Source organism: Zoogloea sp., from assembly GCF_028693495.1.
Classification (GTDB): Bacteria; Pseudomonadota; Gammaproteobacteria; order Burkholderiales; family Rhodocyclaceae; genus Zoogloea.
On sequence record NZ_JAQUVG010000009.1, the window covers coordinates 1 to 55,681 of the forward strand.

The following is a 55,681-nucleotide window of genomic DNA, read 5'->3' on the forward strand; positions in this document are numbered from 1 at the left end:
GCTGTATCGGGTGCCGCCCAAGGCCGTGGCCAAGAACCTCGCCGTGCCCATTTCGACGCTGTACCGCTGGGTGCCTGCCTCCGCGCACGCTTAACGTGCTTTATTATCCGTTTTCTGAAACGACCCCTAGTAGCTGGCGCTCTTCTGGCGGTCGCGCCCGGCGAGGCGGTAGATGAAGCTGCCCCTGGGGTACAGGCGCAGCTTGCGGTGGCCGGACTCGGTGATGTCGTAGACGCGCTCTTCATCTTTGTATTCGGCGAGGCGGCAGGAGGGGACGAACCAGGCGGTATCGAGCTTGTCGGCGTCCGAAGCGGCGCCGCTGCCCTTGCGGCGGCCGCGGCCGGTGTTGTCGTCGGCGGACTCGCTGTCGTTGGCATCGTCGTTGCCTTCGCTGTCGGTGTCCTCGGTGTCGGTGTCCTCGTCTTCCGCTGCGGCAGCTTTGCCCTTCTTGGGTGCGGGCTTCACCTCGTAGAGGTCATCGGATGCAAAGAAACCGCGGTAACTCAGCAGCGCCTCATACACCGCGCCGAGCTGGTTGATGGACAGCAGCTGGTAGCTGACCCGGCCGCTGCGGCGCCCCCTGCCCTGGCCCCGGGTGAGCGACATGAGGCGGATGATGGTCTGCCAGATGTGGTTGGGGAAGCGCACCTTGCCCAGCAGCGGCAGGGTGCTGTCGTCGAACAGGCGGCTGTCCAGCGGCGCGAGCGCGAAGGTTTCTCGGGCACCGGCCACGGTGCTGCCGCCCGAGCCGAGGGCGTGCTGGGTGGGGCCGCCCAGGCCGGTGCCTTCGGCAACGAGCTTGAAGAGACGGCGCAGGGTGGCGTCGAAGTAGAAGCCGTCGCGGGCGTGGGGCGTGGTGAGCGGCTGCATCTCCAGGTCGCGCAGGCTCTCGAGGCTGTAGCCCTTGAGGTAAATATCGCTCTTGGCGATGGGCACGTAGCCGAGTTCGGGCCGGGCCTCGATGTAGAACATGAAGAGCAGGCGATACACCAGGCGCAGACATTCGAGACTGAGGTCGCCAGCGTCGAGCTGGTCCTTTCCACTGAAAAAGCCCTTCTTGGCGTCGGCCGCCTGCTCGCGCAGCTGGCGCGCAGCCTCGTTGCCGAGGAGTTCGATGGCTTCACGCAGGGCGTACTTGAGGTCTTCGCTGACACCGAAAGCGTGCTTGTGGGCGTTCTCGTCCAGGCTCTCCAGCAGGCTGTTGCCCTCGCCGGGGGCAAGACAGTCCTTGTGCAACAGCGCGGCGCAAGCCTTGAGGGTGTCGGCGTCCTTACGGTCGAGGATGTCGGCCCAGTTGAAGCGTAGCGCGCGGTTGTTGGGCCACTTGTAGCGGTCGAGCAGCAGCCATTCGTCCAGCCCGCACAGCAGCACGTAGCGCGGTGGGGTATCGGCACCGAACACCACGCCAGAGAGCAGGTCGGCCCAGGTCTCATTGCGCAGGGCTTGGGGCACCGGCTCGCCGCCGTAGTGCAGGCTGAGCAGCTTGTGGTCGAGCAGCTCCTGGTCTTCGGCGCCAGGCTGGTAGGCGGGGAGGATGGCGAGCTGTGGCAGTTGCAGGTGCCAGAAAGGAAGCGCCTTGCCGGTAGCCAGTTCGTGCACGGGAGGTAGCTTGCCCGGCACGGCGTGGCCCAGGGCCTGCAGCAGGCCGGCCTGGAGCTGGGTGAAGAGGCGCCAGCGCTCGGCGGCGTCGCCAGCCCGTTGCATCTGGCTGCGCAGGGCGAACCACTTTTGCGCCCAGGCTTGCAGGCGCCTGTGGGGCCCGCGGTGGCGGTCGCGAGCGGTCTCATCTACCTCGTTGCCTTGAGCCAATGTTTCGGCGGCCTCCCAGGCGTCGAGCCGGGCCTTGATGTCGCCCTTGAAGACCTCGGCCAGGTAGTGGTGGCTGTAGAACTCGTTTTCGTTGGTGATGCCGGCGAAGGTTTGAACGGCGTCCAGTACGGGCATGGTCAGGCTCCGGCAGGGCTGGGGTTGCAAACGGCGGCGAGCACCTGAATCCAGGGCTGCGGCTCGGTGGTGAGGGTGTCTTCCACCCAGCGCCGGTAGTCGTCAAAAACGCGGTGGATATCGCGGCTCTTCTGCTCGAAGCGACCGCGCTTGACGGTTTCGAGCTGCTTCTCGAGGTCGAGGCTGAGCTGTTCGATTTGGCGGCCCTGCAGGCGCTGCAAGTCGGTCAGCGTGCTTTCGAGGCGCTTGGCGAGTTCGGCCGAGAAGGCGGCCTGCTGCTTGAGCATGTAGGCGTGCATCGCGCGCACCGCGCCGGGCAAGGCGCTCTGCATGACCTCGGTGGTCGCAGTGAGCTCCGAGGTATGCCCACGGTTGGGCAAGCCACCCGCTTTGAGGCCAGCGCGGGCGATGAAGGCGTCGAAGGACTCCAGCGTGAAGGGAGCTGAAGCGCCCTGCCCCACCCGGCTCGCCACCTGCCACTCGACCAGCATGGGCTGGCCCTTGCGGTTGGGGATGAGGCTCATGAGGATGAAGGCCTGCTCGCCGGGCGCGAGCTTGTGGCTTTGCAGCAGCGGCGCCCGGTGGCGACCGAAATGCGTCAGCACGCGGTCGCCCAGCCATTCGACGATGGGATGCTGGGGCCAGAGGTAGTGCAGCTTGGGCCAGGTGTCCTGCTCAGCGCGGGCCTGGCGGGCAGTTTCAATCGCATCGGCCATGCGCCGGGGGTCGGCGCACAGGGCGTAGTGGTCGTTGTCGGCCTGGGCTTCGCGCGGCAACTGGCGCAGGCGGTCTTGCAGGTCAAGCGGCGCGGTGAGCGCGATGACGCGCTCGGCATCCTCGGCGGTCCACTGGCACAGGGTCTGGCCCTGGTTGAGCAGGGTCAGCGCGGTCTTGGCGTAGTGGAAGTCGCTGTCGAAGAGAGAGGCGGGCTCGGCGATGTTGTCGAGGCTGCTACCGGCGGCGGGCGTCGCCTCTTCGTCTTCGGTTGCGCTGTTGCCGCTGAAGAGGGTCATCAGCCAGTCGCCGTCATTGTCCGAGTCAGAGGCGACCGCCGCGTCCATCGTGGCTTCGACCTGTTCGGGGCTGAGGCCTTCGGCCATGAAGTCGGCGACCTTCTCCGCTTCCTTTTCCGGGTCGAAGACGTTGAGAAAGGCCGAAGGGTCGCCAAGGTTCAAGGTGGCCTGCTCGTCCTTGCGTTCGAGGATTTCCAAGATGCGCAGGTCGCCCTTGATTTTCTCGTTCGCGGCGTCGGTAAAAAGATAGACGATGTGCGGCTGATGCTTCTGGCCATAGCGGTCGACGCGGCCGTTGCGCTGCTGGAAGACCATCAGCGACCAGGGCAGGTCGAAGTGCACCAGACGGTGGCAGAAGTAGTGCAGGTTGAGGCCTTCGCTGGCGACGTCCGAACACAAGAGGATGCGCAGCGGGTCGTCCAGGCGACCGAAGCGGTCGACCAGCTCCTGCTGCTCCGTGTCGGCCATCTGGCCGTGCAACACCTCAATCTGATTGGGCTTGAGCTTGAGGTCGGCGCTGAGGTGCTCGCGTAGCCAGCGCAGGGTCTCGATGCGCTCGGAAAAGATGACCAGGCGGTCTTCGGCGTGCTTGACCTGCCAGCTGAACTCGGCTGACTGCAGGTGCTGCTTGAGACGCTGGTACTTGCTGAACTGGGTTGCCGCCGGGTCGGTGGCGAGAGGGGTGAGCGTCTCTTCAAAGTAGCGCAGGGATTCGACCTCAGTCGCCTCCTCTTGCGTCGGACTGCTCTTGCCCTGCAGCAGGGCCATGCGCTTGCGCGTGGATTCCATCGCGGCCGCCGGGCTGGAGAACAGCGCCTTCTGCATCGCGATACGCTGGAGCTCCTGCTGCTTGCCGGCCCGGTGCTCACCGCCCTGAGTGAAGGGAATCTCCAGCAGCGCGCGGTAGGCGGCTTCCTCCTGCGCCGTGGCGGGCGTGCGCAGGCAGTTGGTAACGCGCTCCTGGAAGTCGGCGCTAACCTGGTCGCGGATGTCCTTCTTGAAGCGGCGGATGACCAGGCCCTTGCTGCGGAAGTCGTCAGGCGTGTAGTCGTCGGGGTCGGAGATGGCCGTGGGGTCGAGCAGGCTCATCAGTGAGGCGAAGCTGCGCGCCGAGCCGTCGTGCGGCGTAGCCGAAAGCAGCATGAGGGTGTCCGAGCGGGTGGCCAGCAGCTTCGCCAGCCGCGCGCGGCGCGAGAGCCCCGACTCGCCTAACCGGGCGGCGACGTTGTGGCATTCGTCGATGACGATGATGTCCCACCAGGCGTTCTCGAGATAGTTGCGGTACTCGAGGTTGCTCTTGAGGGTATCGATGGAGATGATGCTGCGGTCGAAGTAGTTGAACGGGTTATGGTTGGCGGGGATGCGGTTGCGCACGCGAGCCAGGCCTACCGAGTCCAAACGCACCAGCGGGATGGAGAAGCGGCTCCACCACTCCTTCTGGAACTGCGTGAGCATCGCCTTTTGCGTGACCACCAGGATGCGCTTTCCCCTGCCCCGCTGAATCAGCTCGGTCGCGAGCACGCCCGCTTCCAGCGTCTTGCCCAGACCGACCGCATCGGCAATCAGGATGCGCGAGCGCGGCTGACGCAGCGCCTGCAGCGCCGGGTCGAGCTGATAGGGCACCAGGTTCATCACCCCGCGGTGGCCCAGATGGACCTTGTCGTCGTTGGCGACGTTGCGCCGGCGCAGACTCTCCAGATACAGGATGCTGGCGTTGTAGGCGGGGGTGTCGTCGGGGATGAGCTCGGTCTTCTCCGGGTCGAGGACGTGAATCTCGTCCTCTAGGACGGTGAGGAACAGGGCCGACTGGCTGCGAACCAGCTCTGAGATGCCGTCGCAGGTAAGAAGCCAGCCACCGTCGGTGGCGGGGTCGATACGACGGACGAGCCATTCTTCGTCGCGGATGACGACGCGGGAGCCGGGGGCAAAAGGAAGCATCAGCAGATTCGACTGGTTATGAGAAGTGCTTACGGGAAGCCGCGGAGATTATCGCAGATGCGCGATAAGGCACGGCAGCCGGCATGCGGGTCCGCACCGGGCGGTTCGAGATCTTGAGCAGACGGTTACTGTTGCGCCACCAGCGTCGGTTGTTCGCCGCCACTTGTCGCGCCACGTCTTCCTTCGCACCTAATGCCTTGAGTTCGCGGTAGATCGTCCCCGGCCGTCTCCAGTGCTTGAGCTGTATGGCCCGCAATCGGTGGCGCAGCCACTCGTCCAGCCTCAGCCAAACTGCGGGCGTTTGCGCTAGTCCGAAGTACACCTTCCATCCAAGCAGATAGGGCCGGATTTTCTCTACGACTTGCCCCATGCTGCATCCCCCTGAGCGCCTTGTGGGCCACTGCACATTTGACTTCTTTGCCCCTGGCCACCCACAGCGCATACCCCAGGAACTTCCGCCCAAAAGCACTGGCCACCGCGCTCTTCGCTTCGTTGATCTGAAGCCGCAGCTTGGCGTACAGCGTCCTGAGCAGCGCCATCACCCGTTCGCCAGCCTTTCGGCTGACCACGTAGACGTTGCAGTCGTCGGCGTAGCGCGCGAAGCTGTAGCCTCGCGTATCAAGCGCCTTGTCCACCTCGTCGAGCAGCACGTTGGCCAGCAGCGGGGATAGCGGTCCGCCTTGCGGCGTTCCCAGGTGGCGCTCGATCACCACCCCGCCATCCATGATCCCGGCGTTCAGGTATGCACGAACCAGCCGGATCACTCCGGCGTCATCGATGCGTCGCTTGAGCCTGTCGATCAGGATGTCGTGGTTGACCCGGTCGAAGAACTTCTCCAGGTCCACGTCCACCACCACGCGCTTGCCCGACTGCACGTAGCTACGCGCGGCCTTGACCGCGTCGTGCGCCCGCCTGCCGGGACGGAACCCATGGCTGTGTTCGCTGAAAGTGGGGTCGATCAGGGGTTGCAGCACTTGCAACAGTGCCTGCTGGATCAGCCGATCCAGCGCCGTCGGGATGCCCAGCTCACGCTGGCTACCGTCCGGCTTGGGAATCATGACCTTGCGTACCGGACTCGGCCGGTAGCACCCCTGCAACAGCGCCTCACGAATGTCGGGCCAGCGCGTGCGCAGCAGATCGGCGGTCTGCTCGATGTCGAGCCCATCCGCCCCGGCCGCACCCTTGTTGGCCTTGACCCGTTTCCAGGCCGCTTGCAGGTTCTGTCTCGTCAGCGCCGCTTCCAGCAGGCCACCGGTGCCCGCCTTCGGCCTTGCCGACCCTGTGTCCGGGTCTTCACTCGGCGGGCCGCTGGCTTCGTCGCTGATGAGATCACGCACGGCTTCACCGGACGCTTCCCCCACCCTCACGCAGTTGCGCTTCACTTCACTCACTGTGACCAGCTCGTGGCGGGACTTGCACCCGCAGGCGTGCGCCCATGCTGGGCGCACAAACAAAAAAGCCCTGAATAATCAGGGCTTTCGTGTTTTTTCTTGGCGGAGAGTGAGGGATTCGAACCCTCGATGCAAGTTTTAGCTCGCATGCTCCCTTAGCAGGGGAGTGCCTTCGACCTCTCGGCCAACTCTCCTCCGCAAGAGCTGCGCATTTTAGACAACGCTCAGCCCATTGTCAAAAATAATTTACGCTTGATCGAGGCCAAAGGCGCGGTGCAGAACACGGACGGCCAACTCCAGGTACTTCTCGTCGATGGCAACGGAGATCTTGATCTCGGAAGTGGAGATCATCTGGATGTTGATGCCTTCCTCGGCCAGGGTCCGGAACATGCGGGAGGCCACGCCCGGGTGGGAGCGCATGCCGACGCCGACGATGGAGACCTTGGCCATGGTGCGGTCGCCCTCGATGGCGCGGGCGCCGATGTGGCCCTGCACGCCTTCAAGGATCTTGATGGCCTTCTCGTAGTCAGGACGATTGACGGTAAACGAGAAGTCGGTGGTGCCATCATGGCCGACGTTCTGGATGATCATGTCCACATCGACGTTGGCGTCCGCCACGGGACCGAGGATCTGATAGGCGATGCCCGGCTTGTCGGGAACGCCCAGCACGGTGATCTTGGCTTCGTCGCGGTTGAATGCAATGCCGGAGATGATCGGCTGTTCCATGTTCTTGTCTTCCTCTACGGTAATCAGGGTGCCCTCACCTTCCTCCTGGAAGCTGGAGAGAACACGAAGCTTCACTTTGTACTTGCCGGCAAATTCCACCGAGCGGATCTGCAGCACCTTGGAGCCGAGGCTGGCCATTTCCAGCATCTCTTCAAAGGTGATGGTGTCCAGCTTGCGGGCTTCCGGAACAACCCGGGGGTCGGTGGTGTACACGCCATCCACGTCGGTATAGATCTGGCACTCATCTGCCTTGATCGCCGCGGCCAGGGCTACGCCTGTGGTGTCCGAGCCACCCCGGCCAAGTGTGGTGATGTTGCCGGCGTCGTCGACACCCTGGAAACCCGCCACAACGACAACGGAACCCGCATCCAGGTCACGAAGGATGTTTGCACCATCGATGTCCAGGATGCGGGCTTTGGTGAAGGCGTTGTCGGTGAGGATGCGCACCTGACCACCCGTGTAGCTGCGCGCCTTGACGCCCATCTCCTCCAGAGCCATGCACAGGAGACCGATGGTGACCTGCTCGCCGGTGGAAATCACCACGTCGAGCTCACGGGGGCTGGGGGCCGGACTGATTTCCTTGGCCAGAGCAATCAGACGGTTGGTCTCGCCGCTCATCGCGGACAGGACGATCACCATCTTGTGCCCTTGGGCGTGGAACTTCGCGACCCGCTTGGCCACGTTCTTGATCCGTTCTGGATTGCCGACGGAAGTGCCGCCGTACTTCTGAACTATGAGCGCCATCTTGACTTCTAAGAAGGTGTGATGTGGAAAGCTCATGATCTTATCGGATTACGGTCTTGCGTGCAGCAAGTCGCACTGACAAATGCCGTCCGTGCTTCATGTCACGGGGACGACATGTGGAAAACCCTAATCAATGCAAATATGTCGTTGTATCCGTAGAGCGTACTGATCTATACTTTCCGACATATAACGAAAGTTATACAAAACAGCAGCTAGTCTGTTGTTAAGACTGACAGAGTGACGACCCCCTAGAGGATTGCAAAATGAAAACGACCGAAAAAGTTGATGTCCGCGAAATCCGCCGCAAGCTTGGCCTGAACCAGTCCCAGTTCTGGTCCAAGATCGGTGTCACCCAGAGCGGCGGCTCCCGCTACGAAAGCGGCCGCAACATCCCCCGCCCCGTGCAGGCCCTGCTGCGCCTCGTGCATATTGAGCAGGTGGATATCAGCAAGATCAAGAAGGATGACGTGGAAGTGGTCGAGTACCTGAAAGCCACCAACCCTGAGCTCTTCAAGACCCTCAAGAAGGAAGCTCGCGCAAAGAAGAAGGAACGCGTGGCCCATTAAAGAGTGGATCCACGCGCTAGGGGCTGACCAGTACGGTCAGCCCCTTTGCTTTCAAGGCTACTGCCGCAGCCTCCAGTTCTTCTAACGTCATGGAATCCAGATGAACGGCCTCCGGCTGATGGGATTCTCGGGCCACGCCATACAGCAGCACTCCCCGCAGCGCGCTCAGTCCAGCCTGTTCCAGCAAGGCCTGCCAGGCTTCCAGTTGCGGGCCGTCGGGCAAGGCCCCATCCCAGCGGAACATGCAGGTCTGCACCCACGTAGGGCACAGGCGAGCGCACAGGGCCAGACGCCGGGCATGAGCCTCGGGGGTGATCTCCACCCCATTGATGCGGGCGATGTCTTCCCCACGTCCTGCATCCACCTTGAACCACACCTCCCCGCCCGCCCGGGCCAGCCGGCGCAAGCCTTCCTGCACGTAGGGGCGATCCACGAGGCTGCCGTTGGTGATCAGACGTACCGGCACCGCTGCCAAACCCCATTCGTCCCGGATGGCGATCACACGCTCGACGATGCGTGCAAACGCCTTGCAGCTGGTGGGCTCTCCATTGCCGGAAAAGGCAATGTCACGAATCACCCGGGCATCCTCGGGCACATGCTCCTCCATGAAGGTGCCCTGGAGAAGCGCCTGCAGGAAAGATCGCAACTCCCGCTCCAGCAGTTCCAGGTCGATGTCCGGTGCGCTGCCCCGGACCAGCCCGGGCACCTGGCAGTAGGCACAATGCCAGTTGCAGGCATTGTTGGGATTCAGATTGATGCCGACCGACACGCCCCCGGCCCGCCGGGACACCACAGGATAGATGTAGGTGTTGGTACTGAAACAGCGATTGTGGTCACTGACCGTGAGCATCTGTCCCTGCTGATTCATGCTGCCGCCCGGGGGTCAAAAGGAGGTCGCGTATAATAGTGAGCTTTTACAGCCATCGGTGCACCCCATGCGCATCACCCGCCGCCTGGAATTCGACGCAGGCCATCGCATTCCCGACCACGCCAGCCAGTGCCGCCACCTGCACGGCCACCGCTACACCCTGGAGATCACCCTGACGGGGGGGGTGATCCAGGCCGATGGAGTGCCCGTCAACGGCATGGTGATGGATTTTGCCGACGTCAAGGCCATCGCCAAACAGAACCTGGTGGATCTGTGGGATCACGCCTTCCTCGCCTATCGGGGAGACACCCGGGTCGTGGAGTTCCTGACCTCGATGCCCGGCCACAAGACCGTCGTGCTGGACGTGGTTCCCACCGCGGAAAATCTGGCAGCGGAGGCTTTCCGCATCCTCGACCCCCTGTACAAGGACGTCTATGGCAACCAGCTCCGCCTGGCGCGGGTCCGTCTCTACGAAACCCCCAACTGCTGGGCCGACGCCCTGCGGGACGAACAGGACAGCCGGTCGAGGTAACCGGATACCACCTGCGCCACCCGCCATGCCGCCAGACTCTCTCCCTTCAACCACCCGAAAGGAGACCGGCATGGCCAAGAAGATCCTGATGATTTGCGGCGATTTTTGCGAAGACTACGAAACCATGGTGCCCTTCCAGGCACTCCAGGCCGTCGGGCACACGGTGCATGCCGTCTGCCCGGAGCGCAAGGCAGGCGATACCATTGCCACCGCGATCCATGATTTCGAAGGCGACCAGACCTACACCGAAAAACGCGGCCACAACTTCACCCTCAACGCCACCTTCGCCGACATCCGGGCTGAAGCATACGACGCACTGGTGATTCCCGGCGGCAGGGGTCCGGAATACCTGCGCCTCTACCCCGCCGTGATCGAGGCAGTAAGGCACTTCTTCGAGGCCGACAAGCCCGTGGCGGCCGTCTGTCATGGCGCCCAGCTGCTGGCCGGCGCCCGGGTCCTGCAAGGGCGCACCTGCTCCGCCTATCCAGCCTGCCGGGCCGAGGTCGAACTGGCGGGTGGCACCTTTGCGGACATCCCCGTGGACCAGGCCATCACCGACGGCAAGCTGGTCACCGCCCCCGCCTGGCCCGCTCACCCGGCCTGGATCGCCCAGTTCCTGGCGGTCCTGGGGACAACGATCGCTCACTAGCGCATCAAGCATCCTAGGTTCCGCAGAGCGTCCCAGCCCCCTAAAATGGGGGCATGGGGACGTCCCCGCCTTTGGAGCACCGCGACGATGTGCCAGATCTTCATCAATGCCAACCCGAAGCTCTACGCCAGCCGCAGCCGATCCATCCGTCTTCACGGCGTAGCCACCAGCCTGCGCCTGGAGAATCTGTTCTGGAACATCCTGGAAGAGATCGCTACCCGCGACGGCCTGAGCGTTCCACTGCTCGTCAGCCGGCTCCACGACGAACTGCTGGCCAGCGGCCAGTTGAATGAGCACACGAACTTCACGTCCTTCCTGAGGGTCAGTTGCATGCGTTATCAGCAGTTGCAGCTCGCCGGCCGTATTCCAACGGATCCCCATCAGCCCTTGCGCGACCTGGACTCCCGCTGGGTACTGGCCGCAGAACACCGCCCTTCCGCCTGAAAGACCTCATTGATGATCGACCTCTATTACTGGACCACCCCCAACGGCCACAAGATCACGCTGTTCCTGGAAGAAACCGGCCTGCCCTACCGGATGGTCCCCATCCACATCGGCAAGGGGGAGCAGTTCGCCCCGGACTTCCTCCGGATCGCCCCCAACAACCGGATCCCCGCCATCGTGGACCACGCCCCCGCTGACAAGGGCGAACCGGTTTCCGTCTTCGAGTCGGGGGCCATCTTGCTGTATCTGGCAGAAAAGACCGGCCGGTTCCTCTCCTCCGAACTCCGGGAGCGCACGGAAACCCTGCAGTGGCTGTTCTGGCAAATGGGCGGCCTCGGCCCTATGGCAGGGCAGAATCACCACTTCGTACAGTACGCCCCAGAGGTCATACCCTACGCCATCGAGCGCTACGTCAAGGAAACCGCCCGCCTCTACGCAGTACTCAACAAACGGCTGGCCGATCGCCCCTTCATTGCCGGGGAGTCCTACTCCATCGCAGACATGGCCTGCTACCCCTGGATCGTGCCTCACGCACGCCAGCGCCAGGACCTGCAAGATTTTCCTCACCTGCAGCGCTGGTTCGAAGAGATCCACCAGCGCCCTGCCTCTATCCGGGCTTACGCCCTGGCGGACGGAATCAATCCAGCCCCCACGGTGGACGAGGCTGCGAAACGGGTCCTTTTCGGGCAGGATGCGGGAACCGTCACAAAACCGTGATGGGCACCGGGACGGACGGAGCCATTTCCGGTAAAATCAACGGCTTAATTGAAGCCGCTTCTTTCTCCCGGGCCGAAGACACCGCTTCACCCTCCACCCGGCCCGTGCGTCCCGCCCCATGACCACATCCATCGAACGTTTCGACCAGCTCGATCTTGCCACGCCCATCCTTGAGGCCCTGACCGAGATCGGTTACGAAACCCCGTCGCCCATCCAGGCGGCCTGCATCCCACATCTGCTCGCCGGCCACGACATCCTCGGCGAAGCCCAGACCGGCACCGGCAAGACAGCAGCCTTTGCCCTCCCTGCCCTCGACCGGGTAGACCTGTCCCGACGCAGCCCCCAGGTACTCGTCCTTACTCCCACCCGGGAACTGGCCATCCAGGTGGCGGAAGCCTTCCAGCGCTATGCCAGCCGGATGCAGGGTTTCCACGTACTGCCGATCTACGGCGGCCAGAGCATGGTGGTGCAGCTGCGCCAGCTGCAGCGCGGCGCCCACGTGGTGGTCGGCACCCCCGGCCGGGTCATGGACCACATTGAGCGCAAGAGCCTCAATCTCGACGGCCTGACCACCCTGGTGCTCGACGAAGCCGACGAAATGCTGCGCATGGGCTTCATCGACGACGTGGAATGGATTCTCGAGCACATCCCTGCAGAACGCCAGACCGCCCTCTTCTCGGCCACCATGCCCGACGCCATCCGCCGGGTGGCCCATCGTTACCTGAGGGATCCCAAGGAAGTCAAGATCAAGGCTGCGACGACCACCGTCTCAACCATCCACCAGCGCTACCTGCAGATTGCCGGCCCGCACAAGCTGGATGCCCTCACCCGCATCCTCGAGGTGGAAGACGAGTTCGACGCCGCCATTGTATTCGTACGCACCAAAACGGCCACCGTAGAACTCGCCGAGAAACTCGAAGCCCGTGGCTACGCTGCCGCCTGCCTGAACGGCGACATGACCCAGCAACTGCGCGAGCGTGTCATCGAGCAGCTCAAGAACAAAACCCTCGACATCGTCGTTGCCACCGACGTGGCGGCTCGTGGCATCGACGTGCCCCGCGTCAGCCATGTGATCAACTACGACATTCCGTACGACACCGAAGCCTACGTTCACCGCATCGGCCGCACCGGCCGTGCGGGCCGCGCCGGCAATGCGATCCTCTTCGTCGCCCCGCGCGAAAACCACCTGCTGCGTCAGATCGAGCGCGCCACCCGCCAGCCGATCGAAGCCCTCAAGCTGCCCTCGCGGGAAGCCGTTGCCGACAAACGGGTCGCCTCCTTCCGCCAGCAGGTTACCGAAGTGCTCGAATCCGAAGACCTGAGCTTCTTCCTCAATGTGATCGCTGGCATGGAAGAGAACAACGACTCGGACATCCGCGAAATCGCGGCTGCGCTCGCCTACCTGGCCCAGAAGGATCGCCCGCTGCAGATGCCGGACTCCGGCAAGCCCGACTTTGCCCAGATGTCTGCCTCCGGCAAGCCGGATCCGCGCGCCCCGCGTGAAACGCGCGAGCCCCGCGAAAACCGGGGTGAAATCCTCGAGCGTCGCCGCGACTACGCGGAAGGCCGCCTGGCCCGCTACCGCATCGACGTGGGCCGTGAGCACATGGCCAGCCCGAAGGACATCGTCGGCGCGATCGCCAACGAAGCAGGTATCGAAAGCCGCTTCATCGGCCAGATCAACCTGTTCGAGGACTACAGCACCGTTGAGCTTCCCCCCGACCTGCCCGCCGACGTGCTGCAGATCCTGAAAAAAGCCCGGGTCCGCCAGCAGATGCTCAACATCCGCCTGGCCAGCCCCGAGGAAGCCGCACGAGAACGGGGGCGCCCCGGCCCTGGTGGCCGTGGAGTTCCCGGCAAGAAGCCCTTCCAGAAAGACGGCTTCCGGGATGACTTCAAGGGGGGCAACAAGGACTTCAAGAGCCGCAAGCCCAAGTTCTGAAGAGCAGCCACCCCGTAACCCAAGCCGCTGGCCCACCACGCCAGCGGCTTTTTTATCGGCTTTCCGCCATGGAGACGCCCGTTCAGGGCGTTGCGCCCACCACACAATCACGCACGCAGGCGGAGCTACGTGTCTTCGGCTCTGGTAGACTGCAACATTTCCGTAAACATGCAGTAACAAATACCCAATGTTTGGACGCCTGCTGCCCCAAGAGGGACGTTTTTTTGACCTTTTCAACTCCCATGCGGAGCAAATCGTTCTCGGAGGCCAGGCTCTGGTCGCATTGATGGAAGATCTTCCCAATGCCGAGAAATACATTGCCGATATCGAGACCATCGAACAGGCTGCCGACAAGATCACCCACGAAACGGTCGCCCAGCTTCACAAGAGCTTCATCACCCCCCTGGACCGGGACGAGATCCACGGGCTGATCAATGCCATGGACGACATCCTGGACACTGTCCAGGACGTGGCCGAATGCACCACCCTCTACCACATCCAGCGCATCACCCCCGAAGCACTGCAACTGGCCAACGTCAGCCTGTCCTGCTGCACCCGGGTCAAGATCGTCGTCGGCCTGATTTCCAACATGGACAACGCCAGCGCCATCCTGCAGACCTGCAATGAAATCGATCGCCTCGAGACCGATGCAGACCGCATCATGCGTGGAGCCATGTCCCGCCTGTTCCGGGACGAGCGGGATGCCCTGCAAGTGATGAAACTGAAGGCCATTTACGAGCAGCTCGAATCAATTACCGACCGCTGCGAGGACGTCGCCAAGATCGTTGAAGGCATCGTGCTGGAAAACGCCTGAGCGACGCATCATGGAAACCGTACAGATTACGTTCTGGGTCATCGCCGGGCTGGTCATCGTCGCCTTGGTGTTCGACTTCATGAACGGCTTCCACGACGCAGCAAACGCCATCGCCACCGTCGTCTCCACAGGCGTGCTCAAGCCCCACCAGGCCGTGGCCTGGGCAGCCTTCTTCAACTTCGTTGCGCTCTTCATCTTTCAGCTCAAGGTGGCCAGCACCGTGGGCAAGGGCATCATCGATCCAGGGGTAGTGGACCACTATCTCATCTTCGGCGCCTTGCTGGGCGCCATCGCCTGGAACGTGATCACCTGGTACTACGGCATCCCGTCCAGCTCCTCACACGCGCTGATCGGCGGGATCGTCGGTGCAGCGATCGCCAAGGCCGGCACTGACCCCCTGATCAGCAGCGGCATCGGAAAAACAGTCGCGTTCATCATCATCTCGCCCCTGTTCGGATACATCCTCGGCTCATTGATCCTGGTGATTGTGGCCTGGGTCTGCCGCAACAAGACCCAGCGCCGGGTAGACAAGTGGTTCCGGCGTCTCCAGCTGGTTTCGGCAGCCCTGTACAGCCTTGGACACGGGGGCAACGACGCCCAGAAGACGGTCGGTATCATCTGGATGCTGCTGCTGGCGGCGGGGGTCACCGCCCAGGGAGATCCGGTCCCCTACTGGGTCGTGGTGAGTTGCTACCTGGCCATTGGCCTGGGCACCCTGTTTGGCGGCTGGCGGATCGTCAAAACCATGGGCCAGCGCATCACCAAGCTCAAGCCGGTAGGCGGCTTCTGTGCCGAAACCGGCGGTGCAATCACCTTGTTCCTGGCCACATCCCTGGGCATCCCGGTATCCACCACCCACACCATCACGGGCGCTATTGTCGGGGTGGGATCCGTACGGCGTGCCAGCGCCGTACGCTGGGGCGTGGCAGGCAATATCGTCTGGGCCTGGGTGCTGACGATCCCCTGCTCGGCACTGATGGCAGCGGGTGGCTACTGGATCGGCCGGGGCATCCTCTGAACCTGTCGCCGGGAGTGCTTGACGCAGAATGAGGCTGGCCCCATTCTCGCGGCACTCCGGCTTTTCATGTCCGTTTGCCATGGCTACTCCCACCCTCAAGCAACAGAAAACCTTTGCCCTGATCCGCATCATCGGCGGCCTGACCTCGGCCGGCGTGCTCGGCTACTCATTCATTGTCAACGTACTGGCCGGCGAGCCTGCAGAAGGCCGCGTACTGCTGACTGGCATTGTCGCCCTGTGTGCCCTGGGCTATGTGGCGTTCTACACCCGCAGCCTGAGTCGTGTTGCGGAAGCCGAGAAAAACACCGGCCAGTCTTGAAGCAGATGCACCTGATTGCCTTGGCCATCCTGTCAGGTGGCCTGTCCCTGCTCGCAGGTTGCGCCAGTACCGGCCCGCTAGAGTCCCGTCCTTCGCCGCCCCTGCCTCCCGTCCGAGGCGAAACCGCCCCCCAGAGCGTCCCGCCTCCCAGGGTAAACGCTCCCCCAGCCGTGGTAGTGCCACCGGGCATCGTCACCCCACCGCCCACCATCCTCCGGCCCCCGCCGACAGCAAGCTACCCTTCGGAACGGGAAGGCCGGACCCTGGTTGCAGGGTTCCTGCCTGAAAAGTTGAAGGACCGGGAAGGATGGGCGACGGACATCTTCTCCGCCTTTGCTGCACTCCGCATCCCTCCCACCCCTGACAACATCTGCGCAGCCATCGCGGTGATCGAACAGGAGTCCACCTTCCAGGCTGATCCGGTGGTCCAGGGGCTGGACCGGATCGTCTGGAAGGAAATCGAGGCCCGCCGCCAACGTCTCCATCTGCCCAAGGTGCTTGTCGACACGGCCCTGCTGAAGAGCTCACCGGATGGGCGCAGCTACAAGGCCCGGATCGACGCCCTGCGCACTGAACGGGAAATGAACCTCCTGTTCGAGGACATGATCTCTGAACTCCCTGCCGGCAGAAGCCTGCTCGACGGCTACAACCCCGTCCGCACGGGCGGTCCGATGCAGGTCAGCGTTGCCTTTGCCGAAGAGCATATCCGGGGAAAGCCCTATCCCCATACCCGCAGGGGCAGCATCCGCAACGAGGTATTCACCCGGAAAGGTGGCCTGTATTTCGGCATCGCCATTCTGCTGGACTATCCGGCACCCTACACCAAACCCCTTTATCGCTTTGCCGACTTCAACGCGGGGCGCTACAGCAGCCGCAATGCGGCCTTCCAGGGCGCAGTGGCCCAACTCACAGGACAGGCGCTCGCCCTTGACGGCGATCTGCTGCGCTATAGCGGCGGGGCCCCTTCCAGCGAGCCAAGCGAAACCTTGAGTGCGCTGCTGCGCATCGCCAGCAAGCTGGGCCTGGGCAAGAACGAACTCGAGCGGGACCTGCGCCTCGAGAAAACCCCCCAGTTCGCCCAGAGTCCTCTTTACACCAAAGTGTTCGCGCTGGCCGAGGCAAGCCTGGGTGGCCGCCTGCCCAGGGAAGCCTTGCCCCGGATCGAGCTGAAGAGCCCCAAGATTCAGCGCAAGCTGACCACCGCCTGGTTTGCCGAACGGGTGGACTGGCGTCACCGGACCTGCCTGGGCCGGGACAGGAGCCAACTCCCCTGAACCTGTACCGCTTCCTCAGGTCCATGAACAGTGACTTTTTATTGATCCGGCGTGCAGCAAATCTCGCCCTTCAGGGCGAGGAAGGATAACGGAGACGGCGGAGCCGGCCTTGCCTTTGCAATGAACTCGGTATAATCCGGTAGCGGCATACAGCGGGCTCGGGCTGCAAAAATCCGTAGGGGGATACAAGCACTACCCTTCATTCACGCTGGGAATGAAGGGAGAGATGTGCAGAAGGCAATGGACTGAAGCGCGCCATCCAGGACCAAGGATGGAGGGCCTTCCGCCGGCAACTGGAATACATGCCCGCCTGGAAGGGCGCGCAGCTCATCGCTGCTCCGGCGCACTACACGAGTCAAACCTGCCCGTGCTGCGACCATGGGCCGGCGGACAACCCGTCCGTCTGCGCATGGGCGAGAATTACAATCCAGTACAGTCAGTGCCCACAAGGCATGATTTAATTCGGAATAAAACAATGACCAAGGGAGAAACATCCATGAGCTTCCAGGAGCAATACGTTGCCAAGCGCGTCACTGCCGTTGAGGCAATCCGCAACGTCCACAACGGCGATACCATCGTCGTCCCCACCGCCGTGGCCGAGCCGCCAGCCCTTCTCAACGCGCTGTCCGAGCACCGCCGCGATTTTCGTGATGTCAAGGTCTCCCAGATCCTGGCGGTACGCAAGTTCGGTTACCTGGATCCTGCCACCGCCGAAAACGTGCGCCATGTGGCCTATTTCTTCAGTGGCGCCACCCGCCCGGGCTTCAAGGAGGGTGTGGGCGACTTCATTCCCAGCTATTTCTCCGAAATGCCCCAGCTCATCGACCGGGGCCTGATGCCGGCAGAAGTGGTGTTCACCCAGGTCTCGCCGATGGACAAGCACGGCTACTTCTCCCTGGGCCTGGCGCCGGACTACACCATGGCAGCGATCCGCAAGGCGCGGGCCGTCGTGGTGGAAGTGAACCCCAACGTTCCCTACGCCTTCGGTAACTGTCACATTCACATCTCCCAGATCACCGCCCTGGTGGAGAACGACGAACCGGTGCTGGAAGTGGGTCTCCCGACCATCGGCCCCGTACAGGAAGCCATCGGCAAGTACGTGGCAGACCTGATCGACGACGGATCTACCCTCCAGATCGGCTACGGCGGCATTCCCGACGCGGTGGTAGTGCAACTCACCCACAAGCATGACCTGGGCATCCACACCGAAATGATCGGCGACGGCATCCTGACGCTCCTGGAGTCGGGCGCCGTCACCAACCGGCGCAAGAACTACCTGCCCGGCAAGATGGTGGCTACCTTTGCCCTCGGTTCGAAGAAGCTCTACAGTTTCATCGATCGCAATCCGATGATCGAAATGCACCCGGTGGATTACACCAACGACCCCTACCTGGCCGGCCAGAACGACAACCTGATGTGCATCAACGCCACCCTGGAGAGCGACTTCATGGGGCAATGCGGTTCCGAGAGCCTGGGTCCGATCCCCTACTCGGGCACCGGCGGTCAGTCAGACTTCGTGCGGGCAGCCAATCGCTCCAAGGGCGGCAAGGCGTTCATCGTGCTGCCCTCCACCGCCAAGGACAACACCATCTCCCGGATCGTCCCCACCCTGACGCCGGGCACCCACGTCTCCACCAGCAAAAATGACGTCAACTATGTGGTCACCGAGTACGGTGTGGCCCAACTGCGCGGCAAGACGGCCAAGCAACGCTGTGAAGCCCTGATCGGGATTGCCCACCCGGACTTCCGTCCGCAGCTGCGCGAAAGCGCGAAAAAGATGAATCTGCTCTGATCACCGGGGCAAGCGCCCGGTATTCATTCCAGCCCCGGCCATGCCGGGGCTGTGTCGTTGACATCCTGCAATCAGGGAATCTCGGATTCCAGGGTATAGCTAGCCCCTGTGTCCAGACCAAGGACCGTCACCAGATAGGGCAGGGTCTTTTTCAGGATCTCATTGAGGGTCCAGGGCGGGTTGATGATGAAGAGACCGCTGCCATGCATGCCGTATCCATCACTGGATGGACTGCGGACGTCCAGGCTGACATGAAGCCAGCTGGTGATCGGCAAACGCTTGAGTTTTTCTGGCAACTCCCGGGACTCCATGCTGTGCAACTTCGGGTACCACACTGCATACGTCCCGGTGGGGAAACGCCGCAGGCACTCCTTGAGCGACGAGACCACCGTGCGGTAATCCGTCTTCACCTCATAGGGCGGATCCATCAGGACCAGGGCACGGCGCGGCGGCGGAGGCAGGAAGGCGTTGATGCCCGTGAAACCGTCCTGTTGCAGCACCATCACCTTGCTGCCCGCAGTCTCGAAGGTTTTCTGCAGCAGCTTGTTGTCTGCCGGATGGAGTTCGAACAGGCGCATCCGGTCTTCTTCCCGCAGCAGCGGTGCCGCACAGCACGGAGACCCCGGATACAGGCGGAGCTTGCCTGCACTGTTGAGATCCCGCACCAGCTTGAGATAGCTTTTCAGTTCCTTGGGGACATCCTTGCGACCGAGGAGGCGGCCGACACCGTCCTCATACTCGGCATTCTTGCGGGCAAAGGCCTCGTCCAGGGCATAGCAGCCGGCCCCCGCGTGGGTGTCGATGTACCAGTAGGGCTTGTCCTTCTGATTGAAATACTCCAGCAACTGGACAAGAACAAAGTGCTTGAGCACGTCGGCATGGTTGCCGGCATGAAATGCGTGACGATAACTGAGCATGGCTGGCGACCCCGGAGAAGGGGCGAAAATCGAGGGTTCAGGGGCAGGATGCTATCACCTTCCCCCGCCCCCTTGCCCGATGGACTGCACGCACCGCGACGGACGCGCCTTATTCTGCCGCGTCGTACTTGCGACGCGACCCCCGGAAACGGGCCACAGGATACTTGACCTCGTTCTTCGCCAGCTTGGCCAGCGCCGCTGCCTCCAGGTCAATGCCGGCCCGCTCGGCGATCAGCAGCAGGTAAAGCAGTACATCGGCGCACTCGTCCTCCAGCGCCTCCCGTCCGTGCAGATCCGCCGGCAGGCGCTCAATCTCGTCGTCCCCCTTCCACTGGGTCAGCTCAAGAAGCTCTCCGGCCTCCAGATTCAGGGACACGATCAGGCTGCGCAGGGTGTGGAACTGGGCCCAGTCGCGGGCATCCCTGAAAGCCAGAAGGCGGCGGGTCAGCTCATCCAGGTCGACTGCCATGGTCAGCTTCTCTTGCGCTCGAGAAATGCCGCGACCGCGGCATCGTGCTCCGCTGAGGTATGGGTCAGGGCCTGGTAAGCGGCGGACAGCTCAAGAATGGAGTCCAGACGGCTGGTCTGAGCCTCCCGCATCAGGCGCTTGGTCATGCGCAGGGCCTGCCCCGGATTGGCGGCGATCCGCTCCGCCAGCGCCCGGGCTTCGCTCATCAGCTGATCCGGGGGAACCACCCGGGAAACCAGGCCAATCTCCAAAGCCTGACGGGCATCCAGCAGATCGCCAGTGAAGCTCATTTCGGCCGCCCGGGAATAGCCCACCACCCGCTGCAGCAGCCAGGCCCCGCCGTCACCGGGAATCAATCCCAGCTTCACAAAGCTCTCGGCAAAGCTCGCCTTTTCCGACGCAATCCGGATATCCGCCATGCAGGCCAGATCGCAGCCGGCACCGATGGCCGGCCCATTGACGGCAGCGATCGTCGGCACATCCAGACGGTAGAACGCCAGGGGAATCCGCTGGATGCCGTTGCGGTAGTTCTCCCGGACCGCCATGCCGTTGCCCGCAGCCAGGCCGCGCTTATCGCGAAAATCCTTCACGTTGCCACCGGCACAGAAGGCACTGCCGGCCCCGGTAAGGATGACCACCCTGACCAAGGGGTCCCGCTGCACCCGCTCACAGGCGGCCACCACCTCCTCCCATTGGGCATGGCCGGTGAGTGCATTACGCTCCTCCGGCGCATTGAGGGTCAGGGTCACGATCCCCTCGTGCTGTTCAAAAACCACAAAATCCGTCACTGCCATGGCGCCTCCTGAGGATTGTTCCGTTGTGACAATGGTGCTGCGTAATACGGCAACTGCACTGCTAAGCCCTTATTTCCCTTGCGGAAAGCGCCAAAAAAGGCATTCTCTCCCCTTGCGCTGGGGTAACACCCTGTTATTATGGCGCGCTCTTTGGCTGGCCATTCGGCGGTACGGCCGAAAACACAAACATAACAGGGATCAACATGCCGATATATCGCCTTGGAGAGCGCAGTCCCCAGCTTCAGGAGGGTGTCTGGATTGCGGAGAATGCCACTGTCGTCGGCGATGTCCGCCTTGGACGCAACGTCAATATCTGGTTCGGCGCCATCCTGAGGGGAGACAACGATCCCATCACCATCGGCGACAACACCAACATCCAGGATGGCTCCGTACTGCATACGGATGACGGAGTCCCCCTGGACATCGGCCACCACGTCACCGTCGGCCATAAAGTCATGCTGCATGGCTGCACCATCGGGGAAGGCAGCCTGATCGGCATCAACGCCGTCGTGCTCAACCGGGCCGTGATCGGCAAGCATTGCCTGATCGGCGCAAACTCCCTGATTCCTGAAGGCAAGGTGATTCCCGATCGCTCCCTGGTCTGCGGTTCCCCGGGCCGGATCATCCGGGAACTGACCGATCATGAAATCAGCCGGCTGCTGGCGAGTGCCGAAGCTTATGTAGGTAACGCGGAGCGCTACCAGCACGAACTGAAAAAGCTGTAGCACGCGCTTTCCCGTTCAGCCAGGGGGTTTGGTCCCCTGGCCCATGCCTCAACCCAGGGTGAGCATCACCGGCTGATGATCCGAGGCCCCCGTGGCCTGATCGACGGCGACAGCCTCAACACGGTCCACCAGATCTCCGCTGATGAAAAAAAAGTCGCAGCAGTAACGCCGGTCAGGCCATTCGGCGCCATTCAGCCCGACGGTGGCCAGATGGGGAATGTCCCCGTAGCAGACCCGCCAGGCATCCTCCCAGCCCGGCACATCTGCAGCAACCGGAGCCGTCATCCGATAGTACTCAGGACTTCCCGGTTCGCAGTTGAAATCGCCACACACCACCGCCGAAACCGGCCGCGGCCAGCAGGCAAACGGCGAGTCGGGAGACGTCTCCCGATGATTGGCGTCGGTCGCCGACGCCAGGCGCACCACATCGCACTGGAGGCCGGACAAGGCTGCCACCTGGGTCATCCGCTGGACCCGGGAGTAGTACTCCAGATGCGTGTTGAGCACGCGCACCGGCCCTCTTGGCCCGCTTATGACCACTTCGAGGCATACCCTTGGCATGCTGGGCACCCCCTCATCCGGCGGACGGGGCAAGCTGTGACGGAAAACCTGGCCCACCGGCAAGCGCGAGAGCGTGAGATTGCCAAAGCAGCTGCGCCCCCCTTCCCCATCCGGCACGTCCACCCCTTCAGCATAGTGGGCGCTGTACTCCGGAAAGGCCGATGCCAGCACTGCCACCTCATCCACAGGCTCGCCGCCGTGGAGACTGGCAAAGCCTACAGACACTTCCTGCAGACAGATCACATCGAAATTACCCAGCATCCGGATCGCCGCGATCGTGCGCGACAGATTGACAACGCCATCGGCACCACGACCCCACTGAATGTTCCAGCTCAGCAGGCGCATAGAAAACTCCATCTTTCATGATTGGCCACTTCACCCCATGACACCCCAGGCATCATGCTTCACAAGAGGCGGTTGCAATGTCATGCATCCTGCCAGAGAGGCCGCCCATCGACCGTGCCCCATTGCACGTTGCAGGCCGGAGATCCTGATCCTGGCAGGGTCAGCGTGAGGCAACGCACGCCGGCGGGCCTGCGGTGATCACCGTGACAGGTTAAAACGCGGAGTCTGGATGTCGTAAGATGGAGCCCGTCCGCTCCCTTGCCATGCACCCAAATCCTTCATGAGCTCAGCCCAAGAACTTGTCGCCTGCATCGAAAAACTGGTCAGCCTGCCCGCAGCCTATCACCGGATCCGCCAGCTGCTGGACGACCCGGACAGCTCCACCCAGCAGATGGCCGAGGCGGTGGCCAGCGATGCAGGGATGACGGCTCGGGTACTGCGGGTAGTGAACAGTGTGCTGTACGGTTTTCCCGGCAAAGTGGAAACGGTCTCCCGGGCGGTCACCCTGATGGGCATGCAGCAGGTGCACGATCTGGTTCTCGGGAGTGTCGTCGTCGGCGCATTTTCAGGCATCCGGCCGGCCCAGACCGACATGCTGCGGTTCTGGAAGGATGGCATCTACCGGGGATTGCTGGCGCGGGCTGCCGCCCGTCGTCTGGGGATCGGAAATCCGGAGCGGATCTTCGTAGAGGGGCTGCTGGCCGACATTGGGCATCTGGTGATGTTCCAGGTGACGCCTGAAGCAGCGGCACAGGCACGCCAACAGTCCCGGCTCAGCAAACGCCCTCTCCACGAAGTGGAACAGCAAATCATCGGCTGCCATTTTGCCGAAGTCGGCGCAGCCCTGGTATCCGCCTGGCAGCTGCCTGGAGGCTTTGCCTCTGCCATTGGCGCCCAATTGACCCCGGCCCTGGGGGGAGCACACACCACCGAAGCAGCCCTGATCCATCTGGCCAACCAGATGGTGGCAACCCGCGACCTGGATGCCCCCGACGAAGACACCCTTGACCGCCTGGATCCACTCAGCGCCATCCGGCTGGAGATCGATCTGGAACACCTGGCTGAAATCCGTGCCCGGGCGGAAGAAGAAAGCGCTGCCGTGATTACCCTGTTCTGCCCTGCTCAGGGCTGAAATTGCTTCACATGGCAATCAAAGCGCAGATGGTTGTTCCGGAAAAGTCACCGGCACCCGGTGACAGGTTTTCTTGAACCCGCCAGACCACACAACGGCTACGCAAGGCACGAGGAGGCTCTCGAGGGCGACCCTTGCAGCCTATCTCGCCACGGACTACCGGGTGTTCCTTGACACGGGCCTCATCACCCTGCGCATCGGCGAGCAGAATCCTGTGCTCCTCCGCCTGTTTGAAAACGAGGGGGTACGGGGCGCCCTGTTCATAACCGCCTGTAATCCGCAAGGCGCACAGCACGTGGAGACTGCCAACCAGCGCTATCAGCTGGAGCTGGCGGCAGAACTTGCCCAGACTGGATACAGAGTCCTCCCCGGGGAGGGCGCAAGCACCACCGGTGACTGGCCCCCGGAGCCAAGCATGCTCGTACTCGATTCAGGGCCGGGTGATGCATTGAAACTCTGTCGCAGATTTCGGCAGAACGCGGTCGTTGTGGTTGAGTCGGACGGAACACCGAAGCTGCTGCTGGATCCCGGTTTGCAGATCGAAGGCAGCGATGATCCTCAAGCGCCGGCAAATAACCCGCGCCTGATCTGCACGGCAGTCGCCAGGCCCACTCCGCACGTCGGACTCGATCCCGACCAGGCCTGAACTGAAACGGGCACGGTGAGCCTTCAACGCGCGCCAGACGCACCCACAATTCCGGGCACCAACGAAGCAAGAGCCCTGCCTCCACAGGCATGGTCCCAGCCAGGGAGCGATCAGACGCTCGGGGCGGACACGGCCTGCACTGCCGATACGCTTCTCCGGCAATTTTCCGGTAGAGACAGCGAAGTCGTCCCCCCCAGCGGCAGTTCAATTTCCCGAAAAATCAAGGCGCTGGACGTCGTTGACGGATCTTTCCGTTGATTTTCTTACTTTTAAAGGCTACTAAATATAGTAGAAAAAAAACTTCATAAACACTATTGATTTTTTTAAGTATTTGTTTTTTAACAAAATAAAAATTTTGACGATTGCTGACCGTGGGGTAAGCTATGCGCCGACCTAGAGCACTACCGATCAACCATCCGAAAGGCCACCAACGAGCCATGACCGCCACGACCAAGACCGCCAAAGTCCAGCCCGCCACCGCCGCCAACCTTGAACCGCAGGAGATTTCCGGCGAGGTTCTGCTCGAAAAGTACGCCAAGGGCAACGAGAAGACCATTGCCGACGTTCGCCTGCGCGTTGCGCGTGCCCTGGCGGCCATCGAATCCGAGGACAAACGCGCCTTGTGGGAAGCCAGGTTCCTGGAAGCCCAGGAAAAGGGCTTTGTCCCCGCTGGACGCATCAACTCCGCTGCCGGCACCAACCTGGCCGCCACGCTGATCAACTGTTTCGTCCAGCCGGTGGGCGACTCCATCACCGAATCCGTCGACGGCCGCTGCGGCATCTACACCGCCCTGGCCCAGTCCGCCGAAACCATGCGCCGCGGTGGCGGCGTGGGTTACGACTTTTCCTCCATCCGTCCCAAGGGCGCACTGGTGCGCGGCACCCAGTCCAACGCTTCCGGTCCGGTTTCCTACATGCGCGTGTTCGACCGCTCCTGCGAGACGGTCGAGTCCGCCGGCTCCCGCCGGGGCGCCCAGATGGGCGTGCTGCGCTGCGACCACCCGGACATCGAGGAGTTCATCCACGCCAAGGACCACGGCGACCTCTCCAACTTCAACGTCTCCATCGCGGTGACCGATGCCTTCATGGAGGCCGTCGAAGCCGATGGACACGTGGAACTGGCTCACAAGGCCGAGCCTTCCGGCGAAATCCGGGAGGCCGGCGGCTACAAGCGCGATGACGGTCTGTGGGTGTACCGCAAGGTGCGCGCCCGTGATCTGTGGGATCAGGTCATGCGCTCCACCTACGACCATGCAGAGCCGGGCATCCTGTTCCTGGATCGCATGAACAAGGACAACAACCTTTACTATTGCGAGACCATTGAGGCCACCAACCCCTGTGCCGAGCAGCCCCTGCCCTCCTACGGCTGCTGCTGCCTGGGCTCCATCAACCTGACCCTCTACGTGAAGGACGCCTTCTCCGAGAAGGCCAGCTTCGATTTCGCCGGCTTTGCCAAAACCGTCGAGACGTCCATCCGGATGCTCGACAACGTGCTCGAAGCCACCCACTGGCCGCTGGAGCAACAGCATGCCGAAGCCCAGTCCAAGCGTCGCGTCGGCCTGGGCTTCACCGGTCTGGGTAATGCCCTCGCCATGCTGCGCCTGCGCTACGACACCGACGAAGCCCGCGCCATGGCCACCCGAATTTCCGAGTTCATGCGCGACCAGGCCTACCTGGCCTCCGTCGAGCTGGCCAAGGAGCGTGGCGCCTTCCCCCTGTTCAACGCTGATCTCTACCTGTCTGGCGGCAACTTCGCGTCCCGCCTGCCGGCCGAGGTGAAGGACAAGGTCCGCAAGCACGGCCTGCGCAATTCGCACCTGCTGTCCATCGCCCCCACCGGGACCATCAGCCTGGCCTTCGCCGACAACGCCTCCAACGGCATCGAGCCCCCGTTCTCCTACACCTACACCCGCAAGAAGCGGATGGCCGATGGCACCTTCAAGGAGCACGCCGTCGAGGACTACGCATGGCGTCTCTACAAGCACCTGGGCGGTGACGTCACCAAGCTGCCCGACTACTTCGTGACCGCCCTGGAGATCTCCGCCAAGGCTCACAAGGACATGGTTGCCGCCGTCGCGCCGTATGTGGACACCTCCATCTCCAAGACGGTGAACGTGCCCGCCGACTATCCCTACGCCGAGTTCGAGAACCTCTACCTCGACGCCTGGAAGTCCGGCCTCAAGGGTCTGGCCACCTACCGCCCCAACAGCGTGCTGGGTTCGGTCCTGTCGGTCACCCCGAGTGCCGAGCAGAAGCAGCCCCATGATGTGGAAATCTCCGACGACACCAACCGCCGCCTCTCCATCAAGAGTCTGCCTGCGCCAGTGCTGTCCTCGCTGCGCTGGCCCGGTCGCCCGGACCTTCCGGACGGCAATGCCGCCTGGACCTACATGCTGAGCACCCCGCAGGGCAACTTCGCCCTCTTCGTGGGCCACATGGACCAGACCGAGGAGAGCAATGCCAAGGGCGCCTTCCCGTTCGAGGTTTGGGTAAACGGTGCCGACCAGCCCCGCGGCCTGGGTGCCGTTGCCAAGACCCTGTCCATGGACATGCGCGCCAACGACCGCGGCTGGCTCAAGCTCAAGCTGGAAACCCTTGCCAAGACCGTTGGTGAAAAATCCTTCGAGATGCGCTTCCCGCCCCATGGCGAGCAGAAGATGATGCCTGGTGTGGTGTCTGCCTTCGCCCAGGTGGTCCGCTATCGCTGCGAAAAGCTCGACGCCCTGGACGGCGACCTGCCGACCCCGGTGCTCGACAGCGTGTTCAGCCTGGCCGAGCCCAAAACCGGCACCGATGGCACCCTGTCCTGGACCGTGGATATCCAGAACCCGGCCACCGGCGAGGAATTCGTGCTCGGCCTCAAGGAGATCACCCTGCCCGACGGCGTAACCCGTCCCTACTCCATGTGGCTGTCGGGCAACTACCCCCGCGCCCTGGACGGCCTGTCCCGCATCCTGTCCCTCGACATGCGCGTAATGGATCCGGCCTGGATCGGCATGAAGCTGCGCAAGCTCATCGACTATCCCGAGCCCCTGGGTGACTTCATGGCCTTCGTGCCCGGCACCCGCCGTCAGCAGAACTGGCCTTCCACCGTGGCCTACCTGGCAGCCCTGATCATCCACCGCTACGCCATGCTGGGTGTGCTCGACGAAGCCGGCTACCCAACCCGGGAGATGGGCATCCTCGAAGCGCCCCGCGACGACAATGAGCCGAAGCTGATGCAGGGCGCCCTGTGCGGTGAGTGCGGCAACCACTCGGTGATCCGCAAGGACGGCTGCGACTTCTGCACCGCCTGCGGTGCGGTGGGCACCTGCGGCTGACCCGGCAGACCCACCTGTATCGCGTGAGCCCCTCTCCGGAGGGGCTTTTTCATGGGCACCCAGCAAGCGTACTCACGTGCCGTTTCTCCCTGTCCGTCACGGAATGGAGCAGGTTTCAAGCCGGCTCGCCCATGTCGGGAAAATTTCCCGGGTCAACGAGGATCACTTCCCGATACAGCCCCGCCGATGCTCACGACAATACGGCCCGTGAATCGCGCACGTTGGCCACGGCATCGCATCAAGGCTTCCTGCGTGTCCCGACACACCATCAAGACAACAGGAGGAGCCCATGCAGTTCAAACCCCGCCACCTTGAAAGTGCCGTGCTATCGGCGCTGGTCTGCCTGAGCGGCCCAGTCCTGGCCCAGGACAGCGTGACGATCAACCCGGTCACTGTGAAAGGCATCCTGCCGGACCGCCTGGAAGCTGTTCCAGGCTCCTTCTCCCTGGTATCCGAACAGGAACTCCGGGAAGGCAATCCCCTCTCCCTCCGCGAAGCCCTTGCCCACACGCCCGGAGTGCATGTGGTCGGTGAGGACAGCCTGGGTCTGGGCCTGAACATCGGCATCCGGGGCATGGACCCCCGGCGCACCTCCCGTACCCTGCTGCTGGAAGATGGGATGCCCCTCTTCCTGGCGCCCTATGGCGACCCTTCCGCCCACTACGCCACTCCCCTGGAGCGGATCCAGCGCATCGAGGTGGTCAAGGGCTCCGGCCAGGTCCTCTACGGCCCCCAGACTGTGGGCGGGATGATCAACTTCGTCACCCAGCCCATTCCCACCCAGGGTCTGGCAGGCAGCGTTTCCGTGGCTGCGGGCAACAAGGCCTACCTGAGCACCCATGCCAATGTGGGCTATGGCACCGAGCGGGGCGGGGTCATGCTCGATGTGCTGCAGAAGAAGGGGGACGGCGTCCGGGACAAGCACGACTTCGACGTCCAGGACTACAGCCTCAAGGGACGCCTCAAGATCGATGCCCGCCATACCCTGACGGCCAAGGCGAGCCACTACACTGAAAACTCCCACATTTCCGAGACTGGCCTGGGCACCCTCGAATACGCGGAAAACAAGTACCAGGCCCCGACCGGCAAACAGGATCTGTTCGAGCAGAAACGCACCGCCCTCCACCTCCAGCATCTGTTCGAGGTTTCCGATACAGCCCGGCTGAGCACCCAGATCTACCACGTCAAGACCGACCGGGCCTCCTTCCGCCAGATCAACGATCCGGGCGGTTTCGACGACGCCAGCAACAACGCCACGGGCTACTCCCTGATCGACCGCTGCGACACGCCGGCGACGCCGGCCAATGCTGCCGCCTGCGGTGGGCGCTGGCGCCCGCGGGAGTACACCTACTGGGGCATCGAGCCACGCCTCGACCTGCAGCACAGCCTGTTCGGCCTTCCGAGCGATGCCGTGTTCGGCCTGCGCTACCATGTGGAAGACATCAGCCGCAATCAGTACCGCTCCGCCGACCCCCTGGCCCAGAACCAGGCGTGGGCCGTGCGTTTCGGTACCCATCGGGAAGACATCCAGATCGAAACGGAAGCGCTCTCGGCCTATGCCCAGAACACCTTCCACCTGGGCAACTGGTCCCTGACCCCCGGCCTGCGGATTGAGCGGTACGCCATCAAGACCGACATCCGCCGGGCGGACGGAGAAATCCAGAACAACCCCGAATCCAATCAGAACAACCGCCAGACCGTGGTCCTGCCCGGCTTCGGAATCGCCTGGAACGGCATGCCCCGGACCACCCTGTTCGCCGGTGTGCACAAGGGCTTCGCTCCGCCCCGTCCGGACCGGGACGTGAATGAAGGCAACGGCGCCAACACGGCTGTGGCCCACAAGACCCGTGCGGAGGAAAGCACCAACTGGGAGCTGGGCCTGCGCTCCAGCTATTTTCTGGGAACCCGCGTGGAAGCCACCCTTTTCCACACCGACTTCGACGACATTGTGATCAACAATGGCGCTGGCGCGTTCATCAATGGCGGCCGCTCCCGGATGAGCGGTGTCGAGTTGTCGGGCCGGGTGGACTTTGGCCAGATCTTCCGTAGCCCCCACAACGTGTATGTGCTGGCTTCGCTCACCCACCTCTTCGATGCCAAATTCACCCGGGACGGCATCGATCCGGATGATGGCATCATGAAGGGAGGCCGCCTTCCCTATGCGCCCCGCAACCTGGCGTCGCTGGCCGTGGGCTACCAGCACCCCGTGGGCCTGGAGGGACGGATCGGCGTGGATCACGTGAGCCGCCAGCAGCCAGACACCTTCGCCCGGGTCCTGCCCCCGGTGGATGCCCAGCTCTCGGGGCTGTCCGGGGAGATCCCGTCCTACAGCCTGCTCAATGCCTCCCTGCGGTACACGCCGCCGGGCAGCAAGACGTCCTTCTTCGTGAGTGGCCACAACCTCACCAACAAGGAGTACCTGGTGAGCCGGGTGGACGGCATGGTGGCGGGACGACAGCGTCAGGTGTTCGCGGGCGTCAGATTCGCGTTCTAACCCCTTGGGCAGGCTTCATGCCGTTCCCTCAGAGCATCCTGCAGTTCAGCACCCAGGCCCCATGCGCTGCAGCTGAGACATGAACGGCGGGACAGGCACGGGCTGTACTACACTCGTGCCCTTTCCCATCTGCAGGAGGGTGTCCCCATGAACGAAGCCGACGCCCGTCGAGTGATTCTCGTCCGGGCCCTGGAAAGCAGCCCGACACCCGGCACGCCCTGGAAGGACAGTGATACGGCCTGGGCCAGCCGGGCAGCCGCCGAAGTGGTCGGTGAAGACGCTGACGCAGAGCGCTTTCTGGCCCGTCGGGCCCAGTTGGCCGTGGAGCGTCTCGGAGACCGGGATCGCCAGTTTCTCCGCCTGGGGGAAGGGCACGACTGGCGTCCCTGGGTGACCAGCGTGGTCGTGGCGGTGGCCTTTGGGCTTGGCATCCTGATGGATGCGAGCGGCCCTGTCCGCTATGTCAACCTGCTGGCCTTCCCCCTTCTGGGTCTGATCCTCTGGAATCTGCTCATTTACCTTCTGCTCCTGGCTCATGGGCTCAGTTCGCCCTTCCGCCAGACCCCCCGACGCCAAGGCCCGTTCGCGCGCCTGATGGCCCGGCTGGGGGGTGCCTTGCAGGAAGGGAGCGGAGCTATCGACTCCCCCAGCCAACGCTTCCGTGCGGACTGGGCTCTGGCATCAGCTAGGCTCACCGGCCTGCGGGTCGGCTGCACACTCCATCTGGCGGCGGCAAGCTTTGCCCTGGGCGCCATACTGGCCCTCTACGTGCGCGGACTGGTACTGGATTTCCAGGCAGGCTGGGAGAGTACCTTTCTGGATCCGGAGCAGGTCCATCAAGCCCTGAGCATGGTCCTCGGGCCAGCCTCCCTGTTGGCGGAAATCCCGATTCCAGATGCCATGCATCTGGCCACCCTCCGTCTCCCGGAGAGCAGCGGCGAGAATGCTGCAAACTGGATTCACCTGATCGCTCTGACCCTGCTTTTAAGCATCGTACTCCCCCGCCTGCTGCTGGCAGCACTGGCGGGCCTGGCAGCCGGGCATCTGCACCGGCACTTTCCCCTGCCCCTGGGTGAGGCCTACTTCCAGCGCCTGCAGCGCAGCTTCGAGGGCCGGGCCGCCCATACCCACCTCCTGCCCTACAGCTACACCCTTTCCCCTCAGGCGACCCTTCGGCTACACGAGGCCCTCCAGAAGACCTTCGGTCCCCAGGCCAGCCTGGGCGTTGCACCTTGCACCCGCTTCGGTGACGAGGATAAGCTGAGTGCCGACCTGCTGCCCGATCCCCCCTCTGCGCTCACCCTCATGCTTTTCAGCCTGAGTGCCACACCCGAAACAGAAAACCACGGCTGCTTCGTGGAAAGCATCATAAAACGACTTCCTGCCGGTGCTCCCCTCGCCGTCGTCCTCGAGGAAGGAGCCTTCCTGAGTCGCTTTGCGAGCCAGCCGGAACGCCTGGAGGAGCGCCGGCGGGCCTGGACCCGGCTGCTCGAGAAGTATCCGCTCGCCGTGGGCTGCCTCAATCTGGAGACTGGAACAGCCGACGAAACAGCGCTGGCTCTTGCCAGCTTGCTGGATCAACAGGCCCATCTGGAGAAGTCCCGTTGAACACGATCAACTTGAGCCTGGTCTCCCATACCAACACAGGCAAGACCACCCTGGCCCGCAGCCTGTTGGGACGGGATGTGGGGGAGATTCGCGACGAAGCCCATGTCACGGCCGTGGCCGAGCGCTACCGGATGGTGGATACCGGAAATGAGGCCCTCGACCTGTGGGACACCCCCGGCTTTGGCGACAGTACCCGGCTGGCCAGACGCCTGGCCCTGCAGGGCAATCCAGTCGGGTGGTTCCTGAGCGAAGTCTGGGACCGCTGGCGGGATCGCCCCCTGTGGTCCAGTCAGCAGGCCCTCCGCAATGTTCGGGACGTGGCCGATGTGGTGCTTTACCTGGTCAATGCCACCGAAAAACCCGGTGATGCCGGCTACGTCAAGCCGGAAATGGAGATCCTGGCCTGGATCGGCAAGCCAGTGCTGGTTCTCCTCAACCAGCTTGGCGAACCGCACCCGGACGCCCAGGACAAGGCCGATGAAGAAGCCTGGCGAGCCCATCTAGCGGCCTACCCTTTCGTCCGTCATGTCATGCCTCTGGATGCTTTCGCCCGCTGCTGGATTCAGGAGCTGGCACTCCTGGATGCGATCGCCAGGATCCTGCCCACCACACAGCAGGACACCATGAAGCCGTTGCGAGCCGCCTGGCAGCAGCGGCGCATGGACGAGTTCGGGATCGCCATGAAGATTCTGACCCGTTTTCTTGCTGAAGCGGCCCAGGATACGGAAACCCTGCCCGATGAAGGCCTCGGCGGCACCCTGCGCACTCTGGGACACGCCATGGGCATCGGCCGCCGGGATGCGCCCTCGCCCCGGGAAGAAGCCATGACCCGACTGGCCGAGCGCCTGGAAACCGCGATCCGCCGCAGCACCGACCAGCTGATTGAAACCCATGGTCTCGGAGGGCGTGCGGCCAGTGAAGTACTGGCCCGACTCGGTGAGGATTTCACTGCCCGGGAACGGCTTCATGCGGGTAAGGCCGCCTTGCTGGGGGGCGCGGTGTCCGGTGCCCTGTCAGGACTGGCCACCGATCTCGCCACGGGCGGTCTGAGCCTGGGCGCCGGGCTGGTGGGCGGTACGGTACTGGGCGCCCTGGGCAGCGCAGGCCTCGCCACAGGCGTCAATCTGATCCGGCGATCCGACCACAGCCGTCTGGAATGGAGTCCGGAAAGCCTGGAACGGCTGATGGCCAGTACACTTCTGCGCTATCTCAGCGTCGCCCACTACGGCCGTGGCCGTGGTGAGTGGCGCCAATCCGGAACGCCCGGACACTGGCAAGAAGCCCTGGAGGGAGTGCTCGAACCCATCAACCCACGGCTCCCAGGCCTTTGGAAAGCCCTGCGCAACAGCAGCTTGCAAGAGCAGGCCAGCTCCGACCTGGAAACCTTGCTTCACGACACCACCCTGCGCTTGCTGAACATTCTTTATCCAGTCAAATTGATCCTTGATTGATCTTTTGTGGATTGTGATAGCCAGGGTTTCTACCCCTTTGTAATGTTCTTGATTAAATCATTGACGCTTAATTGCATTAAATATCATTCTTCGTCAGGTCTTCCCTGCCGACCTACCACCGCCCTCTCCTCACGGAAGGCCACCTGGCATCCCCCACCTGGGTCAGGGATCAGCCCTATCCAGTTCGGCGAGCACCTCAAGAAACGGGGACGCCCCGCAACCAGGGGTTGCGCCATCGGGGAAAACCCCAGCACAAAAGTCCATCCATGAGCAGGGTCCCCGACGTAAGCTGGCCGACACCCGGCTTGCCACAGGAGAAAATCGAGATGTCCCGCACCATCCCCCGTATCGAGCGTCCCCAGGGCCACAACACCGGCAAGGTGGTGAGCGCCGCCGACGCCGTCAAGCTGATCCGCTCCGGCGACACGGTGGCCACCACCGGTTTTGTCGGCATTGGCTTCCCGGAGAACATTGCCATTGCCCTCGAACAGCGCTTTCTCGAAACCCGGGAGCAGGATCCGGAAGGCCGTGGCAAGCCGGAAGGGCTCACGCTGGTTTATGGCGCCGGCCAAGGGGATGGCAAGGACAGGGGGCTCAACCACCTGGGTCATGAGGGTCTGGTGGCCCGGGTCATCGGCGGTCATTGGGGGCTGGTACCCCGCCTGCAGGAACTCGCCGTGGCCAACCGTATCGAGGGCTACAACCTGCCCCAGGGGGTGATCACCCACTTGTACCGGGACATCGCTGCCGGCAAGCCTGGCACCCTGACCCGCGTCGGCCTCGGCACCTTTGTCGATCCGCGCTTCGGTGGAGGCAAGGTGAACGAGCGCACGACCGCCGACCTGGTCCGGGTACTGGAAATCGACGGTGAGGAATACCTCTTCTACAAGGCATTCCCGATCAGCGTTGGCATCATCCGCGGCACCACCGCCGACCCGGACGGCAACATCACCATGGAAAAGGAAGCCCTCACCCTCGAAGGACAGGCCATCGCCATGGCTGCCCGGAACAGTGGCGGCATCGTCATCGCGCAGGTCGAGCGCATCGCCGAATGCGGCTCCCTCAACCCCCGTCAGGTAAAGATCCCCGGCATTCTGGTGGACTGCATCGTGGTGGCAGAAAAGCCCGAGTGGCACATGCAGACCTTCCTGGAGCAATACAGCCCCGCCTTCTCCGGCGAGATCCGGGTGCCGGTCACGTCCCTTGCCCCGATGGAAATGAGCGAGCGCAAGATCATCGCCCGCCGCGCCGCCATGGAGCTCACCCCCAACGCCGTGGTCAACCTGGGCATCGGGATGCCGGAAGGCATCGCCGCAGTGGCCGCCGAGGAACGGGTCATCGACCTGATGACCCTCACCGCAGAACCGGGCGTGATCGGTGGCGTGCCCCAGGGCGGGCTCAACTTCGGGGCGGCCATCAACACCGCGGCCATCCTGGACCAGCCCAGTCAGTTCGATTTCTATGATGGTGGCGGACTGGACATCGCTTTCCTCGGACTCGCCCAGGCCGATCAGGAGGGCAACCTCAACGTTTCCAAGTTTGGCCCCAAACTCACTGGCGCCGGCGGTTTCATCAACATTAGCCAAAATGCCAAGAAGGTGGTCTTCGTAGGCACCTTCACGGCCAGCGGACTGGAAGTGGCACTCGAGGACGGCCAGTTGAAGATCCTTGTCGAAGGCTGCTCGATCAAGTTCGTGGACCGGGTGGAGCACCGGACCTTCAGCGGCCAGGAGGCACTGCGGCGCCGGCAACCGGTGCTCTACATCACCGAGCGGTGCGTCTTCGAACTGACGCCTGGGGGCATACTCCTGACGGAGATCGCCCCGGGGGTGGACCTGGAGCGGGACATCCTGGCCCATATGCAGTTCAGACCGCTCATCAAGGGTACTCCCCGTCCGATGGACGAACGGGTCTTCCAGAACGAACCCATGGGGCTGCGCAGCATCATCGTCACCACGCCGCTGGAATCCCGTTTCCATTTCGACACGAGACAGAACATCTTCTTCATCGACTTCCAGAATCTGCGGCTACGCCAGGCGGAAGACATCGAGCGGATCCGGCAGCATATCGCAGCGATCCTCGGCCCCGTGGGCCGGAAAATTCCGGCAGTGGTCAATTATCACGGCTTCGACATCCTGGACGAGCTGATCGAACCCTACGCCAACCTGATCAGCCACTTGATGGAGCATCACTACAGCAAGGTGACACGCTATGCCACCAACACCTTCCTGCGCGTCCGCCTGGGGGGCGCCTTGAGTGCCCGGCAACTGCCTCCCAGAATTTTCAACTCGGCCGAGGAAGCCCGGGCAGGACTCGCAGAGGACCACTGAGCCTATGACGGACTGCCCATTCCGGGCACATCAACACCCGTGCTGCCACAGAAATGCAGCATTCCCAACACACTTGTTGCTGCGCTGCAACAAAGTCAGAAAATGAAAAGCGTTTTTTTGTCCATGCCCCTTGTCGGTGCATCGGCCTGTGCTATTGTTTTCCGCGAGAGGCCGGGGAGGGAGTCATTCTGGGTCTCTAACTGTTCAACAACAAATGTGGAGAAAACTATGGCATCGAAGCAAGAACAGCAATTCAACGAGATCCAGAAGAAGAACCTCGAAGCAGCCATGCGCCTGGCGCAGCTCAGCATTGAAAACTCCCAGCGCATCATGGAACTGCAGGTCGGCACCGCCAAGTCCCTGTTCGAAGAGGGTGTTGCCAACGCCAAGGCCCTGTCCTCCGTCAAGGATCCCGCCGAAGCCCTGAGCCTGCGCACTGCCTATGCTCAGGCCACCACCGAGAAGATGCTGTCCTGTGCCCGCGAGATCGCCGAGATCACCTCCAAGACCCAGGCTGAAGTCGGCAAGATGGTCACCGAGCAGCTGACCGGCGGCGGCCAGGATGTAGTGGATTCCTTCCAGAAGCTCTTCAAGGGCCTGCCCATCGGCGACCACAATGCCCTGGGCAGCATCCAGAGCGCCATGGACACCGCCCGTGCCGCCTACGAGCAGATGACCAAGGCCTCCACTGAAGCCTTCCAGGCCTTCACCAAGGTGACCCCGAAGAAGTAATCCTCTCCGGCTTCGGAACAGCAACGGCGCCCTCGGGCGCCGTTTTTTTTTATGCACTTCCCGGCGCGGGCAGGCCGCCGCGCGGAGCCACGCCGCGACGCTGGCCACGGTGGGGATGCGCCCAGAGGACAGCAGCTTCCCATCCACCACCAGGCCCGGAGTCTTGATGACATCGTGAGCAAGGAGATGAAGCAACCCTCTGACGCCCCAGCCAGTGGAGGAGGAGGCACAGGCTGACCCACGTCCACCGATTGGGACCCTAGATGATGTTCTCAAGCCCTTTCCAGGCACTCGCGCCGATGCCTGACAGCAACAGGATCAACGCCACGCCCTGAACGGAAACCCCTTCCTCACCCCGGGCCGCCTCATGGGGCACCCAGGCATCCAGGACCATCTGCCAGCCGCTTGCCGCGGCAATGGGTATGTGGCACGACACGTAGCTGCCCGTCAGGAGTTGAAGCTTGAGGGTACCCGCCAGCCATAGACCAGAGCAAGGATGTTGCCTGCCGGAGCAAAGAACAGGAAGGTGATTGCCGGCCCCAGACCAGCGCCTTTCCTGTAAATGCCGGCAAACAGGGGCACGATGGTGCAGGAGCAGACCGCCAGCAGCGACCCAGCCGCTACCGTCGCGGGGTAGGACACGAGCTTGTGAGCAGGGTGAAATTTCAATCAAACATTTCAACAATAGTTGTATAGTTAAAGAATGAAAATCCAAACTGCCACTTCCATCTTCGAGTCCCTTGCGTCGGGCTGGCGCCTGGAGGCCTTCCGGCTGCTGGTCAAGCGTGGCCCGCAGGGCATGGTTGCCGGCGACATCGCAAGCGCTCTGGATATCTCCCCTTCCAGCCTGTCCTTCCACCTCAAGGCCCTGAGCCATGCGGGGCTGGTCAGTGTGGAACAGGAGGGACGCTTCCAGCGCTATCGGGCCAACATCCCCCTGATGCTGGAGCTCATCGCCTACCTCACGGAGGAATGCTGCAATGGTCATCCCGAGACATGCGCCGGCATGCGCAGCGCTTCCAACTGCTGCGACGCAATCCTTCCTCCCCTTGAACCTCCCGGAGAAAGCCCCCGATCGTGAACATCCTGCTCCCATGTGCGCCAGTGCAGCAGGGGAAACCTGGCCCCTCTACTTGGGTTCCGTGCTCCGCAGCCACTGGGGGGTGGAGGATCCGGCCCATGCCAGCGGCAGCGATGCCGAGATCGAAGGGCTGACCTGTGTCCTCCGCCCCTGAATCTCTCCCCCTTGGCAGGAACATTCATGTCCGACAAAACCTACACCATCCTCTTCCTGTGCACCGGCAACTCCACCCGGAGCATCCTGGCGGAAGCCATCCTCAACGAGATTGGCCGGGACCGCTTCCGGGCCTACAGCGCCGGCAGCCGCCCCGCAGGCCAGGTCCATCCCCTCGCCCTGGAACTGCTCCAGCGCAACCGGATTCCCACCGAAGGCCTGCGCAGCAAGCGCTGGGACGAATTCGCCACGCCAGACGCGCCCCACCTGGACTTCGTCTTCACCGTCTGTGACAACGCCGCCGGCGAAGCCTGTCCTGTCTGGCCCGGCCAGCCCATGACCGCCCACTGGGGCCTGGAAGATCCCGCGGCGGCGGACGGCACGGACGACGAACGCCACCGGGCCTTCTCCCAGGCCTTCCTGCTGCTGCACCGCCGCCTCTCCCTCTTCGCCAGCCTGCCCATCGCCAAGCTCGAAGGGCTCGCCCTTAAGAGAGAGTTGGAGCAGATCGGCCGCACTGGCCCGGCCCAGGAGTCCTGACATGGGTCTGTTCGAACGCTATCTGACCGTCTGGGTCGGCCTGGGCATCCTGGCAGGCATCGGCCTGGGCCTGATCGCACCGGGAGCCTTCCAGACCATCGCCGGCATCGAGATCGCCCACGTGAACCTGGTAGTGGCCGTCTTCATCTGGGTCATGATCTACCCGATGATGATCCAGATCGACTGGCACGCCGTGCGGGACGTGGGCAAGAAGCCCCGGGGCCTGCTCCTGACCCTGGTGGTCAACTGGCTGATCAAGCCCTTCACGATGGCGGGCCTGGGTGTACTGTTCTTCCAGTACGTATTTGCCCCCTGGGTGGATCCCAACTCCGCAAGCGAATACATCGCCGGCATGATTCTTCTGGGCGTCGCCCCCTGCACGGCCATGGTGTTCGTCTGGAGCCAGCTGGTCAAAGGGGACGCCAACTACACCCTGGTTCAGGTGTCGGTGAACGACCTGATCATGGTGGTGGCCTTTGCCCCCATTGCCGCCTTCCTGCTGGGCGTGACCAACATCACCGTGCCTTGGGAAACGCTGGTGCTGTCCACCGTCCTCTACGTGGTGCTCCCCCTGGCGGCCGGGATGGCCACGCGCCATATGCTGGAACAACGTTCCGCCGACGCAGTGGCGGCCTTCGTGGGCCACCTCAAGCCCTGGTCGATCATCGGCCTCATTGCCACCGTCGTGCTGCTCTTCGGCTTCCAGGCCCGGACCCTCGTGGACCAACCCCTGGTGATCGGGATGATCGCCGTCCCCCTGATCGTCCAGAGCTACGGCATCTTCGTGATCGCCTACGCGGGTGCCAAGGCCCTCAGGCTGACCCATGACGTGGCTGGTCCCGCCTGCCTGATCGGCACCTCCAACTTCTTCGAGCTGGCCGTAGCCGTGGCCATCTCCCTGTTCGGCCTGAACTCCGGGGCGGCCCTCGCCACCGTGGTGGGCGTTCTGGTGGAAGTACCGGTGATGCTCTCCCTGGTCGCCATCGTCAATGGCACCCGTGCGTGGTTCCCCGCCCGCCCGGAAGACACTGCCGCCGGCCCGGGCGACAGCCCTCCGTCATGTTCGGGGCAACGGCGGCACGAGCTGCAATAAAGCCTTAACACCCGTGTCACAGCAGGCCGCGACCATCGCGGCCTGTTTCGTTTAATGACCGGAGTACCGCACCCATGAGTCTCAAGCCCAGCCAGGCCACCGAACTGTCCCCGATGAACGATGGCACCGACGTAAATCCGTCCTCCAACACCCACATCGACGACATCATCGCCGTCCGCATGAGCCGCCGTGGCGTGCTCAAGGGTGGCATCGCCGCCACCACGGCTGCCGTCTTCGGCAGCCTCAGCATGACTGCCTGTGGCGGTGACGACGATAACGACGCCAAGCCCCTGGCCCTCAACTTCGACGCCGTGGCCAAAAACAAGCTGGACATGGTCACTGTCCCCACCGGCTACCAGGTGAGTGTCCTCCACGCCCTGGGCGACCCCCTCACCGCCACTGACGCCGTCTGGGCCAACGACGGCTCCGAAACGCCGGCCTCGTACAACAACCGCATCGGCTGCGGCCACGACGGCATGCACTATTTCGGCCTGTCCGACAACGGCAGCTTCCAGGCCAACCGTTCCGACAAGGGCGTGCTGTGCGTTAACCACGAATACGTAGTCAGCCCCTACGGCCTCCACCCCAACGGCCGCACGGCGGGCGCCACCCGCCTGGCCTCCGAAGTGGAAAAGGAAATCAACGCCCACGGCGTCAGCGTGTGTGAAGTGACCCGTGCGGCCTCCGGCACTGCCATGAGCATGACGCGTGGCTCCCGCTTCAACCGTCGCATCACCTCCGCCACGCCGATGGCCTTCAGCGGCCCCATGAAGGGCAATACCCTGGCCAGGACCAAGTACTCGCCCGACGGCACCACCACCCGGGGCACCAACAACAACTGCGGCAACGGCTACACCCCCTGGGGCACCTACCTCACCTGCGAGGAAAACTTCACGAACGTGATCAGCCGTGCCGCCGGCGACGACGCGAAGCGCAGCGCCAAGGAAATCACCGGCCTCAAGCGCTACAACCTCGCCGAGAACAAGAAGAGCTCCTACCTGTGGGACACCGCCGGTACCGACGACCTCTTCGCCCGCTGGAGCGCCTCCGTCACCGGCGCCAGCGCCGCCGAGGACTACCGCAACATCTTCAACACCTTCGGCTGGATCGTCGAGATCGACCCCTTCGACCCCACCTCCACCCCGCTCAAGCACTCCGCCCTGGGCCGCTTTGCCCATGAAGGCTGCTGGCCCTGCAACGCGGTTGCCGGCAAGCCCATCGTGTTCTACATGGGCGACGACTCCCGCAACGAATACATCTTCAAGTTCGTTTCCAAAGCCCTGTGGGACAGCGCGGACGTGGGCAAGGGCCACACCGCCGGCCTCAAGTACATGAGCGAAGGAACCCTCTACGTGGCCAGGTTCAATGCCGACGGCTCCGGCCAGTGGATCGAGCTGACCCACGGCAAGAACGGGCTGGATGCCAGCAACGCCACCTACGCCTTCGCCGATCAGGCCGACGTGGTCACCCACGCCCGTCTCGCGGGTGACGCGGTGGGCGCCACCAAGATGGACCGTCCCGAGTGGGGCGCGGTGCACCCCACCAATGGCGAGATCTACATGACCCTCACCAACAACAGCTACCGCGTGGCCCCCACCGCCACCCCCACCGGCAGCCAGCTCAAGCCCGACACCGCCAACCCCCGTTACTACGAGGACATCAAGGACGGCAGCACCAGCCAGAAGGGCAACCCCAACGGCCACATCATCCGCTGGCGGGAAGCCGGCAGCGATCCCGCCGCCACCACCTTCACCTGGGACATCTACCTGTTCGGCGCGGAAGCTGGCGCGGCCGCCGATGTGAACCTCTCCGGCCTGACCGACGTGAATGATTTCTCCAGCCCCGACGGCCTGTGGTTCGACAAGAACGGCATGCTGTGGATCCAGACCGACGACGGCGCCTACACCGATGTGACCAACTGCATGATGCTCGCAGCGGTCCCTGGCAAGGTGGGTGACGGCACCGCCGTGGTCGCCGCTGGCGGTACCCCCACCCTGAAGGGGGCCAACGCCACCAACGCCACCGTGCGCCGCTTCCTGGTGGGGCCGAAGGACTGCGAAGTCACCGGCATCGCCATGACGCCTGATCGCAAGACCATGTTTGTCAACATCCAGCACCCGGGTGAAGACGGCAGCCTGTCCGCACCCACCAGTACCTGGCCTGCTGGCCAGAGCGGCGCCCGCCCCCGCTCCGCCACGGTGGTGATCACCCGCAGCAACGGCGGCGAGATCGCGGTCTAAAGCGTCTCATCCTCTTCTGTCAGTTGTCCCTTCCGGCCTCCCGCTTCCTGCGGGAGGCCTTTTTTTGGTGCGCCTAGCATGGGCGCACTCCTGCGGGTGTAAGTCCCTTTGTGCGTTGATCGCAGCGAACGAAGTGAAGCGCAACTGCATGAGGGTGACCGAGTGTGGGGAGGAAGCGTGGATCGTCATCTGCGAGCCGATGGACAAGAACCGGATAGAAGGCGCTGCTGAACAGGGCGAGTGGGCCGATAACCACAAAGCTCTCGTGATCAAGGCGAAGTGGCGTAGATCCGGCGGTTGTGCAGAGAAGGAGTGCGATCTTAGCCGGGGAGATCTCGCCTTGTGCCTGAAAGGGCGACGGTGGTGAGCCGGAGCGAGAAGTCAGCAGAGGCCGTAGTACTCGGAAGCGGGACCGCTGAGGTCGAAGGCCGACGAGGAAAGGCCGAAGGCCATGTCGCTCGGACGCGCAGTGCATCAGAAGCCCGGTGGGCCGGGGCGCAACGCGGGAGGGCGAGGTGAAGCCGCCAGCCCAGGGCGAGACGGCCTGCTTGCGCAGGCGCTCGCGAGCGCGAACATGGGGGCGGCGTGGAAACACGTCAAATCCAAGACGGTGACGGATCGGCTGATCCAGCAAGCCCTGCTGCAAGTCTTGCAGCGCATCACACAGGCGACCTGTCGCTTCAGTACGTGAAGCAGTTCAAAAGTTCAAAGGACACGGCAAGGTGACAGCAAGAGTGCGCCCATGCTGGGCGCACCAAAAAAACGGGCGACCCGCAGGTCGCCCGTTTCTGCCAATGAATTGTATTTCGGTCTATTAGAAGGAGTGGCGGACGCCCAGCGACAGGCCCTGCACAGTACCACCCACAGTGCTGGCACCAGCGGGCAGGCTACCGGCGTTGATCCCCACCGCGTTGATGCCGAAGTCGTAGCTGGCACGCTGGTCGTTGTTGATCATCGCGTAGGCCGCCTTCAGGGTGGTGCGCTTGGACAGGCTGTGCAGCACCCCGATCTCGAACAGCTTGGCGCCGGTGTCGTCGCGGCTGGAGCCGTTCATCTTCTCATCACGGGCCATGTAGAACTGACCGATCAGCTTGGAAGCCGGGGTCACGTCATAAGTGGCACCCACGCCATAGACCGCCTGGGTGTACTTGGCGCCGCCCAGGTTGTCAGCACGGGCCAGATCGAACATCGCACGGATGCTGGCAGCACCGAACTTGTAGCTGCCGCCGATACGCAGGTCGGAGAACTTGTTATCAGCAGAATTGCCACGGGACACCGCGTTGTAGGTGACGGCAGCCATCACGGGGCCATTGGCGTACTTCAGGCCCAGGTCGTAGGCGGAGGTATCGGCAGCGTTCAGACCGTTGAGGGCCTTGTTCTCGTTGGCAGCGTAGAGGACGGTTGCATTGACGCCGGCAAAGGTCGGAGAAACGTAAGCGATGGCGTTCTTCCAGCGGTTGTCAAACACGGACTGGCAGCTGGAGGAGCGGGCACAGGAAGAGGACGGGGAGTAATCCCAGGTGCCGGTGTTGGTGCTGCCCAGGGCGCGGTTGCCCAGCTTGCCGATCAGGGAGTTGTTGGCGCCAATGCCGGTGGCACCGGGGTTGATGTCCAGGGTGGTGCCCAGGGCGCGGGTCGGACCGGTCATGGTACCGAGCATGACGGTACCGAAGGCACCCTTGATGCCCACGTAGCTGTCGCGGTTGGTGCTGAGGGTGCCAGCGTTGTCGAAGCTCACACCGCTTTCGAACTGGAACAGGGCTTCCATGCCGTTGCCCAGGGATTCCTTACCCTTGAAACCAATGTAGGAAGAGTTGGTGGACACGCGGGTGGTGTTGCCCAGCTCATTGTTGGCATCGCCACTGATCTTGACCAGATCAAAGGAAGCATCGGCAATACCATAGATGGTGACGTTGGCCTGGGCAAACGCACCCGAGGAGGCCAGGCCGGCAACAGCCAGGGCGATCAGTTTCTTGTGCATCTTCTTCTCCAATTGATTGAGGGCTGGCCATCACCGGCAAGTTGGCAATGGACCATTTCACCTGTTTGAACCGGCACCCGAACCCCGAAAGATCCGTTCCCACCCCCTTCCGGGGAGGATTGCAGTGCAACAAATTCAGACCGGGCGAGAGGCTAACCGGACGAGGTTGCAGGTTCGTTACAAACGCATGACAACCCGGCAAACCACCAGAACAGCCCCTCCCGGGAAACCAAGTCGGTGGCGCGCGGTCTTGAATGCATGGCTATTCCTCACGCCGGAGAACCGCATGTCCCCTCGCCCCTTGCTCCTGAGCACCCTCCTGATCTTCCCTGCCTTTACCCTGCGCGCAGCGCCCGCCCAGCCCGGAGACTTCATCGAAGCGTTTCAAGGTCAGTTTGGCGAACACCCGGGAGAGCGGAAAGGCCACGCCAAAGGGATTTGCGCTGCCGGAGACTTCACGGCCAGCCCGGCGGCGAAGGCCCACTTCAGGACGCCCCTCTACTCGGGCCGGGTGATTCCCGCCCGGATCCGCTTCTCGATGGCAGGGGGTAACCCCGCCGTTCCGGACTACACCCGCTCCCCCCGCGGGCTGGCAGCCCAGTTCACACTGCCCGACGGGAGCGTGCACAATATCGCGGCCCTGAGCACCCCCGTATTCGGCGCCCGGGATCCGGAATCGTTTCTCGGCCTGTTGCGTGCATCCCTTCCAGGCTCCGACGGCAAACCGGACCCGGTACGGATCCAGGCCTACCGGGAGGCCCACCCCGACACCCGCGCCCAGGCCGAATGGCTGTCACACAACGCACCTCCCCGCAGCTACGCCAGCGTGGCGTACCACGGCCTGCACACCTTCCTTGCAGACCGCAGGATGGGCAAGGCGGCGCCCATCCGCTGGCATCTGGAACCCCGGGATGGCGTCCAGGGGCTGAGCGATGCCGAAATCGCAGCCAGGCCGGCCGACTTCCTGAACCGCCGTCTGGAAGAGCGACTGGCCCAGGGTCCCGTTCATTTCGACTGGATCATCACCTTCGCCGATCCGGACGACCCCCTCCACGATCCCAGCGTAGCGTGGCCTGCAGGGCGGAAGCAGATCCGGGCAGGTACGCTGCGCATCACCCAGGCGGGCGGCAATGCCTGCAGCGGCATCAATTTTGATCCCAACATCCTGAGCCCGGGTTTTGCCGCGAGCGATGATCCCATCCTCCGGATGCGCTCACCGGTCTATGCCATTTCCCTCGGAAAACGTCTGAGCGGTCAATGAATACAACACCCCGATACCCTTTAAGGGGAGTTTCGGGGGAGACGCCGTCTTTTGTGGCGTGAGGCTGATTATGATTCAGGAGTCAGTTCGTCAAGGAGCCCTACGCTGTGTCCGCCACCGATCTCTTTAGCCGCAGCCTTTCAAAGGTCCGTGCCCTGGTCAATGCAGGGGAACGCCGGCCTCGCGCCCCATCTGAGCGGGATATGGAACGCATTCACCAGCAGCTCCAGGAATGTGCCGAGAGCCTAGGGGGCGAGGTGTCCACCCGCCAGCGGGCAGCCCGCCTGGCTGAAACCTACCTGCGTCTCGATGACGCCGGCCGGCGACGCTTCCTGATGATGATTGCCCTGGAATTCGGTCCGGATCCGGCCCAGGTGGGCAAGGCCCACGAAGCCTACCAGGCCGCCGTGGGCAGCGATGCCCAGTGGGATGCGGAAGCCCGCTTGCGCGTGGCCATGCGCTCCCGTCGCCTGCGCATCCTGACCCAGTTCAACGCCATCCCTCAGGGCGTCAAGTTCCTGGTGGACCTGCGTGCCGACCTCCTGCGCTACCTGCCGGAAGAACCCCTCCTCAAGCCCCTCGACCGGGAGCTGGAAAACCGGCTGTCCGCCTGGTTCGACGTGGGTTTTCTGGAACTCCAGCGGATCACCTGGCAGTCGCCGGCCGCCCTCCTGGAAAAGCTGGTCAAATATGAAGCGGTGCACGAGATCCGCTCCTGGGACGACCTCAAGAACCGCCTTGACTCGGACCGCCGGTGCTATGCCTTTTTCCATCCGCGAATGCCCCTGGAACCCCTGATTTTCGTGCAGGTGGCCCTGGTGGACGAGCTTGCGGACAACGTCCAGAAGCTCCTGGACATTCATGCGCCGCTGGCCGACGCTGAGCACGCCAATACCGCAATCTTCTACTCCATCAGCAACACCCAGGATGGTCTCAGGGGTGTCTCCTTCGGGAACTTCCTCCTGAAACGGGTGGTGGACGATCTCAAGCGGGACTTCCCCAAGCTCAAGATGTTTTCGACCCTCTCCCCCATTCCCGGCCTGACAGGCTGGATCCGGCGCAAGCCGGACGAGGTGGCCGGAGTGCTGGGCAGTACCGACTGGAAGAAACTGGCTGCGGCAGGCATCGATGGCCCGGCTTCCCCCTTGCTGATGAACGCCCTCACCGGCCATGGGGAGTGGGCCAGCGAGAAGAGGCTCCCGCGAGCCCTCAAGGAGCCCCTGATGCGGCTGGCAGCCCACTATCTGCTGCATGTGAAGCGGGAAGGCAAGCCTCTGGACCCGGTGGCCCGCTTCCATCTGGGCAACGGCGCCCGGGTGGAGCGCCTCAACTGGCTGGCCGACACTTCAAGCAAGGGCTTTGCCCAGTCCATGGGCATCATGGTGAATTATCTCTATGATCCCGACCGGATCGAAACCAACCTGGAAGCCTTCACCAGCGACGGCACGGTGGACAGTTCCGCCTCGGTGCGTCGCCAGGCCCGCAGCTGAACCCGGCAACCCAAGCCCTTCACAGTCCGAGGGACTCCAGGAAGGCATCAGTGTCACTGTCCGGCGGCGGGTTCTTGCCTGCCGGAGCAGCGTCCCTTTGCTGTCCAGCCTGGGCAAAGACGGCGTCGGGATCGGTCACCTCGTCAGCGTCAAAATCATGCAGCTTGATGAATTCGGTGCGGTCCACTGCCAGTTCCAGGTAAAAAACGTTGCCTGCGCCGGTGTAAAAGGTGACCCGCCGGGCCTCTGGCTGGTCCATGTGAGTGTCCACACTCAGCATCACCTGCTTGTTGAGGGCAAGCATCTTGGGCTGATTCTGGGTGATGTGGGTCTGAAACTCCTGACGCACCTTGCCAGTAAAGTCGCCGACAATCTGATTCATCAACTCGCCCATCACATTGGCCACCTCATCCGAGGTGAAGGATCCTGCCAGATCATCCTTCGCCATGCCCATGCTCAACATGTAGCGGGCATACAGCTCCATGGCGGCAGACGCCGAGAAATTGAGGATGACCAGTCCGGAAAAGCCGCCATCGAACAGCACGAAACAACCAATGTCCGGCTTAAGGCAGGTCTTGGTAATCCGCTGAACCATGGCGGAATACTGGATCTCGCTCTGGCTTGCCGCGGTCAATACCTTGCTCACGGATCGACACAGGCTGACCAGCAGGTCGTCAGTACCAAGCACGTTGCGGGTTGATTCGGATTGGGGCATGACAAGACTCGCTCGAAAGTAAAGTTATCGGATAGAGCGCGATGGTACACGGGTGCTGTGCCGGGAGCTTGAAATCACACTTCTTTAGACGTCCCCGTTTCGCAACAGGATGGTCACTCGCCGGCAACAACCCTCCCGTAGCATGGTGCGACCTTGTTTTGCCGGCCCGCCGTCGGCGCCCCCTCCGGTCATGGCCCTGCCTTCCCTGCTCGCCTCTCCCACCCGCCTCTTCCTGCCTCTTCTTGCCCTTGGCCTGGCCGCCTGCTCTCCCCAGCAGATGATGATGCGGGGCGTCGCCGACCAGCTCGCCGCCCAGGCCCAGAACGCCGAGGACGACCTGGATCTGGCCCGGGAGGCCAGCGCCTTCTACCTCAAGCTCTCCGAATCAGTCCTCCGGGGGCAGCCGGAACACACCGGTCTGGCCACTGCGGTGGCCGGAGGCTTCACCCAATATGCCTATGCTTTCGTGGCCTTCGAAGCCGATCGCATCGAAACCACGGATGCCCGCGCTGCCCAGCGTCTGCGGGAACGGGCTGCCCGGCTGTACTTGCGGGCCCGCAACCATGCCCTGAACGCCCTCGAAAAGACCCGCCCGGGCTTCCGTCAGGCCCTGGAAAGCACCGCGCCAGGCGACTGGCCCCGACTTGAAGCTCACCAGGTAGCTCTGGCCTACTGGGCAGCAGCAGCCTGGGGTGGAGCCATCTCCCTGTCCAAGGACAAACCGGACCTGGTCGCAGACCTGCCTGTGGCCTTGCGGCTGGCCCGGCTGGCCTTCGAGCAGGATCCCTCCTTCGGACAGGGGGAACTGATGGGCCTGATGGCCACCTTCGAGGCCGCCCGCCCGAATGGAAACCTCCGTCAGGCAGCCGCGTGGTTCGATGAGGCGATCCGCCTCTCCGGGGGTTTGAGCGCCGGCACCTATCTGGCCAAAGCGGAATCCATCGCCCAGCCGGCCGGCGACAAGTCCGGCTTCCTGGCACTGCTGGACAAGGCCCTGGCCATCGAAGACGCCCCCGGCAGCCCCCGCGCCCTGGTCAATGAAGTGATGCGGCGCCGCGCCCTGTGGCTGAAAGAATCCGCTGACGACCTGTTCTGACCCTTCCCGGAAACCCTCCAATGCTCAAGCTTTCCCGTCTTGCCGCAGTGATTCTTGGTCTGCTCCTGGGGGGCACTGCCCTGGCCGCACCACAGCTGCGCATGGGCACCCTCGCCCCGAAAAACTCCCTTTATCACCGCCAGTTGCTGGAAGTGGGGGAAGCCTGGCGCACCGCCCAGGGCGATGGCGCGAAGTACCTGGTGTATCCGGATGGCAGCCAGGGGGGCGAGACCGACATGGCCCGGCGCATGCGCATCGGCCAGTTGCAGGGCGCCCTCCTCTCGGTGGTCGGCCTGCGGGAGATCGAACCCTCGATCGCAGCCCTTCAGAACATGCCCCTGCTGTTCAGGAGCTGGGACGAAGTGGATTACGTCCGGGAGAAGATCCGCCCTGGCATGGAACGGAAATTTCTGGAAAAGGGCTTTGTGGTGCTGGCCTGGGGTGACGCTGGGTGGGTCCGTTTCTTCTCGAAGGAGCCCGCCCTGCGCCCCGAGGACTATAAGAAGATGAAGTTCTTTGCCTGGGCCGGCGAGAGCGAACAGCAGGAAATCATGAAAAGCCTGGGCTACACCCCTGTTCCCCTGGAAACCAGCGACATTCTGCCTTCCATCCAGACCGGCATGATCAACGCTGTTCCCGCCACCCCCTACTTTGCCCTCGCCACTCAGATATACAACACTGCACCGCACATGCTCGACATCAACTGGGCCCCCATCGTGGGCGCGCTTGTGGTCACCCGCAAGAGCTGGGATGAGATGAGCCCCACCGCCCGGGACGCCCTGCGGGCAGCGGGCGAGAAGGCCGGAGCCCAGATGCGCGCCCGCGCCCGCCAGGAAGTGGATGAAGCCGTGGAGGCCATGAAAAAGCGTGGCCTGAAGGTGAACACACCGACGCCGGAACAGCTGAAGGAGTGGAACGAGCTGGCTGAGCGGCTCTATCCCCGGATCCGTGGCCGGATGGTCCCGGCGGACACCTTCGACGAGGTGACGGGACTTCTGAAAGCCTACCGGGCAGGCAAACGGTAATTCCCGATGCGCCGCCTGCCTGCCCTCGACGAAGCCATCGCATCCCTTGCGCTGGCCCTGATGGTCCTGATCCCGGTCATCGAGATTGCCCTGCGACCTTTCCATGGCAAGGGCATCGACAATGCCCCGCTGCTGGTCCAGCATCTGGGGCTGGCCCTCGCCATGTTCGGCGCTGTGGTAGCCGAACGGAGCGGTCACCTGACCACCCTCGGCAACGGCTTCGCGGGCCACCCAGACCCACACGTCCGCCAGCTGGCCCATCTCTTCGGCAAGGGCAGCTCAGCCATCCTCAGCGGCATGCTGGCGGCAGCGAGCTGGCACTTCGTGGCCAGCGAACTGGAGGGTGGCCGGGACCTGGCCTACGGAATACCCACCTGGAGCGTCCAGGCTCTGATGCCGGCAGGCTTCCTGCTGCTGGGACTCCAGCTGGGCAGCCGCTGCAGCCAGGTGCCCGCCCTGCGTCTACCCCTGGGCCTCGCCCTGACGGCCTCGGGTTTCCTGTTCGCTCACACCTTCGATGGCGAGACCCTGCCCCTGCTGCCCCTGGCCCTCTGGCTGCTGGGGATACTGCTGGTCGGTGCACCGGTCTTTGCCGTGCTTGGAGGCCTGGCCCTCGCCCTGTTCTGGTCGGAAGGGCAGCCCCTGGCCTCGGTTTCCCTCTCCCACTACCAGATTACCGTCAATCCCTCCTTGCCGGCCCTGCCCCTGTTCACCCTGGCCGGGCTGGTCTTCGCCCGCAGCGGCGCAGCCACCAGACTGGGCGCCCTGTTCACCGCCAGTTTCGGCGGTGGCCCCCTAGGCACCGTGATCGCTGCGGCATTGTTGTGCTCTTTTTTCACGGCCTTCACCGGGGGAAGCGGCGTCACCATCCTGGCCCTGGGAGGGTTGCTCCTGCCGCTGCTGAAGGATGCAGGCTATCCCGAACGGCGGGGAATCAGCCTGATCACCAGTGCCAGCGCCCTGGGGGTGCTACTGGCCCCATCGGTACCCCTGATCATGTACGCAATCATCGCCCGGGTCCCGATCAATACGATGTTCCTGGCAGGTTTGCTGCCAGCCCTGGTGATGGTGGCCTTCCTGCTGGTAGTGGGGGGCTACCTGCGAGGCCCGGACACGCCGGAAACATCATCGCCCCGAGGCGGGACCGGTTGGCAAGCCGTACTGCGGGCCGCCTGGAATGCCCGCTGGGAGATCCTGGCGCCTGTCGTGGCTATTGGCTCCCTGATCAGCGGCATCGCCACCCCCACCGAAAGTGCGGCCCTCACCGCCACCTATGCACTGCTGACCCAGTGGCTGGCCCACCGGGAGCTGGACGGGCCACTGCTGCGCCGCTGCCTTGCCGACTGCGCCCAGGTGATTGGTGGCGTGATGGTGATCCTGGGCATGGCCCTCGGTCTCACCAACTACCTGGTCGATGCAGGCATCCCGGACGCGGCCGTGGAGTGGGTGCAGCAGGCCCTTCCCAACAAACTGGCGTTTCTGGTGGCACTTAATGTGTTCCTGTTCATGGCGGGGGCCCTGATGGAAATCTACGCGGCCATCGTCGTGCTGGTGCCCCTGCTGCTGCCAGTGGCCGTCAGCTACGGCATCGACCCGGTACATTTCGGCATCCTGTTCCTGGCCGTGATGGAGATGGGCTTCCTGTGCCCGCCGGCAGGCATGAACATTTTCTTTGCATCCGCCATGTTCGCCAAACCCATCAAGGAAATCGCCGTGTCAGTACTGCCTGCCCTGCTGGCAATCTTCCTCGGCGCCCTGAGCATTTCGGCCCTGCCCTGGCTGGCTACCGCCCTGCCGGTCGCGTTTGGGGCTTATCAGCCCTGAACCTTTGGGCTGCCCCAGCGGGCTGCAGCCGCATCGTCCGTCTCCCGGGCATCGACCCAGCGACCACCCTCGGGCGTGTCCTCCCTTTTCCAGAAAGGGGCACGGGTCTTGAGGTAATCCATGATGAACTCACAGGCGGCAAAGGCATCCCCCCGGTGGGCGCTGGCCACACCCACGAAAACGATGCGCTCGCCGGGCACCAGGGGCCCGAAACGGTGGATCACCCGGACGCCCTGCAGGGACCAGCGTTCCCACGCCTCGCGAACGATGGCCTGCAGGGACCTTTCGGTCATGCCAGGATAGTGCTCCAGGGTCATGACCGAAATCTCGCTCGCCTCAGCTGCCCCCTTGTCTGCCCGTACAAGGCCGACAAAGGTGGCCACCGCACCCACGTCGCGCCGGCCGGCGGAAAGGGCCAGCGTCTCCGCCCCCGGGTCAAAATCTGCGGCCTGAACGGATACGCATGCCTCAAGGGAGGCTGCAGCAAGGGGCGCATCAGAAGTCATGTCAGCCTCCGGTGACCGGTGGAAAGAAGGCAATCTCATCCCTGGGCTGGACCAGCGCATCGGGACCCGCCATTTCCTGGTTGATGGCCGCGCGCACGTTGTGCCCATCCCCCAGTGCCTCCCAGACCCCCCCTCGCCTGGCCAGATGGGCGCGCAGGTCACCCAGGGTGGCAATGGTCGGCGGCAGGGTGAGGGTTTCGTGGGAATAGCCGAGGGATTCCCGCAGGCTGGCGAAATAAAGGACCTTGACACTCATGACAGCAACTCGGAATAAGGAATGAAGGACACCCGGTCCCCAGCCGTGATGGCCTGGCCCGGAGGATTATCGACGAGACCGTCGGCCCACACCGTGGAGCGGAGGATCCCCGGCCCCTGGTGGGGAAAAAGCTCGACCCGCCCATCCGGTCCGATGCGGGCACGCAGGAACTCCCTGCGGCGATCAGGCCGACGCCAGTCAAAGGCAGCCTGCAGGGGAATCGCCTGAGGCAGGCAGTCCGTCACCCCCTGGCTGCTGAGCACGAAGGGGCGAACCAGCATGATGAAGGTGACGAAGCTCGAGACCGGATTGCCTGGCAGCCCGATGAAGGCTGCCCCCGCCCGGCCCGCAGGATCCCGGATCCGGCCAACGGCCACGGGCTTGCCGGGCTTCATCGCCACAAGCCAGGAATCCAGACGCCCTTCGGCACTGACCGCGGGCTTGATGTGATCCTCTTCCCCTACCGACACTCCGCCGCTGGTCAGGATGAGGTCATGCTGAAGAGCGGCTTCCCGCAGTACGGCCCGGGTCGCCTCAAGGTTGTCGGGAACAATGCCCAGATCAGAGACCTGGCAACCCAGAGCCTCCAGCAATCCCCTCAGCACATAGCGGTTGGAATTGTAGATGGCCCCGGGCGGCAAGGGCTCTCCGGGCATCACCAGCTCGTCCCCCGTGGAGAAAAGGGCGACCCGCAGCCTCCGGATGACAGGCAGGGTGGCACACCCCACGGAAGCTGCCAGACCGAGCATCTGCGGGTTGAGACGAAGGCCGGCGCGCAGCACCACCGAACCCAGGGCAATGTCCTCTCCAGCCCGACGGATCCATTCTCCGACGCGGGGCACGTGGTTCACGAGCACATGGTCCCCGTCATGGGCGCACAGCTCCTGCATCACGACAGCATCGGCCCCAGCAGGGATCGGGGCACCCGTAAAGATCCGGGCAGCGCTCCCCGGTACCAGCGTATGGCCGACACTGCCTGCAGGGATCCGCTGGGCCACGGCCAAGCGGACACCGACAGCGGCCACGTCGGTGCACCGGACCGCATAGCCATCCATCTGGGAATTATCAAGGGGTGGCACGTTGAGGCCCGACACCTGGTCCACTGCCAGGACTCGCCCCAGAGCCTCGGCCGTGGGCACGTTTTCAATGGTGGCAAGGGGCACGGCGGCAGCCAGCAAGGCCACCCGCGCCTCCTCGAAGGAGCGCATGCTTGGGTTGCTTGGATTCATAGGAGCCCTTGATGTTGAAGGATGAATTCGGCCACACCGGCCGCATCGTTGAGATTGAGACAGGTCAAGGGTGCGGATAAATCCCCATCGGTGGCAATCGCCACGATGGCAGGATTGTCCGGATACATCAGGGGACGACCATGGCTGGGCCGATAGATCTCGATCTTGGGAACCGGCACGGTCTTGAAGCCCTCCACCAGCACCAGATCACAGGGGGATAAAATGGCCAGCTGCCCAGCAAGGTCGGGCTCCGGCTCATCGCGCCGTTCATGCATCAGCACCCAGCGCTGGTCGGACATCAGCAACACTTCGGTGGCGCCCGCCTCCCGATGGCGCCAGGAGTCCTTGCCCGGCCTGTCCACATCGAAACCGTGGTGAGCATGCTTGATTACGGACACTCGCAGGCCGCGAGCCGTGATGCATGGGATGAGTTTCTCGATCAGGGTGGTCTTGCCCGAGCCAGACCACCCTGCGAATCCGAATACCTTCATTAAATCAGCTACCTCCCGCCGTGTGGGAATACAGGGTTGCCTCCCGGTCGCAAGGCACCGTCAGCACCGGGGCAAAACCGCCCCCGGGAGTCCGGAAATTGGTGGTTTGCCCCCGGTACAAGCGGGCGGTGACCAGCTGGACCTGCCCCTGATAGACGTAATTGCGCAGATCCATTTTCAGGTCCACCGCCTCTCCCCCCACCGCCAGCCGGCGCGCAGAAGGCGGAACGAAAGCCTGGGCGATATAGTCACCCTCCAGGATCTCATCGAACACCCTGCGGGTCAGCTTGTCGCCCCGATAGGCGCCCCGGCTTCCAAAGCCCGATGCGGGTTTGAAGAAGAGTTCCCGTCGTCGCGCCCAGAGGGACGGCCCCTCCTCCGGCCGGACAACTTCGGTCCGCGGGACGCACGCCTGGATCAGGGCCATGTCCGCCGGATCCACGCCCAACCGGGCCAGGGCCAGAGGATCGGCAAGGAGCACCAGGTTGCGCTTGTCCGCATACAGGGCATGGGCTCTGGGATGAGGCGTGATCACGGCAGATTCTGCCTCCCAGGCGGCCTTGAGGGCGGCGCAGGCAGGCATGTCAAAGGCAAAATCGGTCAGGCGGTTGTAAACCAGATCCACCGGACGGTCCCCCAGCCAGAGGCGTTCATCCCGATACGCAAGTTCGGCGGGGTCACAGATCCACGCGGACAGCCCGTGGAGCTCAAACAGCCGCTGAAACAGCAGGAACTCGGGCAACAGGTATTGCTCCCGGGGGGCCTGATCCACGATGGCGATGGTCCGGAGTGTTTCCTCCCCCCGCTCCAGCCGCCACTCGTTGCGGAACATCTCCACGAAGCGGGCCTCCAGATCGGCCGCCTGGCCGGGGAGCTCCTCCATGACCTGGGCAACTTCCGGACAGCAGGCCCGCTGGGCTTTCCCCAGAACGGCGTTGAGCAGCGCGCCGCCGGCATTGGTGTTGATCTCGATGAGCTGGGGCCCCGCTTCTCCCAAATGGAAGTCGTAGCCCAGGAATGCCCCCGCCGCCCGGGCAGGCCGCCGGGCTGTCGCTGGCGCCCAGGACAGCACTTCGGATTGCCAGGCGGGCGAAGCAAGCACCCGCTCGATGGCAGCGATCGCATCGGCCATGGCCTGCACGTGACGGGCCGCCACAAAGGCCATGGATTCGGCAAAAAGATGGGGACGGGACTCTGCCAGCATCGCCTGGAGCGCACCATCGCGGGGATCCGCTGCCAACGCGCCCCGCAGGGCCTGGCGATCCAGGGAAACACACTGGCAGCCGGCATTGAGGGCTTCCGCCGTGCTCCTGCAGTCACCCGTCCGCAGCGCCTCCAGCACGGAACCCATGGCGGGGGAAGAACCGGAGACAGACTTGAACGCGGTCACGGACAGCCTCGACAAACGAACAAGGAGGGATTGTAGCAAGCCCCGGGGGCGAAGGGCTCACCGGGGCGCGGCCGGAGGAGGCAATTGCTCCAGGAAGTTCACCACCTCGGCCTCCACCTTGCTGCGACGCATGGGAGGCAGGCTTTGCCAGACCCGGCGCCCATAGGGCTTGGTGAGCATGCGGGGATCACAGATGGCCAGCACGCCCTTGTCCCGCTCCGTGCGGATCAGGCGCCCTGCGCCCTGCTTGACGTTGATCACCGCCCGCGGCAGCTGGTATTCCATGAAGGGACTTCGACCCGATTTCTGCAGGTACTCGATCCGGGCAGCGAGCACCGGATCATCTGGGGGGGCAAAGGGCAGCTTGTCGATGACCACCACCGAGAGGGCATCTCCCGGCACATCCACCCCTTCCCAGAAACTCTGGCTGGCCACCAGGACCGCGTTGCCCAGGCGGCGGAAACGATCCAGCAGTTCGGAGCGGGAACCCTCCCCCTGGATCAGTAGTGGAAGCTTGAGCTTTTCCCGCTCCAGCTTCTCCTCGATGAGCTCGTGGATCCGGCGCATGGCCCGCAGGGAAGTGCACAACACGAAGGTGCGCCCCTGGGCTGCACGGATCAGGGGAAAGGCCACCTCTGCCACCGCGTCCGGATACTCGGGGCTGTTGGGCTCCGGCATGTTCTGGGGAGCGTACAGCACCGCCTGCTGGGCGTAATCGAAGGGACTTCCCCAGACTGCCGTCTCGATGGGAGGCTCCACCCAGTGCAGCCCCAGTTCCCGACAGTAATGATCAAAGTTGCGCCCGACCGCCAGGGTAGCCGAAGTGAAGACCCAGGCTCGCGGATGCCCATCCATCTGGCGCTTGAAAATGGCAGCAATGGACAAGGGAGTGGCGTGGAGGGCCAGCGATTGGCTGAACACCTCCACCCAGCGCACCCAGTCCGCCCCCTCCGGATTCTGCCAGCGGACCAGGAGCTGCTGTAGTTCCTGAGTCCGGCGCAGACAGTTGGCCAACCCTTCCGAACGCTCCGCCTGGGTCTCGAGGATCGTGCAAAAGGCCGCCAGTTCAACCTCCAGATTTTCCAGTGCCTCGAA

49 protein-coding genes, 1 tRNA gene and 4 pseudogenes are annotated in these 55,681 nt (G+C 63.4%); 33 read left to right on the forward strand and 21 right to left on the reverse strand.

The window, feature by feature from the left end:
* Positions 1-94, forward strand: a pseudogene (locus tag PHD22_RS02845) (recombinase family protein); the annotation flags it as partial.
* Positions 95-126: 32 nt separating this feature from the next.
* Here the strand turns inward: PHD22_RS02845 and PHD22_RS02850 are convergent.
* The 6 genes and pseudogenes from PHD22_RS02850 to PHD22_RS02875 form a co-directional block, all read right to left on the reverse strand.
* Positions 127-1,944 carry a hypothetical protein gene (locus PHD22_RS02850; RefSeq protein ID WP_299861999.1) on the reverse strand — a complete coding sequence of 606 codons (1,818 nt, stop codon included), beginning with the start codon at positions 1,942-1,944 and terminating at the stop codon, positions 127-129.
* Positions 1,945-1,946: 2 nt separating this feature from the next.
* Positions 1,947-4,895, reverse strand: a complete 2,949-nt coding sequence (locus PHD22_RS02855; protein WP_299862002.1) for a DEAD/DEAH box helicase — start codon at positions 4,893-4,895, stop codon at positions 1,947-1,949.
* A 16-nt stretch (positions 4,896-4,911) separates the two neighbouring features.
* Entirely contained in the window at positions 4,912-5,337 is a 426-nt protein-coding gene (locus PHD22_RS02860; RefSeq protein ID WP_366520675.1) for a group II intron maturase-specific domain-containing protein, read from the reverse strand.
* Positions 5,327-6,343: pseudogene (gene ltrA, locus PHD22_RS02865) on the reverse strand (group II intron reverse transcriptase/maturase); the annotation flags it as partial. The pseudogene ltrA and the gene PHD22_RS02860, both read right to left, overlap by 11 nt.
* A 43-nt stretch (positions 6,344-6,386) precedes the next feature.
* Positions 6,387-6,480 (reverse strand) — tRNA-Ser (locus tag PHD22_RS02870).
* Positions 6,481-6,532: 52 nt separating this feature from the next.
* Positions 6,533-7,756, reverse strand: a complete 1,224-nt coding sequence (locus tag PHD22_RS02875) for an aspartate kinase (RefSeq protein WP_299862007.1) — start codon at positions 7,754-7,756, stop codon at positions 6,533-6,535.
* Between the two features lie 263 nt (positions 7,757-8,019).
* Between PHD22_RS02875 and PHD22_RS02880 the strand changes: the two genes are divergently transcribed.
* Positions 8,020-8,322 (forward strand): helix-turn-helix domain-containing protein, encoded by a 303-nt coding sequence (locus PHD22_RS02880; RefSeq protein WP_299862010.1) that lies wholly within the window; start codon positions 8,020-8,022, stop codon positions 8,320-8,322.
* A 16-nt stretch (positions 8,323-8,338) separates the two neighbouring features.
* Here the strand turns inward: PHD22_RS02880 and PHD22_RS02885 are convergent, their stop codons facing one another.
* Positions 8,339-9,190 (reverse strand): radical SAM protein, encoded by an 852-nt coding sequence (locus PHD22_RS02885; RefSeq protein WP_299862013.1) that lies wholly within the window; start codon positions 9,188-9,190, stop codon positions 8,339-8,341.
* A gap of 67 nt (positions 9,191-9,257) precedes the next feature.
* Here PHD22_RS02885 and queD point away from each other — a divergent pair, with 67 nt between their 5' ends.
* The 11 genes from queD to PHD22_RS02940 all read left to right on the forward strand — a co-directional run bounded on the left by queD (position 9,258) and on the right by PHD22_RS02940 (position 18,691).
* Positions 9,258-9,722: a 6-carboxytetrahydropterin synthase QueD gene (gene queD, locus PHD22_RS02890; protein ID WP_299862016.1), complete on the forward strand. Its 465-nt coding sequence runs from the start codon at positions 9,258-9,260 to the stop codon at positions 9,720-9,722.
* 70 nt (positions 9,723-9,792) lie between these two features.
* Entirely contained in the window at positions 9,793-10,371 is a 579-nt protein-coding gene (locus PHD22_RS02895; RefSeq protein WP_299862018.1) for a DJ-1/PfpI family protein, read from the forward strand.
* Between the two features lie 87 nt (positions 10,372-10,458).
* On the forward strand, positions 10,459-10,815 hold the full coding sequence (locus tag PHD22_RS02900; protein WP_299862021.1) for a ribbon-helix-helix domain-containing protein: 357 nt from the start codon (positions 10,459-10,461) through the stop codon (positions 10,813-10,815).
* A 12-nt stretch (positions 10,816-10,827) separates the two neighbouring features.
* Positions 10,828-11,532 (forward strand): glutathione binding-like protein, encoded by a 705-nt coding sequence (locus PHD22_RS02905; RefSeq protein ID WP_299862024.1) that lies wholly within the window; start codon positions 10,828-10,830, stop codon positions 11,530-11,532.
* A gap of 118 nt (positions 11,533-11,650) precedes the next feature.
* Positions 11,651-13,474, forward strand: a complete 1,824-nt coding sequence (locus tag PHD22_RS02910) for a DEAD/DEAH box helicase (RefSeq protein WP_299862027.1) — start codon at positions 11,651-11,653, stop codon at positions 13,472-13,474.
* A 187-nt stretch (positions 13,475-13,661) separates the two neighbouring features.
* Positions 13,662-14,288, forward strand: coding sequence for a DUF47 domain-containing protein (locus tag PHD22_RS02915; protein WP_299862030.1), 627 nt, complete (start codon positions 13,662-13,664; stop codon positions 14,286-14,288).
* Positions 14,289-14,298: 10 nt separating this feature from the next.
* Positions 14,299-15,306, forward strand: coding sequence for an inorganic phosphate transporter (locus PHD22_RS02920; protein WP_299862033.1), 1,008 nt, complete (start codon positions 14,299-14,301; stop codon positions 15,304-15,306).
* Between the two features lie 79 nt (positions 15,307-15,385).
* On the forward strand, positions 15,386-15,625 hold the full coding sequence (locus tag PHD22_RS02925; RefSeq protein ID WP_299862036.1) for a hypothetical protein: 240 nt from the start codon (positions 15,386-15,388) through the stop codon (positions 15,623-15,625).
* Positions 15,626-15,630: 5 nt separating this feature from the next.
* Positions 15,631-16,899 carry a DUF1615 domain-containing protein gene (locus PHD22_RS02930; protein ID WP_299862039.1) on the forward strand — a complete coding sequence of 423 codons (1,269 nt, stop codon included), beginning with the start codon at positions 15,631-15,633 and terminating at the stop codon, positions 16,897-16,899.
* 257 nt (positions 16,900-17,156) lie between these two features.
* Positions 17,157-17,360, forward strand: coding sequence for a zinc ribbon domain-containing protein (locus PHD22_RS02935; protein WP_299862130.1), 204 nt, complete (start codon positions 17,157-17,159; stop codon positions 17,358-17,360).
* A gap of 35 nt (positions 17,361-17,395) precedes the next feature.
* On the forward strand, positions 17,396-18,691 hold the full coding sequence (locus tag PHD22_RS02940) for an acetyl-CoA hydrolase/transferase C-terminal domain-containing protein (protein WP_299862133.1): 1,296 nt from the start codon (positions 17,396-17,398) through the stop codon (positions 18,689-18,691).
* A gap of 71 nt (positions 18,692-18,762) precedes the next feature.
* On the opposite strand, the gene rlmJ is transcribed toward PHD22_RS02940, so the two are convergent.
* From rlmJ to PHD22_RS02955, 3 genes are all read right to left on the reverse strand, one after another.
* Complete coding sequence (gene rlmJ, locus PHD22_RS02945) at positions 18,763-19,608, reverse strand: 23S rRNA (adenine(2030)-N(6))-methyltransferase RlmJ (protein ID WP_299862042.1); 846 nt, start codon at positions 19,606-19,608, stop codon at positions 18,763-18,765.
* A 109-nt stretch (positions 19,609-19,717) separates the two neighbouring features.
* Positions 19,718-20,077 carry a nucleotide pyrophosphohydrolase gene (locus tag PHD22_RS02950; protein WP_299862045.1) on the reverse strand — a complete coding sequence of 120 codons (360 nt, stop codon included), beginning with the start codon at positions 20,075-20,077 and terminating at the stop codon, positions 19,718-19,720.
* A gap of 2 nt (positions 20,078-20,079) precedes the next feature.
* Entirely contained in the window at positions 20,080-20,871 is a 792-nt protein-coding gene (locus PHD22_RS02955) for a crotonase/enoyl-CoA hydratase family protein (RefSeq protein WP_299862047.1), read from the reverse strand.
* Between the two features lie 203 nt (positions 20,872-21,074).
* Between PHD22_RS02955 and PHD22_RS02960 the strand changes: the two genes are divergently transcribed.
* Positions 21,075-21,596, forward strand: coding sequence for a gamma carbonic anhydrase family protein (locus tag PHD22_RS02960; RefSeq protein WP_299862050.1), 522 nt, complete (start codon positions 21,075-21,077; stop codon positions 21,594-21,596).
* A gap of 48 nt (positions 21,597-21,644) precedes the next feature.
* On the opposite strand, the gene PHD22_RS02965 is transcribed toward PHD22_RS02960, so the two are convergent.
* Complete coding sequence (locus PHD22_RS02965; RefSeq protein WP_299862053.1) at positions 21,645-22,502, reverse strand: endonuclease/exonuclease/phosphatase family protein; 858 nt, start codon at positions 22,500-22,502, stop codon at positions 21,645-21,647.
* A 280-nt stretch (positions 22,503-22,782) separates the two neighbouring features.
* Between PHD22_RS02965 and PHD22_RS02970 the strand changes: the two genes are divergently transcribed.
* The 8 genes from PHD22_RS02970 to PHD22_RS03005 all read left to right on the forward strand — a co-directional run bounded on the left by PHD22_RS02970 (position 22,783) and on the right by PHD22_RS03005 (position 36,215).
* A complete protein-coding gene (locus tag PHD22_RS02970; protein WP_299862056.1) occupies positions 22,783-23,634 on the forward strand; it encodes an HDOD domain-containing protein in 852 nt (283 codons plus the stop codon).
* 163 nt (positions 23,635-23,797) lie between these two features.
* Positions 23,798-24,280, forward strand: a complete 483-nt coding sequence (locus PHD22_RS02975; RefSeq protein ID WP_299862059.1) for a DUF3293 domain-containing protein — start codon at positions 23,798-23,800, stop codon at positions 24,278-24,280.
* A gap of 437 nt (positions 24,281-24,717) precedes the next feature.
* On the forward strand, positions 24,718-27,600 hold the full coding sequence (locus PHD22_RS02980; protein WP_299862062.1) for an adenosylcobalamin-dependent ribonucleoside-diphosphate reductase: 2,883 nt from the start codon (positions 24,718-24,720) through the stop codon (positions 27,598-27,600).
* A gap of 289 nt (positions 27,601-27,889) precedes the next feature.
* On the forward strand, positions 27,890-30,094 hold the full coding sequence (locus PHD22_RS02985; RefSeq protein WP_299862065.1) for a TonB-dependent receptor: 2,205 nt from the start codon (positions 27,890-27,892) through the stop codon (positions 30,092-30,094).
* Positions 30,095-30,241: 147 nt separating this feature from the next.
* Positions 30,242-31,702 carry a DUF2868 domain-containing protein gene (locus PHD22_RS02990; protein ID WP_299862067.1) on the forward strand — a complete coding sequence of 487 codons (1,461 nt, stop codon included), beginning with the start codon at positions 30,242-30,244 and terminating at the stop codon, positions 31,700-31,702.
* Entirely contained in the window at positions 31,699-33,153 is a 1,455-nt protein-coding gene (locus tag PHD22_RS02995; protein ID WP_299862070.1) for a DUF3482 domain-containing protein, read from the forward strand. The genes PHD22_RS02990 and PHD22_RS02995 overlap by 4 nt, the downstream gene beginning before the upstream one ends.
* A gap of 326 nt (positions 33,154-33,479) precedes the next feature.
* Entirely contained in the window at positions 33,480-35,483 is a 2,004-nt protein-coding gene (locus PHD22_RS03000; RefSeq protein ID WP_299862073.1) for an acyl CoA:acetate/3-ketoacid CoA transferase, read from the forward strand.
* 228 nt (positions 35,484-35,711) lie between these two features.
* Positions 35,712-36,215: a phasin family protein gene (locus PHD22_RS03005; RefSeq protein WP_299862076.1), complete on the forward strand. Its 504-nt coding sequence runs from the start codon at positions 35,712-35,714 to the stop codon at positions 36,213-36,215.
* Between the two features lie 96 nt (positions 36,216-36,311).
* Here the strand turns inward: PHD22_RS03005 and PHD22_RS16895 are convergent.
* Positions 36,312-36,506, reverse strand: a pseudogene (locus tag PHD22_RS16895) (thioredoxin family protein); the annotation flags it as partial.
* A pseudogene (locus tag PHD22_RS03015) lies at positions 36,478-36,857 on the reverse strand (permease); the annotation flags it as partial. The pseudogenes PHD22_RS16895 and PHD22_RS03015, both read right to left, overlap by 29 nt.
* Before the next feature lie 61 nt (positions 36,858-36,918).
* Here PHD22_RS03015 and PHD22_RS03020 point away from each other — a divergent pair.
* The 6 genes from PHD22_RS03020 to PHD22_RS03045 all read left to right on the forward strand — a co-directional run bounded on the left by PHD22_RS03020 (position 36,919) and on the right by PHD22_RS03045 (position 42,013).
* Entirely contained in the window at positions 36,919-37,296 is a 378-nt protein-coding gene (locus tag PHD22_RS03020) for a helix-turn-helix transcriptional regulator (RefSeq protein ID WP_299862078.1), read from the forward strand.
* Positions 37,297-37,309: 13 nt separating this feature from the next.
* Positions 37,310-37,450: a hypothetical protein gene (locus PHD22_RS03025; protein WP_299862081.1), complete on the forward strand. Its 141-nt coding sequence runs from the start codon at positions 37,310-37,312 to the stop codon at positions 37,448-37,450.
* Between the two features lie 26 nt (positions 37,451-37,476).
* Positions 37,477-37,989 carry an arsenate reductase ArsC gene (locus PHD22_RS03030; protein WP_299862084.1) on the forward strand — a complete coding sequence of 171 codons (513 nt, stop codon included), beginning with the start codon at positions 37,477-37,479 and terminating at the stop codon, positions 37,987-37,989.
* A 1-nt stretch (position 37,990) separates the two neighbouring features.
* On the forward strand, positions 37,991-39,082 hold the full coding sequence (gene arsB / locus PHD22_RS03035) for an ACR3 family arsenite efflux transporter (RefSeq protein WP_299862087.1): 1,092 nt from the start codon (positions 37,991-37,993) through the stop codon (positions 39,080-39,082).
* A 74-nt stretch (positions 39,083-39,156) separates the two neighbouring features.
* Positions 39,157-41,322, forward strand: coding sequence for a PhoX family phosphatase (locus PHD22_RS03040; RefSeq protein ID WP_299862090.1), 2,166 nt, complete (start codon positions 39,157-39,159; stop codon positions 41,320-41,322).
* 451 nt (positions 41,323-41,773) lie between these two features.
* The gene (locus PHD22_RS03045; RefSeq protein WP_299862092.1) at positions 41,774-42,013 is read left to right on the forward strand and encodes a hypothetical protein; all 240 of its coding nucleotides are present in this window, start codon (positions 41,774-41,776) and stop codon (positions 42,011-42,013) included.
* Between the two features lie 123 nt (positions 42,014-42,136).
* Here PHD22_RS03045 and PHD22_RS03050 read toward each other — a convergent pair whose 3' ends face one another.
* A complete protein-coding gene (locus PHD22_RS03050) occupies positions 42,137-43,303 on the reverse strand; it encodes a porin (protein WP_299862094.1) in 1,167 nt (388 codons plus the stop codon).
* A gap of 286 nt (positions 43,304-43,589) precedes the next feature.
* Here PHD22_RS03050 and PHD22_RS03055 point away from each other — a divergent pair, with 286 nt between their 5' ends.
* Together PHD22_RS03055 and PHD22_RS03060 are read left to right on the forward strand one after the other, a co-directional pair.
* Positions 43,590-44,564: a catalase family peroxidase gene (locus tag PHD22_RS03055; RefSeq protein WP_299862098.1), complete on the forward strand. Its 975-nt coding sequence runs from the start codon at positions 43,590-43,592 to the stop codon at positions 44,562-44,564.
* A gap of 107 nt (positions 44,565-44,671) precedes the next feature.
* Positions 44,672-46,054, forward strand: coding sequence for a malonyl-CoA decarboxylase (locus tag PHD22_RS03060; RefSeq protein WP_299862103.1), 1,383 nt, complete (start codon positions 44,672-44,674; stop codon positions 46,052-46,054).
* A gap of 19 nt (positions 46,055-46,073) precedes the next feature.
* Here PHD22_RS03060 and PHD22_RS03065 read toward each other — a convergent pair whose 3' ends face one another.
* The gene (locus tag PHD22_RS03065) at positions 46,074-46,769 is read right to left on the reverse strand and encodes a DUF3334 family protein (protein ID WP_299862106.1); all 696 of its coding nucleotides are present in this window, start codon (positions 46,767-46,769) and stop codon (positions 46,074-46,076) included.
* Positions 46,770-46,959: 190 nt separating this feature from the next.
* Between PHD22_RS03065 and PHD22_RS03070 the strand changes: the two genes are divergently transcribed.
* From PHD22_RS03070 to PHD22_RS03080, 3 genes are read left to right on the forward strand one after another with little or no spacing between them, the layout of a single operon-like run.
* Positions 46,960-47,865 carry a TRAP transporter TatT component family protein gene (locus tag PHD22_RS03070; RefSeq protein ID WP_299862109.1) on the forward strand — a complete coding sequence of 302 codons (906 nt, stop codon included), beginning with the start codon at positions 46,960-46,962 and terminating at the stop codon, positions 47,863-47,865.
* A gap of 20 nt (positions 47,866-47,885) precedes the next feature.
* Positions 47,886-48,890, forward strand: a complete 1,005-nt coding sequence (gene dctP, locus PHD22_RS03075; protein ID WP_299862112.1) for a TRAP transporter substrate-binding protein DctP — start codon at positions 47,886-47,888, stop codon at positions 48,888-48,890.
* Between the two features lie 6 nt (positions 48,891-48,896).
* Complete coding sequence (locus PHD22_RS03080) at positions 48,897-50,714, forward strand: TRAP transporter large permease subunit (RefSeq protein WP_299862115.1); 1,818 nt, start codon at positions 48,897-48,899, stop codon at positions 50,712-50,714.
* Here the strand turns inward: PHD22_RS03080 and moaE are convergent.
* The 6 genes from moaE to PHD22_RS03110 form a co-directional block, all read right to left on the reverse strand.
* Positions 50,705-51,220 carry a molybdopterin synthase catalytic subunit MoaE gene (gene moaE, locus PHD22_RS03085; RefSeq protein WP_299862118.1) on the reverse strand — a complete coding sequence of 172 codons (516 nt, stop codon included), beginning with the start codon at positions 51,218-51,220 and terminating at the stop codon, positions 50,705-50,707. The two genes, PHD22_RS03080 and moaE, sit on opposite strands and share 10 nt — an antisense overlap.
* Before the next feature lies 1 nt (position 51,221).
* Complete coding sequence (gene moaD, locus PHD22_RS03090; RefSeq protein WP_299862121.1) at positions 51,222-51,476, reverse strand: molybdopterin converting factor subunit 1; 255 nt, start codon at positions 51,474-51,476, stop codon at positions 51,222-51,224.
* Positions 51,473-52,684, reverse strand: coding sequence for a gephyrin-like molybdotransferase Glp (glp, locus tag PHD22_RS03095; protein WP_299862124.1), 1,212 nt, complete (start codon positions 52,682-52,684; stop codon positions 51,473-51,475). The genes moaD and glp overlap by 4 nt, the downstream gene beginning before the upstream one ends.
* 17 nt (positions 52,685-52,701) lie before the next feature.
* On the reverse strand, positions 52,702-53,196 hold the full coding sequence (gene mobB, locus PHD22_RS03100; RefSeq protein WP_299862126.1) for a molybdopterin-guanine dinucleotide biosynthesis protein B: 495 nt from the start codon (positions 53,194-53,196) through the stop codon (positions 52,702-52,704).
* Between the two features lie 4 nt (positions 53,197-53,200).
* Complete coding sequence (locus tag PHD22_RS03105) at positions 53,201-54,586, reverse strand: hypothetical protein (protein ID WP_366520674.1); 1,386 nt, start codon at positions 54,584-54,586, stop codon at positions 53,201-53,203.
* A gap of 57 nt (positions 54,587-54,643) precedes the next feature.
* Positions 54,644-55,681, reverse strand: a 1,038-nt coding sequence (locus tag PHD22_RS03110; RefSeq protein ID WP_299862128.1) for an ATP-dependent DNA helicase, incomplete at its 5' end; no start/stop codon positions are given.

What these genes read in the sequence shown, in the direction of transcription:
- PHD22_RS02850 (WP_299861999.1), bottom strand. Translation starts at nt 1,944, where the DNA reads ATGCCCGTACTGGACGCCGTTCAAACCTTCGCCGGCATCACCAACGAA.
- PHD22_RS02855 (WP_299862002.1), bottom strand. Translation starts at nt 4,895, where the DNA reads ATGCTTCCTTTTGCCCCCGGCTCCCGCGTCGTCATCCGCGACGAAGAA.
- PHD22_RS02860 (WP_366520675.1), bottom strand. Translation starts at nt 5,337, where the DNA reads ATGCGCTGTGGGTGGCCAGGGGCAAAGAAGTCAAATGTGCAGTGGCCC.
- PHD22_RS02875 (WP_299862007.1), bottom strand. Translation starts at nt 7,756, where the DNA reads ATGGCGCTCATAGTTCAGAAGTACGGCGGCACTTCCGTCGGCAATCCA.
- PHD22_RS02880 (WP_299862010.1), top strand. Translation starts at nt 8,020, where the DNA reads ATGAAAACGACCGAAAAAGTTGATGTCCGCGAAATCCGCCGCAAGCTT.
- PHD22_RS02885 (WP_299862013.1), bottom strand. Translation starts at nt 9,190, where the DNA reads ATGAATCAGCAGGGACAGATGCTCACGGTCAGTGACCACAATCGCTGT.
- queD (WP_299862016.1), top strand. Translation starts at nt 9,258, where the DNA reads ATGCGCATCACCCGCCGCCTGGAATTCGACGCAGGCCATCGCATTCCC.
- PHD22_RS02895 (WP_299862018.1), top strand. Translation starts at nt 9,793, where the DNA reads ATGGCCAAGAAGATCCTGATGATTTGCGGCGATTTTTGCGAAGACTAC.
- PHD22_RS02900 (WP_299862021.1), top strand. Translation starts at nt 10,459, where the DNA reads ATGTGCCAGATCTTCATCAATGCCAACCCGAAGCTCTACGCCAGCCGC.
- PHD22_RS02905 (WP_299862024.1), top strand. Translation starts at nt 10,828, where the DNA reads ATGATCGACCTCTATTACTGGACCACCCCCAACGGCCACAAGATCACG.
- PHD22_RS02910 (WP_299862027.1), top strand. Translation starts at nt 11,651, where the DNA reads ATGACCACATCCATCGAACGTTTCGACCAGCTCGATCTTGCCACGCCC.
- PHD22_RS02915 (WP_299862030.1), top strand. Translation starts at nt 13,662, where the DNA reads ATGTTTGGACGCCTGCTGCCCCAAGAGGGACGTTTTTTTGACCTTTTC.
- PHD22_RS02920 (WP_299862033.1), top strand. Translation starts at nt 14,299, where the DNA reads ATGGAAACCGTACAGATTACGTTCTGGGTCATCGCCGGGCTGGTCATC.
- PHD22_RS02925 (WP_299862036.1), top strand. Translation starts at nt 15,386, where the DNA reads ATGGCTACTCCCACCCTCAAGCAACAGAAAACCTTTGCCCTGATCCGC.
- PHD22_RS02930 (WP_299862039.1), top strand. Translation starts at nt 15,631, where the DNA reads ATGCACCTGATTGCCTTGGCCATCCTGTCAGGTGGCCTGTCCCTGCTC.
- PHD22_RS02940 (WP_299862133.1), top strand. Translation starts at nt 17,396, where the DNA reads ATGAGCTTCCAGGAGCAATACGTTGCCAAGCGCGTCACTGCCGTTGAG.
- rlmJ (WP_299862042.1), bottom strand. Translation starts at nt 19,608, where the DNA reads ATGCTCAGTTATCGTCACGCATTTCATGCCGGCAACCATGCCGACGTG.
- PHD22_RS02950 (WP_299862045.1), bottom strand. Translation starts at nt 20,077, where the DNA reads ATGGCAGTCGACCTGGATGAGCTGACCCGCCGCCTTCTGGCTTTCAGG.
- PHD22_RS02955 (WP_299862047.1), bottom strand. Translation starts at nt 20,871, where the DNA reads ATGGCAGTGACGGATTTTGTGGTTTTTGAACAGCACGAGGGGATCGTG.
- PHD22_RS02960 (WP_299862050.1), top strand. Translation starts at nt 21,075, where the DNA reads ATGCCGATATATCGCCTTGGAGAGCGCAGTCCCCAGCTTCAGGAGGGT.
- PHD22_RS02965 (WP_299862053.1), bottom strand. Translation starts at nt 22,502, where the DNA reads ATGCGCCTGCTGAGCTGGAACATTCAGTGGGGTCGTGGTGCCGATGGC.
- PHD22_RS02970 (WP_299862056.1), top strand. Translation starts at nt 22,783, where the DNA reads ATGAGCTCAGCCCAAGAACTTGTCGCCTGCATCGAAAAACTGGTCAGC.
- PHD22_RS02980 (WP_299862062.1), top strand. Translation starts at nt 24,718, where the DNA reads ATGACCGCCACGACCAAGACCGCCAAAGTCCAGCCCGCCACCGCCGCC.
- PHD22_RS02985 (WP_299862065.1), top strand. Translation starts at nt 27,890, where the DNA reads ATGCAGTTCAAACCCCGCCACCTTGAAAGTGCCGTGCTATCGGCGCTG.
- PHD22_RS02990 (WP_299862067.1), top strand. Translation starts at nt 30,242, where the DNA reads ATGAACGAAGCCGACGCCCGTCGAGTGATTCTCGTCCGGGCCCTGGAA.
- PHD22_RS03000 (WP_299862073.1), top strand. Translation starts at nt 33,480, where the DNA reads ATGTCCCGCACCATCCCCCGTATCGAGCGTCCCCAGGGCCACAACACC.
- PHD22_RS03005 (WP_299862076.1), top strand. Translation starts at nt 35,712, where the DNA reads ATGGCATCGAAGCAAGAACAGCAATTCAACGAGATCCAGAAGAAGAAC.
- PHD22_RS03020 (WP_299862078.1), top strand. Translation starts at nt 36,919, where the DNA reads ATGAAAATCCAAACTGCCACTTCCATCTTCGAGTCCCTTGCGTCGGGC.
- PHD22_RS03025 (WP_299862081.1), top strand. Translation starts at nt 37,310, where the DNA reads ATGTGCGCCAGTGCAGCAGGGGAAACCTGGCCCCTCTACTTGGGTTCC.
- PHD22_RS03030 (WP_299862084.1), top strand. Translation starts at nt 37,477, where the DNA reads ATGTCCGACAAAACCTACACCATCCTCTTCCTGTGCACCGGCAACTCC.
- arsB (WP_299862087.1), top strand. Translation starts at nt 37,991, where the DNA reads ATGGGTCTGTTCGAACGCTATCTGACCGTCTGGGTCGGCCTGGGCATC.
- PHD22_RS03040 (WP_299862090.1), top strand. Translation starts at nt 39,157, where the DNA reads ATGAGTCTCAAGCCCAGCCAGGCCACCGAACTGTCCCCGATGAACGAT.
- PHD22_RS03045 (WP_299862092.1), top strand. Translation starts at nt 41,774, where the DNA reads ATGTCGCTCGGACGCGCAGTGCATCAGAAGCCCGGTGGGCCGGGGCGC.
- PHD22_RS03050 (WP_299862094.1), bottom strand. Translation starts at nt 43,303, where the DNA reads ATGCACAAGAAACTGATCGCCCTGGCTGTTGCCGGCCTGGCCTCCTCG.
- PHD22_RS03055 (WP_299862098.1), top strand. Translation starts at nt 43,590, where the DNA reads ATGTCCCCTCGCCCCTTGCTCCTGAGCACCCTCCTGATCTTCCCTGCC.
- PHD22_RS03065 (WP_299862106.1), bottom strand. Translation starts at nt 46,769, where the DNA reads ATGCCCCAATCCGAATCAACCCGCAACGTGCTTGGTACTGACGACCTG.
- PHD22_RS03070 (WP_299862109.1), top strand. Translation starts at nt 46,960, where the DNA reads ATGGCCCTGCCTTCCCTGCTCGCCTCTCCCACCCGCCTCTTCCTGCCT.
- dctP (WP_299862112.1), top strand. Translation starts at nt 47,886, where the DNA reads ATGCTCAAGCTTTCCCGTCTTGCCGCAGTGATTCTTGGTCTGCTCCTG.
- PHD22_RS03080 (WP_299862115.1), top strand. Translation starts at nt 48,897, where the DNA reads ATGCGCCGCCTGCCTGCCCTCGACGAAGCCATCGCATCCCTTGCGCTG.
- moaE (WP_299862118.1), bottom strand. Translation starts at nt 51,220, where the DNA reads ATGACTTCTGATGCGCCCCTTGCTGCAGCCTCCCTTGAGGCATGCGTA.
- moaD (WP_299862121.1), bottom strand. Translation starts at nt 51,476, where the DNA reads ATGAGTGTCAAGGTCCTTTATTTCGCCAGCCTGCGGGAATCCCTCGGC.
- glp (WP_299862124.1), bottom strand. Translation starts at nt 52,684, where the DNA reads ATGCGCTCCTTCGAGGAGGCGCGGGTGGCCTTGCTGGCTGCCGCCGTG.
- mobB (WP_299862126.1), bottom strand. Translation starts at nt 53,196, where the DNA reads ATGAAGGTATTCGGATTCGCAGGGTGGTCTGGCTCGGGCAAGACCACC.